This window comes from Alitiscatomonas aceti (genome assembly GCF_025567195.1).
Lineage (GTDB): Bacteria > Bacillota > Clostridia > Lachnospirales > Lachnospiraceae > Alitiscatomonas > Alitiscatomonas aceti.
Genome location: NZ_JAOQJF010000011.1, coordinates 24,888 through 82,558, shown reverse-complemented (window position 1 = coordinate 82,558; position 57,671 = coordinate 24,888). Strand labels below are relative to the sequence as shown.

Here is a 57,671-nt window from a genome sequence, read left to right as displayed (position 1 = left end):
TCCAGGAAATAGAGATAGGTCCCCGGATTTTTCTGTATAAAGCCCAGCAGTTCCCTGCCCGAAGCGGTAAGGCAGGCGATCCTGGCATTCTGTCCACAGCTTTCTATGGATCGCTTTACCAGCTCGGAAATAGTATGGAGTGTAAAAGAATCATCATCACAGACAATCACAGGGAGCATAAAAAACCTCCTTCAGAATAACTGTTTTTATCGGGACCGGCTCCGCCGGACTCCGTTTATTATATCAGAAACCCTAAAAAAATCCTATCTGTTATCCCGAAATTTCTGTCTGATCCTATGTGATCCCTTACCTTTACCGTCTGCCGGTCTTTCCCCAAAACAAAAAAAGATACCGTAAAAGCAGCGCCGCAGCCGCCTTTGCAGTATCCTTTTTTCCAGCTTCCGTACCCGGATCAGTGCGGAAGGAGCCCCAGGGCCTCTCCCATCCAGTATACCAGTCCCAGGGCCCAGCTGGCAAAGATCCCATACAGGATCACCGGACCGGCGATGGTAAAGATCTTACAGCCGATACCAAACACATGGCCCTCGGACCGGTATTCGATGGCTGCGGCCGCCACAGAATTGGCAAAGCCTGTAATGGGCACCAGGGCTCCTGCGCCTGCGAATTTCACGATCCTCTGGTAAAGGCCAAGGCCCGTTAAGAGCACGCTGGCGGCAATAAGCGTTAAGGTGGTCCAGGCCGCGGCCGTCTCCTTCTCCATGCCCATGGTGCCGTAAAGGCCCAGACAGGCCTGTCCTATGGTGCAGACCGCCCCTCCCGCAAGAAATGCCCGCAGCATATTTTTTACAGTGCTGTGGACCGGGGTGATCTCCTTGACGTACGTTCCGTATTCTTTTTTCTCGATCTCCATCAGTTACCTCCAAATCCTCTGGAAAAATAGACCATGGCTCCTACGAATTTCCCGGCGGCAATGGAAAGGATCAGATACTGGATCCCCACCGCAAGCCCCAGACGCCGTCCCAGCACTGGAAGCGCCTTTAAGGTCTCTGCCAGGGACATCACCAGGCACCCCACGAACACTCCCAGGGCCAGTCCCCACAGGGCCAGGAATGCAGTTCCCGCTCCTGCCAGGGGCAGATGGAACAGATCCATAAGGTTCCCGGCCGTTCCCCCCAGGATCAGCAGGGTCTCGTAAAGGATCATATGGCATCTTGTGTGTGTCACTCCGATGAGCCGAGGAAACACGCCGATGATGGCAAGAAAGGCAAAGATCCCTGCGGCGATGACGCCTCCGGAGCTGAGTCCGATGAAGCAGAGAGCCAGCTTACCGTACATCGGTCTGCGCCTCCTTCCTTCCGGCATTCTGGATCAGGGCCTTATCCAGGTTCTCCTCATAAAGCCGCATCTCCACTTCAATGGGAGTCGGGTCCACGGTGATCTTCCAGGAAGCAAAATGGTTGAAAAACACCAGGATCCCCAGGGAAAGCCCCACTGAATACGAGATCTCCAGAACCGTGATCCCCTGGGGCTCTGCCCCCATGATGAGCCGGTAAAGATTCCCGAACACGTCGGTGACATTGGCGTCGTTATTGAAGGTCATGATGGCAAAGGCCGCTCCACAGAAGGAGACCGCCGATACAAAGGCCGTTTTCATCCACTGGAGGGCTGCTCTTCGCTTTATCTGTGGATTATATGAAACGATAAAATCCGTTTCCCCGACGCTGTTTATCTGGATGGAGGAGCCAGTCCCTTCCAGCTCCTCCAGAAGATCCATGACGCTCCCCACATAAGAGGCCTCCCGGTCCCGCTCCTTAAAGGATGTGACCTTAAGGGCCTTGATCCTGGCCTCCGCCGCCTTATTCCGGCAGTGGACCTGGGCGATATCCTTTACCCTTACCTCCGGCTCATGCACCTCTGTGCTCTGGGATATCTTTATATAGACCGTATCGCTCAAAGCTCCACCAGCTTCCCGTCCTCGTGGAAGACCAGGGTCCCCTCCGGTCCCTCCTCTGCTCCCTGCATGCCGCAGATCATATACCAGACCATAAATACAATGACAGCAAAAAACATTGCCGATGCAAAAATCTGAAGTCCGTGTTTCATTGGTCTCTCCTTCTTTCCTTTTATCCCTAGTATGCACAGACTCTGTTTTATTATTCCAGCATCCGCTCCCTTAGCTGCCTCAGGATCTTTTTTTCCAGTCTTGAGACCTGGACCTGGGAGATACCCAGCTCCGATGCAATGACGGTCTGTGTCTTATTCTCAAAATACCGTTTTAAGATGATCTGCTGCTCCTGCTCTCCCAGGTCCTTTAAAAGCGCCGTTAAGACCATGCGGTTTAAGACCCGGTCATTCTCTGAATTTTTTTCTGCGATCCGGTCCATGAGACAGCCGCCGTTTTCACCATCCCGGCCCACAGGGCGGTAAATGGACTCCACCTCCGCCCCCGCCTCCAGGGATGCGGCCACCTCCTCGCGGCTGGCTCCCACCTCCCTTGCCAGCTCCTCGATGGTGGGCTCCCGGCCCAGGGAAAACTCCAGCCGTTCCCTGGCGGCCCCGGTCTTTGCGGCCAGCTCCTTTAAGGGACGGCTCACCTTGATCATGCCGTCGTCCCGGAGAAACCTCCGGATCTCTCCAGTGATCATGGGGACCGCATAGGTGGAAAGCTTCACATCCATGGACAGATCGAACTTGTCGATGGCCTTCATAAGCCCGATGCTCCCGATCTGGAACAGGTCCTCCAGATCATAGCCGCGGCCCGCAAACCGCCGGACGATGCTCCAGATCAGTCCCATGTTCTCTGTAACCAGCGCATCCCTGGCTTCTTTATCTCCCTGGTGTGCCCGTCTGATGTACTCCATGGTGTCTGTCATCTGCGTCACCTGCCGATTTTCTTTCTCATGGTCACTGTGGTGCCGGAGCCTGGGGCGGACACCACCTCCACCTGATCCATAAAGGCCTCCATAAATGAAAAGCCCATGCCGGACCGCTCCCCGTCCGGCGCTGTGGTGTACATGGGCTCCATGGCCTTTGCCACATCCCGGATCCCCACGCCCTCATCCTGGACCAGCACCGTCAGAACGTCCTCCTCCACCGACACCTCCAGGGTAATGGTACCCTCTCCTCCCTGGTAGCCGTGGATCACCGCATTGGTCACTGCCTCAGACACCGCTGTCTTCACATCCTCGATCTCCTCCAGGGTCGGGTTCATGCGGCTTAAAAACACCGCCACCGCCACCCGGGCGAACTCCTCATTTTCTGATACACTGTCCATTTTTATGGTTACGACTTCTCTCTTTTTCATGGCTTCTCCACCCCCTGGCCGCCAAACGCCGCCTCTTCTGAATCATACATCTCCATCAGCGCCGGGATCCCGGCGATCTTTAACACCCGAAGTACCTGGGGACCTGCTCCGTAAAGACAGGTCTTCCCGCCGCTGGCCTTCATCTCCTTGTACCGGTTCAGCAGGATGCCGATACCGGAGCTGTCCATGAACTCCGTCCCTGTAAAATCAAACAGGATCCTGGAAATATAATTTTCTGCCATGAGCAGATCCGTCTCATATTTCAGGTTCCGGCAGTTGTGGTGGTCCAGCTCCCTGGGCAGATGGATCACCAGGGTCCGGCCCTTGGCCTCATAAATAAATGATGGTTCCATAATATGTCTCCTTTCCTATGACATAAAAAAAGACCCTGCAGCTTTTCTTCTGTAAGGTCTTTTTCATCAGGCATGCGCCTGTCTCCGCTAATATCCCCGCTCTGCCCTGGCCGATTCCGCCAGCGGTGAATCGGCAAAGTTCATGATCACCTGGCCGAACAGCTGGTCCGCCGTCTCCTCATCGCCTTTGGTCTTATAGATCATGGCCATGTTGAAGATGATCTGGGGATTCTTATCGTTGATCTCCATATATTTTTCGTAGTAGTGAAGGGCCGTGTCATAATCTCCGGCCGCTGTGCTCTGGGCTCCCAGGCTTTCTAAGACCGCTGGGGCGCTGGCATTCATTTCTGCCTGGAGCTCTCCCAGGACGCCGGCCATGCTCTCATCGGTGATCTTACTCTGGTCCAGGCCGATATAAAGCTGCACTGCCGTCTGGATGTCTCCCTTCCGCCAGGCGTTTAGGATCTGTACCATGGTCCCGTACTGGGACAGGGTGCTGTCTGAATCGCCCATGAGGCTGCTTAAGTTTTCCTCCGCCGCCTCCTTTTCCTGGCGGTACTGGTCTGCCTCCTTCTGGAGGCTGTCGGCCTTCTGGTTTGCCAGGTTCAGCTTATCGGCGTAGGCCCGCATCTCCTGGTTATGCTCATAATTCAGCGAACGCTCCCTGGCCGGCATCACCATAAACACCACCAGCACCGCCCCCAGGAACAGACCGATGGCAATGTTGATGATGGACTGCCAGCCAGTATTTTCCTTGTAGGTGGGCGGCAGGATCACGTCGTCGTCCTGCATCTCCCGGTGGGAAAAGGCGTTTTTCATCTTCCGCTTTTCCATATCGGCCTTTCCGGTCCTGGACTTCACGTATTCCATGTACCGCTGGGCCTTCTGGTTGGTCTTATCGATCTGTAAGACCTTAAAAAGGGACTTTCCCGCCTTTGTATGATCCCCGTGCTCCATATAAAGAAGGGCCAGGAGCAGATGGGCCTTTACAAAGTTGGGCTTTTCCTCCACGATCCGCTTCAGCTGCAGGACCGCCAGGTCGTCGCTGCCGCCCTGGGCATGGAACAGCGCCTGGTTATACTTTTTTATGGTCTGGCTGGCGATCTCCAGCTGGCCCGGCTTCCTCTGGACCTCGTCCAGATAATGGTCCGCCCGGTTATTCTCCGGCTGGAGATTGATGCTGATGACCCACTGGGTCAGCGCATCGGAGGTCTCCCCCATCTCATAAAAGATCAGTCCCAGAAGATTCCTGGCGTCCGTATGATATTTGTTGAACTGCAGCGCCCTCTTCAGGTACAGCGCGGCCCCGGAAAGATCTCTTTCCTTCGCCATTTCCAGGCCGCGGTTATAGTAGCTGTTGGCCGCAAACTGGATCTTCTGCAAATAGTCCATAGATTATTTTTCCTTTATCTCCTTCATGATCTCCATCATGATGTCTGCCATATCCGTCAGATCGCTTTTTATAATGGCGTCGCTGACTGCCTCCACTTCAAGGCTGGGCTTAAACCGCTGGATCTCTTCCTCAAAATCGATCATCGTTCTCCTCCATCCAGGCCGCTGCCGCCGTCCGGATCTCGCCAGCCAGATAAAGGGATCCTGCAATAAACGAAAGATCCCGGCCGGTCCGGTCCGCCAGCAGTGCCTCAAAGGCTTTTTTCGTAGTTTCAAAGCAGCGGATCCTGGCTGTTTCCGGCATCCGCTCCCTGGCGGCCTGGAAAAGCCCGTCCACGGAAAGGGCCCTGGAGGTATCCGCCGCCGTCAGATAACATTCATCCGGCTGAAGGCTCCGGCCGATCTCTTCCAGCATCCGTCCGTACTCCTTGTCCGCTGCCACGGCAAATAAAAGCCTGGTGGTCTCCGGTCTCCGTTCCCGCTTTAAAAGACAGGCCGCCTCCAGAAAGGCCCGGATCCCGTCCTCATTATGGGCGCCGTCCAGATAGACCCCGGGAAGCAGGCGTTCCATCCTGGCCGGCCATCTGGCGCTCCTTAAGCCCCGGCGCACGGCTTCTGCCGGGATCCCAAGACCAGACACAGAAAGGGCCGTCACCGCCAGGGCTGCGTTCTCTGCCTGGTAGGGGGCCGGAAAGCCCACGGTAAATTCCTCTGTCTTTCCCAGGTAATCCCACTGGAAGACCAGCGTTTCCCCCTCCAGGCGGAAGGGGACGCATCCCACCGGGAACGCCGGACTCCCTTTCTTTTCTGCCGTTTCAAGGATCACAGCCTCCGCCTCCGGACAGGAATCGTCATAGACGGCCGGACAGCCGGGCTTTATGATCCCCGCCTTATGTACTGCGATCTCACCGGCCGTATGGCCCAGAAAGGCCGTATGGTCGATGCTCACAGACGTGATCACAGAGACCAAGGGGCGTTCCACCACATTTGTCACATCGTAAAGGCCTCCCATACCGGTCTCCAGCACCAGGACCTCCGTCCCGGCTCTGGAAAACAGCACCATCCCCATATAAAAAAGAAACTCAAAATAAGTGGGATGCGGCTTCCCCTGGGCGGTCCACTGGCCGGCGGCCCCGTACACGGTCTCAAAGGCCTGGTCAAAAGCCTCCCGTGAGACCATCTCCCCCTGGATCAGAAACCGTTCCCGGATATCCGAAAGATGGGGCGAGGTAAAGGCTCCGCAGCAAAGCCCGGCCTCTTTTAAGGCCGAGGACAGAAAGGCGCACACAGAGCCCTTTCCGTTGGTCCCGGCCACATGGAAGATTTTCATTCCCCTGTCCGGGCTTCCAAGAAGCTCCAGAAATGCCCTCACATCCTCCATCCCGCTCTTTTTTTTCGCAAAGGACGGGATCCGTTCCAGGTACTGTTCTGCCGTTTCTTTCTGTTTCCTTTTCATACCGCCTGTACCTCCCATCATACTAGAAATCCAGACAGCCTGCAAGCAGAACCCATCGTTCTGTTTCGACAGCCTGCGGCAGTCTGGTGATCTCTGGAATTTTTTTATTTTACAAGCTGGCCCAGACGCTCCTTTACCTGGTCCATCATCTGGGTATATTTGGAAAGCTTAGCCTTCTCCTCATCGATCTTGGCCTGGGGCGCTCTGGAAACGAATTTCTCGTTATTTAACATTCCGTTTACCCGGGCAAGCTCCTTTGCCAGGCGCTCCTCTTCTTTTTTCAGACGCTCTACTTCCTTCTCGATGTCCACCAGCTCTGCAAACGGCATATAAATGGCCGCCTGGGGAGCTACTGCGGATACGGCGTCCTCAGCAATGCCGTTCTTATCTGCCTGGATCGCTACCTCGCTGGCATAACCCAGGGTCCCGAAGAATACCTTACTGTGCTCAAAGATCTCCCGTACCTCCTGGTCCTCAGAAACCACGAATACCTTGGCCTTTTTGCTGGGCGGAACGTTCATGGAGGTACGCACGTTCCGGATCGCCCTCACGGCTCCCTTGATGATCTCCACGGCATGCTCCTCGGGACCAAAGTTCCTTTCCTCCTTGTAGACCGGCCAGGAAGAGATCATGATGGACGGCTCCTCCTCCTGCAGGTTGCAGAAGATCTCCTCTGTAATAAAGGGCATGAACGGGTGCAGGAGCTTTAAGGAATCCATGAGCACCGTCCGTAAGGTCCAGATGGCCGCAGCCTTGGTGGTATCGTTATCATCCCAGAGACGTGGCTTCACCATCTCGATGTACCAGTCGCAGAATTCCTCCCAGATAAAGTCATAGACCTTCTGGAGGGCGATGCCCAGCTCGAACTTATCCATGTTTTCAGTGACTTCCTTCACCAGGCTGTTGGCCTTGGAAAGGATCCACTTATCGGCCATGGTCAGATCCGCCGGCTGTGCGTCCAGGACCGGAGCCTTTTCAATATTCATCATAATGAAGCGGCTGGCGTTCCATACCTTATTGGCAAAGTTTCTGCTGGCCTCCACCCGCTCCCAGTAGAAGCGCATGTCGTTGCCCGGCGCATTTCCGGTCATTAAGGTCATCCGGAGGGCATCGGCGCCGTATTTGTCGATGACCTCTAAGGGATCGATGCCGTTTCCTAAGGACTTGCTCATCTTCCGTCCCTGGGAATCCCGCACCAGTCCATGGATCAGCACTGTGTCAAAGGGACATTCTCCCGTCTGCTCCAGGCCGGAGAATACCATACGGATCACCCAGAAGAAGATGATGTCGTAGCCGGTCACCAGAACGTTTGTGGGATAGAAGTACTCCATCTCCTCTGTCTTTTCCGGCCAGCCTAAGGTAGAGAAGGGCCAGAGAGCAGAGGAGAACCAGGTATCCAGGGTATCCTCATCCTGCTTTAAGTGGGTGCAGCCGCATTTCGGGCATTTTTCCGGCATGGATTTCGCCACCACCATCTCGCCGCACTCCTGGCAGTAGTAGGCCGGGATCCGGTGTCCCCACCAGAGCTGCCTGGAGATGCACCAGTCGCGGATCCCCTCCAGCCAGTGGAGATACGTTTTTCCAAAGCTCTCCGGAACGAATTTCAGCTTTCCGGTCTTTAACGCCTCAATGGCCGGCTTTGCCATTTCGTCCATGCGCACGAACCACTGGGGCTTTACCATGGGCTCTACTGTGGTGCCGCAGCGGTCATGGGTCCCCACGTTATGGGAGTGGGGGACCACCTTCACCAGAAGGCCCTGCTCCTTCAGATCCTCCACCATGGCCTTTCTTGCCTCATAACGGTCCATGCCGAAATATTTTCCGGGAACGTTTATGGTGGCGTCGTCATTCATGATGCAGATCTCTTCCAGGTTATGGCGCTTTCCCACCTCAAAGTCGTTGGGATCATGGGCCGGTGTGATCTTCACACAGCCAGTCCCGAACTCCTTGTCCACGTATTCATCGGCCACCACCGGGATCTCCCGGTCCGTTAACGGCAGCTTTAACATCTTGCCGATCAGGTCCTTATATCTTTCATCCTCCGGGTTCACAGCCACAGCCGTATCTCCCAGCATGGTCTCCGGACGGGTGGTGGCGATCTCCACAAAGCGTCCTTCCTCGCCCACGATGGGGTAATTGATATGCCAGAAGAAGCCGTCCTGCTCCTCGTGGTTCACCTCCGCGTCGGAGATGGACGTCTTACATACGGGACACCAGTTGATGATCCTGGAGCCCTTATAGATATAGCCTTTTTCGTAAAGTCTTGTGAACACCTCTAATACCGCGTCCGAGCAGCCCTCGTCCATGGTGAACCGCTCCCGGTCCCAGTCGGCGGAGGAGCCCATTTTATGGAGCTGGCGGATGATGCGGCTGCCATACTCGTCCTTCCACTTCCAGGCCTCCTTTAAAAAGCCCTCCCGGCCCAGGTCGTTCTTGTCGATGCCTTCCTTTTTCAGCTTATCGATGACCTTGACCTCTGTGGCAATGGCCGCATGGTCCGTACCCGGCTGCCAGAGGGCCTCGTAGCCCTGCATCCTCTTATAGCGGATCAGGATGTCCTGCATGGTGTTGTCCAGGGCGTGGCCCATATGGAGCTGGCCTGTGATATTGGGCGGAGGCATTACGATGGTAAAGGGCTTCTTTCCTTCCCTCTTTCCTCTCTCTGCATCGGCATGGAAATATTTATTGTCCAGCCATTTCTGGTACAGACGGTCCTCAATGGCCGCCGGATTATAGGTCTTTTCCAGTTCTTTCATAACTGCTCCTCTCCTTTATGTTCCATCTCTTTTGTATCCCTACATCTGTTTTCTTACCACCCGGTACTCATCGCCGGGCTGGTAAAACGGGCAGGAAAAATCCGAGCCCCGCAGAAATGCGGACATCTCATCCTCATCCAGATCTGCCTCACAGACGTAATACTCATATTCCTCATCATAGGCGTAAAACGCGCAGCTTTCGCAGCCGCCCTGGGGCTTATTCATTGGAATACGCCTCCATTTCGTATGCGCCGTATACGGTTCCCTTATACTCCAGATGATCTGGTATGTGGGAAACGGTCTTAAAGCCTGCGGCCTCATAGCAGGCCTTTGCCTGGGTATTTTTATCAAACACCGCCAGGGACGCCTTTTTCATCCCCAGCACCTGGAATACATACCGCAGGATCTGGCCGGCAAATTCCTTTCCCAGGCCCTTTCCCCGGATCTCCGGGGCAGTCACGATAAATCCCACCCGGGCTTCGGCATCTTCATAATCCGCCTTCCTGACCAGGAAATGGCCCACAGGCGTTCCCTTTTCATCCAGGGCTGTCATCGGCCAGCCGTCGGTCTCCTGCAGACACCACCGGGCAAAATATCCGTCCAGCTCTTCGATGGTCAGGGGATATGAAAATTCCCCGCAGCTCCACATTAAAAAATCTTCCTCACCGGCGTTTTCCCACCATTCCAAAAGGTTCCAGGCGTCTCCCGGTTTATATGGCCTTAAACGAATCATAGAATTCTCCTTAAAAAGAAAACGCCCTCTGCAAATGCAAAGGGCGAAATACCGCGTTACCACCTTTATTCACCGCAGCTGCGGCGATCTTTCCGGTCCATAACGGAAACCACCCGGAAACGGCTGGACAGGCATTCGCCCCTCACCGCTTCAGCTCCAAAGCTACCTTCCGTACCTGCATTCCCGGCCTGTCTTTCAGCCTGCGGACAGTCCTCTCTGCTGGCGCCTGGTACGTACTCCTCTTCTTCCCAGCTTTTTCATATACCCAATAATATAGTGGAATCTTTTCTCCTTGTCAAGGGCCTTATGGTATTTTTACAGCATCTTCCTGTATTCCAGCTTCCACTGGTTCAGTACCTTTGCGGCTCCCTCCAGCCTTTTTTCCGGATCCCTGTCGAAAATTTCCTGGAGCCGTACCGCAGGTCCCGTCTGTCCGGCCCTGGCCAGAGCCTCGTTAAACTCCCGGTCCCAGCCCTCTGTATCCTGGGAAGCCAGAAGCTCCCGGCACCGGTCCTTCATGGAAAGCTCCGGATCCAGCTTTGTAAGGAAATACATCCCCTTCAGATACGCGGCCTCTGGCTTTTCATTCCAGGCGCAGACATAGGCGTCCATGGCCTTCTGGAAAGAGAACAGCTCCCCATAGCAGGCTCCCAGGTTGTTCCAGACCTTTCCCCTGAATTCATGGGATAAGCTCCTGCCTTCCCCATTGTCCAGGATCCGTTTGTACATGGAGGCCGACCGGCCGTAAAGCCCCAGGCTGTAAAAGTAATCGGCCCTTTTCTTTTCATATTCATGGGAGGACAGCTTCCTGAGGCCCGCCACCTTCTGCCGGTAGGCCGCCTGCTCTGCCTGGGTATAGAAAGCGCAGTCCTGGAGGATCAGGAACAGAAGCTCATCCGACGGCCCCCGGCTCTGGATCCACTTCTGGATCCGCTCCGCCAGGAACGGAAGCCTCAGCTCAGTCCGTAAAAATGCCGCCAGGCGCTCGTTCACAAAATCCTCCATCACCAGGAGAGGATGATGATAGATCACGTAATTCAGTTCCTGGGAGGAATACAGATGGACCCCCAGCTCCTCGACAAAATAGGGGGATGTCACCGGTTCCTGCCGGCACAGGATCAGGCTCATACTCTCACCTCCTGACGGATCTCAGCGTCTGTTTTCGGGAACAGCTCCCCAAAGCCCCGGTCCACGATCTTCACCACCATGGTCCTTTCATCCAGAAAGCCCACAGCGATCCGCACCCTGGTGGTCTTGGGAGGACGTTTGGGAAAGCCCTCCAGCGGGATCCGGACCAGCCTCTTCTGCTTGGGATTCTGGGGCGATGTGATGATCAGCTCGATCTCCTCCTGACCGTCCAGGATCACCTCCAGAACGCTCCTGGCCTCATACCAGCTCTCTCCGGCGGAGGCCAGGGCGATCTGGATCCGGCTGTCCCGCTTCATGACCTCCATAGCCACCGTGGATCTTAATTTTCCCTCACACAGACATACAAAGGGATAGGAGGATCTCTCCTCCAGATAGTCCCCGGCCTTTAAGGCCGCTCCCCGGGCAAAAAGGGATGGCTCCGCAAACACCCGTCTCCGGTGGCACACCTGCTTCATAAATTCTGGAGCCCAGTCAGTCCTTCCAAAGCCCTTTCCCGTTAAAAAAATTGAGGAATACAGCTTTTTCTGGAGAAGCCGTTCCCCGCAGGCACAGAGGATCTGATCGGCCATCCTGGCTCCGGAGGGCGAATCCAGCACATTAAGGCTGAAGCCCTCCTCCAGATCCTTGTGCTCCGCCCAGGCCGTCATCTGCCTCGGCCCCTGGACCACCTTCAGCTCATAATACCGCAGTGCCTCATCCGACAGGGAAAACATCCCCACCTGGCCGCCCCATACGTCCCGCTTCTGGCTCAGAACGTAGTAAACGAAGCACTCCGTATGGCTGGCAATGTGGACCAGATCCCTGGAGATCCCCAGAGCGTCTGCACAGCCCATAAGACAGTCCATCAGCTTCATTTCCATATTTTCCAGGGAGATCACCAGCTGGGCCACCGGCACACCCGGATATTCCGCCCGGATCATGGCCAGGATCCGTTCCATATACATCCTTAAAAGCTCTGCTCCCTGGTATTTCACCGACGAGATGGTGGCGGTCCCATCCTTTACAGCCAGGCTTAAGAGCTTGTCCACGATCACGCCCTCGCTCATCAGTGTATATTTATACGCTTCCTCGCCCACGTACCACCCGCCGTCTGTTTTTTTCCGGCAGATGACCGTGGGGATCACCCAGGTCTCATCCCGTCCGGCCACCGCCGCCTGGGTATAGGCATCGCACAGGTCGATTCCGATTATCAGTTTGTCCATTTCATTTTCCTCTTACTCCGCCAGCGGGAACAGCTCTTTTGCCGCCTGGCTTTCTGTCACATACCGCACCATGGCCTCCTTAAGCCTCCGGTCGTCCTTCATAGCCAGACAGAGTCCCATGGTATTGAGGGCGGAAAAACGATTTCCCCGGTCCCCGGCGGCCGCTTCCCGGCAGGAGATCCTGCCGCTTGCCTTTTCCACCGGCTCCCCATTCTCATACTCGCTTATGGTATATTCCATGACCTCGCCCTCGAACAGAAGCTTCTGGCGCACATAGATCCCCTTATACACCGGCTTCAGCTCTTCCTCATGGAACTCCTCCTCATCGGGAAGAACACGGACCATGAGCACCGGACGGCCCTCCGGCGCGCCGCGGTACTCCACGATCTCCTTATCCAGCAGTTCTCCCGGAAGGTCCACATAGGGAGCCAGATCCTTAAAATATGCAAAAATCATGCCCTGGTCCAGCAGGACGGCCATACACCGGCGGCATACCTGCTGCTGCTCCTTCTCCAGGGACGGCAGGCCGGCGTAATATTTTGTCATGGCCATCAGATAGATCTCCGGCAGCTTCCGGATCTCCTGGCTTCCGTTGATGGCCCCCTCCAGATAGGCAAACACCCGGTCCCCCGGCGTCTGGCCCTTTAAGAAATAATCCACGCAGCGGATGGTAAAATATGCCTTTACAATGGCATCGCTGGTCTTTTTCCTTCCGGCATAAAGATCGAATACCGTATCCAGGTGTTTATCGCTTCCGGTGAACAGAAGCTGGGCCAGGAGCCGTTCCTCCATATCATAGGTTTCTGTATGCTCCCGGACCGCCTGTACCAGGATCCGGTACATATCGCTGTTGGCGCCGTTGAAATATCTGCACAGATAATCCAGGATCACGCCGTCGCCTTTTCCGGACAGGAAGATCCTCCTGGCCATATGTAAAAGCAGGTCGTCCGCCTCCGCCAGATTCTGTGCGATCAGCTTTGTGCACAGCTTTAAAAGCCGTTTGATCTTCAGTCCCTCTTCTCCGAATTCACGGATCATATCATAGGCTTCCTTATAAAGATCCTGGCTGATCAGCGTTTCGCAGATCCCCACCCGTTCCATCCGGGACAGGCGTTTTTTGTCCAGCCGGAGAAGATAGGCTCCTCCCTCTTCGTTCATGGCCTCCTCACCGTTCCTTGCCGGGTCATTATAATAGGCGATGATCCGGGTGAGCATTTTCTGCTGGTACAGCTCCTTCACCGGAAGAGAATCCAGGGCATCCTGGAGTACGCGGATCCCGTCTCCGTCTATCTCCTCTTTTTCCATGATCCCAAGGCAGGCCCGCATTTTCAGCATGGGGTGGTCCGGGAACATTTCAAAGCACCGTTCCTCCAGCTCCCGTTCCTCCAACACCGGCTCCTTTGTATAGGGAACGTCCATATACCGGTTTCCATACACATCCTGGAACAGGAGCACACAATCGTCAAAATATAAGGGCACATATGCCGTCCCATCGTTTAAGGGATAGGCGTCCTCTCCCTCCAGAAGGGCGCTGCCCACCACCACATATTTCATAGACGCATCCTGGCAGCAGATCCGGTTGGCCCTTAAGATCCCCGGCAGTACCCTTGCCACCTGGGCGTCGATGATATCCCGGTAGATCATGTGCCGGTAGATCACTGCCAGGAATCGGTCGATCCTTCCCTCAAAAAGCTGCTCCATGGCAAACTTTTCCATTTCCCGCTCATAGGCCTTATAAAGCCTGTCTCCGGGCTTTAAATACGTCAGAACGTTGGCGTAGAGCACGGAACGGCTGCGGCGGTCCATGTGGCTGTGCTCATAAGAAAAATACAGCAGGACCTGCTTCGGCAACATCTGGTCATAGGAGGCCGGCAGGGAATACAGGTAATATTCATAGATCCTGGTGAGGCTGATCTCCTCTTTTATCCCCTTTTCATACCAGAGGAAGCAGGCATCCGTGCACATATTGCCCTTGATCAGCAGACAGCATACAGCCGTCAGGATCTCCTTCTCCGGATATTTCTCATAAAGGGCCGCCAGAAGCCGGTAGTAAAGCCGGTGGAAAAATTTCGCCCCAGAGGCCAGGGACGCGGCCCGCAGGGCCAGCGCCTCTCCTATCATGCCATGGGTCACACCGTAATACAGGGCATGGATCTCAAAGGGCTCCATATTCACCAGAAGGGCCGGATCCTTTTCCAGAAGCCGGCAGGCCTCAATATACAGGAAGGGACTGTGGCATCCGTTCCTGTACTGGGTCTTGAAGCTGTCAAACAGCGCCGGGCCCTCCTCAAACAGCTCCGGCTCCATCTTTAAAAGCAGGAGCTGTAAATAAAACCGTCCCTTCCGCTTGTCCAGCTTCTTTCTCAGAAGCCGCAGCACCGCATCCCTCCTGGTCTCATCGGGGTTTACCCGGTACTGGAGGTACTGGTAAAAGCAGTACAGGGTCCCGGTCCTCTCCTTCTCTGCCGCGATCTGGTCCCGGCAGCTGTCCAGACATAGGGCCGCCTGGTCCGGCCGTCCCGCATCCAGATACGTCTCCGCCTGGAACAGGGAGTGGAGCAGAGAGCTGCCGCAGGCCCCGCGGATGGCATCCAGCTCCCTTTGGAGCTTCGTTAAAACCTTTGCCGGATCATTTTTCCCGCTTTCATACTCCTCCCGGAGCGTCAGATACCGGGCTATGCTGGACCGGGTGATCTCCCGGTCCCTGGCTGCCGCTCCCGGCTCATTTCCAGCTGTGGCCGTGATCTGGACCGCCGTTTCTCCGTGGACCGTCAAAAACCGGATGGCCCCCAGGTTCTTTCCCCTGTGCAGCCGCTCCGGATGGATCTTAAAAGCCAGGTCAAAGCGGCCGTCCGTAAAGTCTGCCTGGGTCACGGTCTTCTGGGAAAGCTCAATGAAATCCCCGTCAGCCTTCACCTCCATATATACATAGCCCCAGCCATTTTTCTGGAGGACGATCCGGTCGCTCACCTGTTTTTTCGGATTATCATACGTTTTGGATGCGGCTGAAAGAGTCAGCTCCACCGGCTCCTTCACTCCCAGCCCCAGGAAAAACTCCTCCAGGGCGTTCTGCCGGTTTCCATGGCCCCGGATCCCGTCAAAGACTGCCCGTACCCGCAGGTCCTGGAGGAAGGGCGCGTCCGTAAAATCCTTATATTCCATGAGCCGCAGAGCCAGATCCATATCCTTCTGGGCCAGATCCACAAAATCCTCCACCGTATGCAGGGTGGAAAGGACCCGGATGGACGCTGTGGTTTCCACACAAAAAAGGAAGGGGACCTCCAGCTCTCCGCCGTTGGTCACCAGATTGATGGTGCCGCGGATCACATCCCCGTTTTCGCACCAGGAGGTATCCACCTCGTACACAATATGGTTTCTCAGTCCGCCGAAGGACCGGGAGGCGATCCTCACCCTGGAATGGGTGGAGTATGCCAGCCCCTTGATAGAAAGATTATTTTCACTGGAAAGGTACAGCTCTCGTTTATATATGGTATCGCTGCCCAGCGTTTCCTCCACCTTCACCGGAGAAAGAAACAGCTTCGGCAGCTCCGCATCCACAATCCCTCGCGCGAGGCGGTTGATCCGTTCTCTCATAATATTTCACCCTGGATTTTCATAATCAGCAGCCGTCCCGAAGGCCCGGCCGCCATAATCGTTTCAGTTTATCATATCACACTTTACTGGTAAATACACTACCATTTTCGACGAAATTCGGGCGTCTGCCCGGAAGGTCCGGCCCTCCGCCGCCAGGCTGTCTCCCAAAAAAAGAAAAAGGACTTGAATCCCCCGGGAGAAACCTGTAAAATAAGAATAGTTCCCTATTGATTCAAAGGAGTAAGCCTATGTTATCGGATCCGATCACCCTTTATAAGCTCATGATCCTCTATATGCTGGCCCACGTCAACTTCCCGCTGACCAATTCCCAGCTCACGGATTTTTTCCTGGACCATGAATACACCACCTACTTTACTTTGCAGCAGGCCTTAAATGAGCTGCGGGAAGCCGGGCTTCTGAAAATGGAGTCCATCCACAACTCCTCCCGCTACGAGATCACCAGGGAAGGGGAGGATACCCTTTCCTTCTTCGGATCCAATATCTCTCCTGCCATTGTCTCCGACATTGACGGTTATTTAAAGGAACATAAATTCCGTCTCCGCAGCGAGGTGGGCGTCATCTCTGATTTCTATAAGTCAACAAACCAGGATTACATCGTCCACTGCGAGGTGCGGGAGGGAAAAGCCGCGCTCATCAGCCTGGACGTATCCGTTCCCGATAAGGACCAGGCCGAGATCATGTGCGGCCACTGGAAGGAGCGGAGCCAGGAGATCTATTCCTTTGTCATGCGGTCGTTAATGCGGTCAGAATAGGAGGATTTCATGAAAAGACAGCGGTCTGATCTTTCCAGACGGATCCGGCGGATCCGCCGGAAATTTTTTCTTCTGGTCACCGTCCCCACTGCCGTGGTCACCCTTGGACTGGCAGTGATGGATGCATACCAGCAGGCCATAAAACAAAAAAGCGGCGTATAAAGGCTCCGGGGGAGCCCATGTCATGGCGATATGGGCTCCCCCGTTCTTTTTCCCGGATCAGGCCTGCTCGTTTTCCCCAGAGCCTTCCTCCTGTTCTTTTTCTTCTCCGGCGGCCATCTTCTCGATCAGCGCCCAGATCTCTTCCCTCCCCTGCTTGCTGGCAGCGGAAAACGGGATGATCACGTCGTCCTTTTCCATTCCCAGGCCGTTCCTTATGAGCTTCACCTGTTTCTGGATCTGGCTCCGGTTGATCTTATCCAGCTTTGTGGCGATGATCACCGGACGGAAGCCGTTGTAGACCACCCACTCATACATGGTCCTGTCATTGGCCGACGGCTCATGGCGGATGTCCACCAGAAGGAACACGCATTTCAGCATTTTGGACTTATGGAGATAGTTTTCGATCATCTTCCCCCATTTTTCCTTTTCCGTCTGGGACACCTTTGCATAGCCGTATCCCGGCAGGTCCACATAATACAGCTCTTTGTTTATATTATAAAAATTGATGGTCTGGGTCTTTCCCGGCTGGGCCGAGGTCCTGGCCAGGGCCTTCCGGTTCATCAGCGCGTTGATCAGCGAGGATTTTCCCACATTGGACTTTCCTGCAAAGGCAAACTCCGGCAGGATATTTTCCGGCAGCCTGCTGGTCACGCCGCAGACGGTTTCCAGTTCTACATTTCTTATGATCATGTTGTCCTCCGATCTTAAACGAACGCCTCCCGGATCACGTCCTCCATGGTCTTGACATAGACAATGGAAAGGCCTTTTGTGATCTCTTTGGAGATCTCTGCCATATCCGGCTGGTTGCCCGCCGGCACCAGGACCTTTTCCATATGGGCCATCCTGGCCGCCAGTGTCTTTTCCTTTAAGCCGCCGATGGGGAGCACCCGTCCTCTTAAGGTGATCTCTCCGGTCATGGCCACCCTGGCATGGACCTTTGTTCCGGTCACCGCCGACAGCATGGCCGTGGCCATGGTGATGCCGGCGGATGGGCCGTCCTTGGGAACAGCTCCCTCCGGAATATGCAGATGCATGTCATGGGTCTCAAAATAATCCCTGGGGATCTCATATTTTTCGCTGACAGAGCGCACATAGGTCAGGGCGATCTGGGCCGATTCCTTCATCACATCGCCCATCTGTCCCGTCATCTGGAGCTTTCCGTCTCCAGGCATCACGTTGACCTCGATCTGCAAGGTATCTCCCCCTACGCTGGTCCAGGCCAGGCCGCGGACAATGCCCACCTGGTCCTCCTGGTTGGCGTCCTCAAAGGTGATCTTTTCCTTGCCCAGGTATTTTTCCAGGTTGGCCTCGGTCACCCGTACAGAGGTCTTATCTCTCTCCAGGAATTCCCTGGCCGCCTTCCGGCAGATCTCCCCGATCCGCCGCTCCAGATTCCGGACGCCGGCCTCTCTGGTATAGTTGTGGATGATCTTTTCCAGGGCCTTATCGCTGATGGTGAGCTTTCCTTTATCCAGTCCGTTCCGCTCCAGCTGCTTGGTCACCAGGTAGTTCCTGGCAATATGGAACTTTTCATTTTCCGTATAGCTGGATACCTCGATCACCTCCATACGGTCCAGAAGAGGGCCGGGGATGGTCTGGGTGGTGTTGGCTGTGGCGATAAAGAGAACGCCGGAAAGATCCAGGGGGATCTCCACATAGTGATCCCTGAACTTCACGTTCTGCTCTCCGTCCAGGACCTCCAGGAGCGCCGACGCCACATCTCCCTTGTAATCGCCGGATACCTTATCGATCTCGTCCAGAAGCATCAGCGGATTGGCCACGCCCGCCTGGCGCATGGCCTCGGCGATCCGGCCCGGCATGGAGCCCACATACGTCTTCCTGTGACCGCGGATCTCCGCCTCGTCATGGACGCCGCCCAGGCTGATGCGGACGTATTTCTTATTTAAAGCCCTGGCCACTGACCGGGCGATGGAGGTCTTTCCCGTTCCCGGCGGGCCCACCAGGCAGAGGATGGGGCTGGTCCCCTTTTTGGTCAGGACCCGGACTGCCAGATACTCCAGCACCCGCTCCTTGACCTTTTCCAGTCCGTAATGGTCCTCCTCCAGGATCTTTTCCGCATGGCGGATATCCTGGTTGTCCCGGGACGTCTTTTTCCAGGGAAGCTCCAGCACTGTTTCGATGTAGGTCCGCAGCACGTTGGCCTCCTGGCTTCCGCCGGGCATCGCCTTGAACCGCATGATCTCCTTGCGGATCTTTTCCTTCGTCTCCTTATCTGCGTTGAGCTTCTCCAGCTGCTCCAGGAAGCTGTCTGCGTCGGAGCCGGTATACTCCTCCCCCAGCTCCTCCTGGATCACTTTAAGCTCTTCCCTTAAAATATAGTCTCTCTGGTTTTTGTCAATGCTGGCCTTTACCTTTCCCTGATAATCCCGCTTGATCTTTAAGATCTCGATCTCCCGCATCAGATAATAGACCACCCGGTCATACAGATGGCTCACATAACCGCACTCCAAAAGCTCCTGCTTCACCGTATACTCCCAGGGGAACTGACCGGCCGTCTGGATCAGCAGCTCGTTCAGATCCGTAATGGCCATAAGCCCGCCCATGAAGTCCTTGACCGTCTTGGGATTGCCGTTTCCAAACTCTTCCAGCTTCTCCTTGACGATGCGGGCCATGGCCTCCTTTACAGTATCGCTCAGGTTTTCTTCCATCAGAGGCGCTTCTGCCACCTCGGCCTCCAGATACGGATCATCCTGGAGCAGATTGATAAGCTCTGCCCTTTCCAGGCCCTCCACCATGACCCGGACCAGGCCGCCGGGGATCTTCACCAGCTGCTTGATCCTGGCGATGGTACCGATCTGGAACAGGCCGGAGGCATCGGGATCCTCCTCCTCGATCTGGCGCTGGGTCACCAGGAACACCTTCTGCTCTCCCACCATGGCGTGCTCCACGGCGCTGATGGACTTGTCCCGGCTGATATCAAAATGCTGGATCATCTCAGGAAGCACTGTCAGCCCTCTGAGCGCAATGACCGGCAGTGTCATCAATTTTTCATCCATGAACATTCTCCTTTTGTATATATAGAAAAAATGGGCCGCTGTAAAACCTGTTCGCTTTGCAGCAGCCCGTCTCTATCAGGCGATCTCGCCCTTACTGTCTTTCTTTGATCTGCCTAAAAGGTTCTTTCTGGGAACCGTCAGATCCCGGTATACGATCTCCGGCTTTCCCTTTCCTTCCACTGCGTCGCTGGTCACCGTACAGATCCCCACATTGGAATCCGACGGGATCTCATACATCATATCCATCATGACGTTTTCCATGATGGAACGCAGTCCCCTGGCCCCGGTCTTTCTCTCCACTGCCATATGGGCGATGGAATGGACCGCCTCGGGGGTAAACTCCAGCTTCACGTCATCCAGCTCAAACAGCTTCTGATACTGCTTGGTAATGGCGTTTTTCGGCTCTGTCAGGATCTTCACCAGGGCGTCCTCGTCCAGAAGATCCAGGGATACCATCACCGGCACACGGCCCACAAATTCCGGGATCAGGCCGAATTTGGTCAGATCCTGGGGCATGGCCTGCTTTAACAGGGCCCCCACATCCATGTGCTTCCGGTCGGCGATCTTGGCGCCAAAGCCGATGGTGCTGGCCTCCATCCTGGATTCCACGATCCGCTCCAGGCCGTCAAAGGCCCCACCGCAGATGAACAGGATATTGGTGGTGTCAATGGGGATCAGCTCCTGCTGGGGATGCTTTCTTCCGCCCTGGGGAGGAACGTTGGCAACGGTGCCCTCCAGGATCTTAAGGAGGGCCTGCTGTACGCCTTCGCCGGAAACGTCCCTGGTAATGGAGACATTCTCGCTCTTTTTGGTGATCTTATCGATCTCATCGATATACACGATCCCGTACTCCGCCCGGCTCACGTCGTTGTCCGCCGCCTGGATCAGCTTTAACAGGATGTTCTCCACATCCTCGCCCACGTATCCCGCCTCCGTGAGGGTGGTGGCATCGGCGATGGCAAAGGGAACATTTAAAAGCTTTGCCAGGGTCTGGGCCAGGTAGGTCTTTCCAGAGCCTGTGGGGCCCAGCATCAGGATATTGCTCTTCTGGAGCTCGATGTCGGATTCCCTCTGGGAGGTGATCCTCTTATAGTGGTTGTATACAGACACAGACAGGACCTTTTTGGCCTCCTCCTGTCCCACCACGTACTGGTCCAGGAACTCCTTGATCTCCTTGGGCTTTAACAGATTGATGCCTGCGAAATCCGGCGCTTCCTCCCCTTCGGGACCCAGCTCCTCTTCCAGGATCTCGCTGCACAGCTCAATACATTCATCACAGATAAATACATTATTTCCAGTGCCTGCGATCATCTTTCTGACCTGCTCCTGGCTTTTTCCGCAGAAGGAACAACGGATCTTGTCTTCAGGTCTTACTGGCATGTTCACACCTCAATTCTAAAAATTTCCATATTAATGTCCAGTGATCACGCGGTCAATGAGACCGTATTCCATGGCCTCCTGGGCGGACATGTAATTATCCCTCTCTGTATCTCTTTCGATGGTCTCCAGAGGCTTGCCTGTATTGGCAGCCAGGATCTCGTTTAATTTCTTTCTGGTCTTTAAAATATGCTCAGCCGCGATGTTGATCTCTGTGGCCTGGCCCTGGGCTCCGCCGGAGGGCTGGTGGATCATGATCTCAGCATTGGGGAGAGCGAACCTCTTTCCTTTGGCGCCGCCGGAAAGCAGGAATGCGCCCATGCTGGCTGCCATTCCGATACAGGTGGTGCATACGTCGCATTTGATATAATTCATCGTATCGTAGATCGCCATACCGGCTGTAACGGAGCCGCCGGGGCTGTTGATGTACAGATTGATATCCTTATTGGGGTCTTCAGACTCCAGGAACAGAAGCTGTGCCACCACAAGGCTGGCGGTCACGTCATTGACCTCTTCTCCCAGGAAGATGATCCTGTCTTTTAAAAGTCTGGAATAAATGTCATAGGAACGCTCGCCTCTGCTGGTGGATTCCAGTACGTAAGGTACTAAGCTCATATTCTCTCCTCCTGCTCATAACATTTGACAGGGGATTGTCACAGCATAGCTGCAGCAACCCCCGTTTCTCCTGCGTATTCTAAAACTGAAACCTCTGACTATTCGATCAGAGCTGCCTCTTTTACAAGGAAGGTGATGGCGTTCTGTACAGCCAGGTCTTCCTTCATCTGGGCGATCTGCTCTTCGCCGAACATACCCTTGATCTGGTCCTTTTCCATCTTGTAGGCTTCAGCCATCTTGTCGAACTGTGCGTCCACATCCTCATCGCTGGCAGTGATGTTCTCAGCCTTTACAACAGCCTCCAGGACCAGTCTGGTCTGGATCCGCTTTAAAGCCTGGGGCTTCATCTGCTCGCCGATCTTTTCTGCAGTCATGCCTGTGATCTCTGCATACTGCTTGAAGGAGATGCCCTGGCTTTCCAGTCTGCGCACATAGTCGTTTAACATACCGTTGACTTCCTCGTCAACCATCTGGTCAGCGATCTCCATGGAAGCGTTCTCAACCACCTTATCCACAACACGGTTCTCGATCTCTGTGTCAGCGGCCTTCTGTTTCTCATCCTGGAGTTTTACTCTTAAATCGTTCTTGTACTCTTCCAGTGTATCGAAGTCGGATACTTCGCTGGCAAACTCATCGTTCACCTCCGGAAGCTCTCTCTTCTGGATCTCTTTTACCTTTACCTTGAATACAGCCGGTTTGTTCTTTAAGTCCTCTACATGGTACTCAGCCGGGAAGGTCACGTTTACGTCGCACTCCTCGCCGATGTTCTTACCGATCAGCTGCTCCTCGAAGGTATCGATGAAGGTGTGGGAGCCGATGGTCAGAGGATAATCGTCGCCCTTTCCGCCGTCGAATCTCTTTCCGTCCACATAGCCGTCGAAATCGATGGTCACCAGATCGCCGTTCTCAACAGCTCTGTCCTCAACGGTCACCAGACGGGAGTTTTTATTTCTCACGCTGCTGATCTCTGCGTCGATATCTGCGTCTGTCACATCTGCCTTCACCTTCTGTACCTCTACGCCCTTGTACTGGCCCAGGGTCACTTCCGGCTTTACAGCCACAACGGCTGTGTAGATGAAATCCTTCCCCTCTTCGATCTGGGTAACGTCCACAGTGGGGCGGGAAACGATCACAAGTCCGCTCTCCTTTGCAGCGTCCGGATAGCTCTCGTCGATCACTTCGTTGGCCGCATCTTCAAAGAATACGCCTGCTCCGTACATCTTTTTGATCATTTCAAAGGGAGCTTTGCCTTTTCTGAAGCCCGGGATATTGAATCTACTTTTGCTCTTATTGTAAGCATTCTTCACAGCTGCGTCAAATTTTTCTGCCGGCACTTCGATGGTAAGCTTCGCCGTATTCTTCTCCAACTTTTCTACCTGTAAACTCATTGTATGGGTTCCTCCTTAAATATATCTGTACCGGACATGGCTTCCATATCCGTCCAATATCGAAACGCCGTCACTCTGGGCGTTACACTTCAATTTAGCATTATATCATACTGTTTTTAGAAATACTAGTATTATTTTTTAAAAAAGCGCCCTAAACACGGTCATACTGGATCTTCTTTTTTAAGGCTTCCGCTGTTTCTCCGTCTATAAGGAGGCGCACCAGCTCAAGCCCCAGGTCCAGGGACCAGCCCATGCCCTTTCCGGTGGTCACGGGGCCGTCGGTGACAACGCCCTCCCCGGTGCAGACAGCTCCGGCAAGCTTCTCCTCAAATCCGGGAAAGCAGGTGGCCCTGCGCCCTTTTAAAAGTCCCAGGCCTCCCAGGACGCCTGGAGCCGCGCAGATGGCTGCCAGACGTTTCCCAGCTGCCCCGTGGGCCTTCAGCATGTCCGCCAAGCCCTCATGGTCCCGCAGATGGTCCGCCCCCGGAAGTCCGCCGGGCAGGAACAGCACGTCGGCATCGTCGGTGATCTCTTCAAACAGCGCGTCGGCTGTGACCGTGAACCCATGGGAACCGGTCACCTGGCGTCTTCCCATGACAGACACCAGCTTTACCTCCACGCCGGCCCGGGCCAGTACGTCGCACACGCCCAGGCATTCCACTTCCTCCATTCCATCTGCCAGGAATGCATAAACCTTTGCCATTAGTTATCTTCCTCCTCTGAGTAGGGATGGAACACGCCGTTTAAGTAGTAGCCCCGTCCCGGGCCGCCCTCGGACCGCTTTATGCTCTCGTCCCTCTGATCTTCTGCAGGATGCTCCGCACCCTGTCCCGAAGCTTCGGTCCAGCCGGACGCTCCTTCACTCTGTCCTCCACCGAATACTCTGCTTCCTTCTGCATCTGCTTCGTTTCCATTACACGGTACATGGTCCTGCCCGCAAATTCCGCCGGATCCATACCTCCCTTGTGGATGATCGACATAGTCTGCACCTCCCTGTGTCTGGCCGTAACCGCCGTACTGGCCGTTTCCGGCGCTGTCTGCCTGGTTTACATACGTTCCGCCAAAGCTGCCTGTGGGTACCACCTCCGGATATCCGAAGCCGTTTAACTCCCCGCCGTAAGGCGCCCGGAGCACTGTGTACAGCTCCGCAAAGGTGGCGTAGTAATACGGGAGCACGAAGAAGGTTCCCACGCCGCAGGCCATGGCTCCCAGGAACATCCATCCGAAAAAGGACATTTCCAGCAGCCATGTGTTCATTTTATGGCCCTCCATCATCTGCTTGGAAAGCCGCAGGGCCTCCATGGGCTTCATTTCCGGGTTTTCCGCCAGGATATAAGGCACCATGTAGTAACAGTAGGCAAAATAGAGTCCCGGTAGCACGCATAAAAACGTTCCGCCGACAATGATCAGATCCCGCAGGAACATGGTCAGCACGATATTCAGGTAATGGCGGGAAAAGCCCCATAAAAGCTTTCCAAAGCCCGCCGTCTGGCCCTTTAAACGGCTTTCCATATAGTACCGGTTATGACCAACCGCGATGACCGGGGTCACAAAGATCCCCAGGACCAGGGCCAGGATCAGTAATACGATCATGACTCCTGCCATCACTCCGTATATCATCCGGCCGGTCTGGACCACTCCCGGTCCCACCGGGACATTCTCGATCACAGCAGGGATCTTTCCTACCACTGCCGGAAGATCGTCTCCCAGGCCCTCCACAAAGCCGTAGTCCTCATAGTAATCGTCTTCGTACCCGCTGTCTGCCGGCTGGGTAGCCGGGCTTCCGATGCCGCTGATCAGAGAGAATACCAGACTCACCGCAAAGGCCGCCCAGTAATATTTCCGCAGACACGCCTTGGCTCTTTCTTTCAGCTCTGCCCTTGTCCACATAAGCATTTCCTCCGTTTTTCTTTATTTCGTAAAAATTATTTTCCCTGTAATTTGATTATATCATCTTTCTGCCCTGAATGTTATTACATTTTTCTTATATTACAGAAAACTTATCCTAGGGCCAGCGCCATATCCTGTGTTATAATAGGCGGGAAGGTGCCGGCGCAGGCGTTCCCTGTTCCCGGCATCCAATGGAAAGGAGACAGCCCTATGGAGATCGAACGTAAATTTCTTGTGACAGTCCCGCCCGAAGGCTATGAGGCCCGGCCGTTCCGCATGATCGAGCAGGCTTATCTCTGCACGGAGCCTGTGGTGCGGGTCCGGCGGGAGAATGATTCCTTTTATCTGACCTATAAGTCCAGGGGACTGATGGCCCGGGAGGAGTATAACCTGCCGCTGGATGAAAAGGCCTATCTGCATCTTTTAAAGAAGGCCGACGGACAGGTCCTTACGAAAAAGCGGTACCTGCTCCCGGTGGAGGGACGGCCGGATCTGACCTTTGAGCTGGATGTGTTTGAGGGGGCATACCAGGGCCTCATACTGGCGGAAGTGGAATTTGCCTCGGAGGAGGACGCCGTGGCCTTTACGCCGCCGGAATGGTGCGCCAGGGACGTGACCTGGTCCGGGGAGTATCAGAACAGCAGGCTGGCCATGGAAAAGGGGTGAGGGCCAGGCGTGCGCCTCATAAAAAAGGCCGCCGAAGCCTCCTCTGGCAAGCAGGCTTGCCAGGATGGAATCCGGAACAGTACCGGCGGATAAAGCATTGCTATTCGCAATTTGACTGGGCTGTGGAACTGGTTTCCCGATCAGACACTGACTGTCAAATTGCTCATAGAGGCGTGCGCCTCATAAAAAAGGCCGCCGAAGCCTCCTCTGGCAAGCAAGCTTGCCAGAGCCGGTTTCTGCAGCCTTTTTTGCAATGCTTTACGCGGACTACATCATTCCGCCCATTCCGCCGGCGCCGGCGGGCATGGCGGGAGTTTCTTCCTTAATGTTCGCTACTACGGATTCGGTCGTAAGGAGCGTGGAAGCTACGCTGGTAGCGTTCTGTAATGCGCTTCTTGTAACCTTTGCAGGATCCAGGATCCCTGCTTCTACCATATCAACATACTCTTCTTTGTATGCGTCAAAGCCCATGCCTGTGGCCATCTCTTTTACCTTGTTGACGATCACGGAGCCCTCCAGGCCTGCATTGGCAACGATATGGTATAAGGGAGCCTCCAGTGCCTTTAAGATGATGTTTCCGCCAGTCTTCTCATCACCTTCCAGACCGCTTACCACAGCAGCCACTTTCTCTGCTGCATGAACGTAGGCAGATCCGCCGCCTGCGATGATGCCCTCTTCAACGGCTGCCTTTGTAGCTGCCAGGGCATCTTCCATACGGAGCTTTGCTTCCTTCATTTCTGTCTCTGTGGCAGCGCCCACACGGATCACTGCTACGCCGCCGGAAAGCTTTGCAAGTCTCTCCTGAAGCTTTTCTCTGTCAAAGTCAGACTTTGTCTCCTCGATCTGACCCTTGATCTGGCCGATGCGGTTGGCGATCTCTTCCTTATCGCCAAGGCCGTCAACGATGATGGTGTTCTCTTTCTGTACTTTAACGGATTTCGCACGGCCCAGCTCTTCCATGGTCGCATCCTTAAGGTCAAGACCCAGCTCCTCGGAGATCACAGTGCCGCCTGTGAGGATCGCGATATCCTTTAACATTTCTTTTCTTCTGTCGCCGTAGCCCGGTGCCTTTACACCCACTACGCTGAAGGTTCCTCTTAATTTATTTACGATCAAGGTCGTAAGAGCCTCGCCCTCGATATCCTCAGCAATGATCAGAAGCTTTGCGCCAGTCTTCACGATCTGCTCCAGTAACGGAAGGATATCGTTGATGTTGGAGATCTTCTTGTCTGTGATCAGGATGTAGGGATCATCCAGAACGGCTTCCATTTTCTCCATATCTGTGCACATATATGCGGAAATATAGCCTCTGTCAAACTGCATTCCTTCTACCAGATCCAGCTCGGTCTTCATGGTCTTGGACTCTTCGATGGTGATCACGCCGTCTCCGGTCACTTTTTCCATGGCGTCTGCAACCATCTCGCCTACTTCATCGCTGGAAGCGGAGATTGCTGCGACCCTTGCGATCTGTGCCTTGCCGCTGATGGGCTGGCTCATCTCAGCGATGGCCTTTACAGCCTCGTCGGTGGCCTTCTTCATTCCTTTTCTTAAGATAATGGGGTTTGCGCCTGCTGCCAGGTTCTTCATTCCCTCATTGATCATTGCCTGGGCCAGAACGGTTGCGGTGGTAGTACCGTCACCGGCAACGTCGTTTGTCTTTGTGGCAACTTCTTTTAAGATCTGTGCGCCCATGTTTTCAAAAGCGTCTTCCAGCTCGATCTCTTTTGCGATGGTCACGCCGTCGTTGGTGATCAGCGGTGTTCCGAAGGATTTATCCAGGACCACGTTTCTTCCTTTGGGCCCTAATGTCACGCGGACGGTATCAGCAAGTTTATTTACGCCAGCTTCCAGAGCTTTTCTGGCATCTACGCCATATTTAATTTCCTTAGCCATGATTCAATTACCTCCAAATTTATATACGCTCCGGCCAGACCGGAGCAGCCGCAGCCTTACGGTCTCCCGCCGCTGCTTATTCAATAACAGCAAGAATATCGTTCTGTTTTACGATGATGTATTCTGCGTCGTCCGTCTTAACCTCAGTTCCGGAGTACTTAGAGAAGATTACCTGGTCTCCAACCTTTACCTGCATGGTAACTTCCTTGCCGTCCACAACTCCGCCCGGTCCAACGGCAATGACTTCTGCCTGCTGCGGTTTCTCTTTTGCCTGACCCGGAAGCACGATACCGGACTTTGTCGTTTCTTCTGCAACTAACTGTTTTAAAACAACCCTGTCAAATAATGGTACTAATTTCATTACTGACTCCTCCTTGCCATTTCTGTCTTTATGTTTTTCTATTGGTTGAAATTCCAGAACATTTCAAAATCTCTGTTCCTTTTCACAAGTAATGTTATAGCACGCATTATTAGCACTGTCAAGGGTCGAGTGCTAATTTTATGGAATTTTTTTGGGATTTTTTCATTTTCTTTACAAATATCCCTTCCTTTTTCCTGGAATATGGCTTATTATTAATCTATATCGGTTTACGTTCATGCCGGTTGAAAGGAGAATGAACTATGTCCAAGAAAAAAACAGGTCTGCTCATCGCTCTTGGGGCTGCCATCGGTGCAGCTGCCGCAGGTATTTCCTATTATTTGAAGTATAAATCTTTCAATGATGAGCTGGACAAAGATTTCCATGATTACGAAGACGAGGAAACGTCCTCTGGGGAAACAGGAAAGGGAACTTCTTCCTGTGACGCCGCCAAAGAGCGCACGTATATTACGCTGGAACCCGGAAAGTGCAAGGCCGGGGAAGAAAAAAACGCTGAGGGACCGAAAGACGCAGAACCGGCCCCCGAAACTGCTCCCCAGGAAGAACCCGCTGAGGCCGTAAAGGAAGCCGCTTCTCCGGTTCCGGCAGAATCAGCCACTGTGGAAGAAGATACGGACGGTGCCGGAAAATGATCCAGAGCCTTCTACGCTCCATTGAGATCCTGGAGGTACTGAAGGAAAGGAACCGCAGCTATTCCATTGCGGAACTGGCGGAGGCCATCGATCTGCCTCCCAGCACTGTGCACCGGATCCTCCAGACCTTCTGTGAAAAAAAATATGTGATCCGCGACGAGCGGTCACATACATACCGTCTGGGGCCTGCGCTGATCCCCCTGGGAAAAGCCGCTGCCAGCGGGATCCGTTTACAGGATGCCGCCCATCCTCTCCTGTCCGCTCTTTCTGCCAGGACCGAGGAGGATTCTTATCTGGTGATCCCCGTAGGCAACAAGGGTCTTGTGATCGAAAAGGTGGACGGTCCCAACCACATAAAGGTGGTGGAGGAATTTGGCTATGAGATGTATCTCCACTGCGGAGCCATCCGCAAGGTGCTCCTGGCCTACCAGTCTCCCTCCTTTATTGAGGAATATGTGAAAAAAATCATTGAACACGATCACGCCTTCCCCCGGGTGGATGCCGGCGATCTCCGTGACGAATTAAAAAGGATCCGTCAGTCCGGTTACGCCATCACCTACGGAGAATACGTCAACGACGCCGTGGGCATCGGAGCCCCTGTCTTCAACTCAGAGGGTGAGCTGGCCGGATCCATCGGCATCATCGCCCCCACGATCCGCTTAAACAGCGAAGAGCTTTTAAAGGTCCAGCTGGAATATGTGCAGAAATTTGCTGCTGATCTTTCCAGGGACATCGGATACTCTCCCCTGTTCAGTTCCAGGGCCTGAGTCCTTATAAATCCAGAAGGGAGCGCTTCCGGTCATCGGTTCTGATGCCCAGGAAACACTCCCTCTTTCTTTTCTTATTTAAATCTCCGCCGCCAGATTCCTCAGCCACTTCTTCTGACGGTATCTCCAGTATCCCAGCGCCGACTTATAGACCTCCTCCAGCATGACCATGCCGTAGACCACATAGATCGGGAAATGGAACACAAGCCCGCCCAGAAACGCCAGGGGGATCCCAATGCACCAGACGCCGCTGGTATCCAGGAACAGGCACATCTTTGTATCGCCGCCGCTCCGCAAAACGCCTACGATACAGATCAGATTGTACATCTTTGCCGGCAGGAACAGGGCGAATGTAAGGAGACATCTGGCCGCGTCCTCCTTCACCTCCGGAGAGATCTGGTAAATGGACAGGATCGGTCCCCGGATCATCAGCACGATCACCATTCCGGCCGCCGACAGAAGGAACAGCAGCCGAAAGAAATTGGTCGCATACTCCTCTGCCCGTTCCAGATGGCCGGCTCCCATCTCGTTCCCCAGGATCACCGCTGTGGCGGCGCTCAGTCCCTGGAACAGAACGAATACGATATCCTGGATCGTCATGGCGATGGTGACGGCCGCCACTGCGTTATCGCCCATCCGTCCATAGGCCAGGGAATACATGGTCACGCCCAGCCCCCACATGAACTCATTGGCAATGACCGGGGCGCAGGTGCTGACAAACTGGCGGATAAACGCCTTTGTATACCCGAACATCTCCCGGATACGGCAGGCAATGGGGAATTTCCGTATATAAACCACAAGGACCAGCACCGCCGCTTCCACGATCCTGGCGATCAGCGTTGCCAGGGCTGCACCCACAACTCCGAGACCTGCGCCGTAAATGAAGATTTCCTGTCCTGCGGCTGTGACGGTGCGCGCCGGAAAGATCAGCAGAAAATTCAAAACGATATTCACGATGATCGCCAGGCAGCTTGTGAACACTGGAAGCTTCACCTGGCCCACGGCCCGGAGCATGGCCACATAAACGTTGGTGAAAGCCGTAAACGGATAGGATATGGCTGCCACCACCAGATATGCGCTGCCGATGCGTATGGTCTCCGGGCTGACCGTGAAGATCCGCATCACCAGCTCCGGGCACACCATGGCCGGGATCATAAAGGCCGCTGCGCCAGCCAGTGCCAGCATAAGTGCCAGTCCCAGCACCTTTCTTATGTTTTTCACATCATTATTGCCCCAGTACTGGGCCGCCAGGACTCCGCTCCCGCTGACGATCCCGAATACAAGGAGTGAAAATACAAAAAACACCTTATTTGCCAGGCCCACCGCCGCGATGGTCGTTTCTCCCAGCGTCCCGATCATCATGGTATCCACCAGGTTTACGATCGTATTCAGCATTCCCTGCATGGCCACTGGAAGGGCGATGCGTACGGCCTTCTGTAAAAAGATCCGGTCTCCCAGCATCTTTTTCGTACCTGTCAGAAACATAATCTCCTCCCCTTTTCTTTCTTCTTGGACTATCTTATCAGAAAACCTGCGATCCGTAAAGCAAAAAAGGCCCCGGCAGAAACAGCCTTTGCCATCTCTGCCGGAACCTTTCATATTGTTACAGCACCGTTACGACACAAACCGGTCGGCGGACCGGAAATCATTTTTTATTATTTGCTCATCTCAAGCACATCTGCAAAGGCCTGGATCGCAGTCTGGGCCTGGCCGAAGTCGCGCATCTGCTGGTCGATGCCCAGTTTGATGTGCGGGATCTTTGCATCGTCCAGGGCTTTCTTTAAGTACGGATACTCCATCTCCTCCGGATCGCAGAACTGCTGCATGAACAGTACAAGGCCCTGAGCGCCGCTCTTCTTAACAAGATCGGCAACGAACTCGCCGCGGCGGTTCTTCTCAGACTGGGGATCGTAAAGAAGAACGTCATGGTCGATGTTGGCAAACTGTTTTGCCAGAGCCATCATCGGACATTCCTCATCCTCCGGAACATCTGTGTTGAAGGAACGGCTCTCATGGGCAACGTCATCGGCAGCGATGGCAACATTGTTCTCTTCAAATGCAGCCAGAAGCTTCGGATTATCGCAGATGATACCGGAGGTGACCACCTTGGTTCCCTTCCAGTCGCATACCGGAAGAGCCTCCAGCTCTTTATTTAATTCCTCCAGCATTTCTGTGTATGCCGGCTTCTCCATAAAGTAGAATGCCTTTAATACTGCAGAACGCTTGGTGGGTGTGATCACATCACAATGGTCGTTGGCCAGCTTTACAAATGCGCGGCGGGCTGCACGGCTCTTATTGTAGACCTTGATGGCATCCCTGATGGCGTCGGCAGTGATCTCATGGCCGCATACCTTCTCCAGCTCTTCCTTTACATGGTTGTACTGGTCGATGCAGAACTGGAGGCCGAAATCCTCAAAGCGGTTCTGGGGATGGGCTAAGAAGATAACTGCCATCTTATCTCCCATGGATACACGGAAGTTCTGGCTCATGGGACGGAGCGTATCGCAGATGGTGGGGGTGATGATGCCGTCCAGGTCATCCATGGTCCCGTCTAAGAGCATTTCCAGCGCCAGCTGGGCGATGGTGCAGTAGAAGGTCGCACAGTATTCTTTTGCGCGGCTGATGGTCTTGTTATTGGAACCCCAGATCCCCATGGGAACCATACCGGCTGCGTAAACAAGCTCCTCCGGAGCATAGTACGGCAGAACGCCGATGACCTTTTTACCCTGAGCCTTATATTCAGCCAGCTGCTGCTTGGGAGTAGCTGCTTTTACCTTAAATTCATCTAATAATGCGTTGATACTCATGGTCTATTTAGCCTCCTTTTCCTGCATGTTTGCCTCCATGGCCTCCACAAGGCCCTGAACGCGGGTCTCGTACTGGGCGGCGTTGAAGTTACGCGGGTCAGCCTGGTCGCCGTCGAAGCCGGCAGTCGGAACGCCGAGATCCTTTGTAAAGCGGCGCTGCATCTCTGCCATATAGCCGCTCCACGGCTTACAGCTTCTATTGTAGTGTACCAGAACGCCGTCAACCTTGTTGTCGCGGCAGATGCCCTCACGCCAGTCAACGCCCTGCTCGATGCAGACAGAGTTGGGAGCCTTATAGTAAGCGCGTGCCATCTCGTCCATATTGTTGTAAACGAAACCGAAGGCCGGAGCGTAAACAACGGCTGTTACGTTGACGCCATGCTCCTTTAACGGTTTGAACAGTGCCGGAAGCTTGGGCCAGCAGGGGATACCCTCGAACATTACACGGTATTTCTCCGGGAACGGCGTGGTGGTCTCGCCCTTCTTGATGGTCTCTTCCAGGTCGGAGGCTAAAAGCTCAAATGCCTCGGCGGCCTCAACTCTTGCACGGGCTGTTACAACGTCAGCCATATGGTTGAACAGGTCAAATCCAGAGTATGGAGCCGGTTTGTACTGTAAGTAGTCACAAACCTTTAACCATGCCTTCGCAGTATGGTTTGCGTTCTCACAGGCCTTCTCAAATTTCTTCTCGTCGAATTTCTTTCCTGTCAGCTCTTCTAACTGCTTGATGGCCTTATCGAACTGGGCGCGGACATACTTCACGTTGGAGTCATGAACATCTACGGTGTTATTGTACGGGATGTCGATCATGATCAGCGGAACGTTGCACATACGGGCAATGTTCTCATACCATTTTGTCATACAGTTACAGATGTTGTTGCAGCAGAGAACGAAATCCGGCTGCGGGATCTGCATCTGACGGATGGGAGAGATGGCCTCGATGCGGCGCTTCTTGTCCGGTCCATCCGGCAGCTTTTCAAGCTCCAGGATATTTACAAGCTCCAGGTACGGAGTCTGGGTCTTCGGATCCTTTTTCGGCTTTCCAGTGGCCTCGTCGATGACCACGTTGCCGTTCTCATCCTTTAAGGGCTTTCCAGTGGACGGATCGATGATATACTCACCGGTCTCCGGATCAAATTTACGGGCAACGCGGACGCCAGCCGCATAAGCAAGGCTGATACGTGCGTATCCACAGATATCGTTGTCATAGCCCAGATCCTCGGCTGCCTGGCACATCATCTCGCCGTAGCGGTTTGCTGCGATACCAGCGGCCTGGTTCTCGGGATACATAACATTCAGGTCAAATGCTGCTGCGAGCTCACACGGGAATTTGGAAGAAGACCATCCCACTAACTCGCCTCTTTTTTTTGCCTCACGCGCGTCCTTGTGAACGTCATCCACAACCTTACGAAGGGCAAGAACGCCGGGACTAACCTGCTTTTTAGCCATAATTATTCATCCTCCTCATTGAATGTATAAACGACGGCAGCCAGACAGACATGGCTCATGTCCCTCTGGCCCGTTGTCTTACCGTTTAGCGGGTCGCTGCCTGCCATGCGAACAGGGCGGCACCCAAAGCGCCGTTATACTGGGTCAGCGGAGAAGTGAGGATCGGACACCCCAGCTCCTCTTCCAGCGCAGATACAACGCCTCTGTTCTGAGCTACACCTCCGGTCATCACAAGGTCCTTTACCACGCCGATCCGGTGGGCAAGGCCAGCCACACGGCCAGCCACGGAGTGATGGATGCCGTTGATGATATCGCATTTATCCGTACCCATGGAGAGCTGGCTGATGACCTCGCTCTCTGCAAATACGGTACATGTGGAGCTGATGCCCACATGCTTCTTCGACTGGGCACCCAGATCTCCCAGATCCTCCACGCGCACCTCCAGGACCCTGGCCATAACATCTAAGAAACGGCCGGTTCCGGCTGCACACTTGTCATTCATCTGGAAGTTGGTCATGGTCCCGTTCTCGATCCGGAGAACCTTTACGTCCTGGCCCCCGATATCGATGACCGTATGGGCCTCCGGGAACAGGAAAGAAGCCCCCCGCGCATGGCAGGAAAGCTCACTCATCTGCTTATCTGCAAGACCCATTAAGGAATTGCGGCCATAGCCCGTGGCCAGAACGTAGGCCATCTGGTCTCTTGTCATGCCGGCTGCCTCCAGCACGGCGTCGATGGCGCGCTGCGGGCCGCTGGTACCAGCCCCCACATCGATCAGGGATTTTGCCACGATCTCTTTGCCATCTTTTAAAATAATACATTTGGACGCTGTGGAACCCACATCGATCCCCAGTGTATAAACTGCACTCATACGAACCTCCGGGTTTTCTTCTGTATCAATGAATTTTTTGTTTTTTCCTGTCCCAGTATAGCACAAGGCACCCTAAAGGACAAGCCAAAATCATATATCCTTTGATACAACATTATCCAGACCGGGGAGCCCCCGGTCTGGATCAGAATTCACGCCTTCAGTCAGGATCAGGCCTTATGCGCGTCGTTCCACTCGCGGATCGCACGGGGTGTTACCATCTGGTGCATCGGGCAGATGCTCTTCGGATTCTGGTAAACAGCCTCGGTGAATGCCTGGATATACGGACGAAGCTCTGTCATGTCAACGATCTCGTCTACCATGCCGACCTTCGCACAGTATTCCGGACGGGATTTTTCATGATACAGCTGGATCATATCGTTCATCTTGTCGATGATGGGCTGCATATCCTCGCCAGCCTTGCTTGCCTTCACAAGCTTTCTGGAGTACATTGCGTTGGCAGCGGTCTCGCCCGGCATTACATAGTATTCGCAGGCAGCGGTACCGATGGAGTAAACGTTGGTGTTGTTGCCCTGGGGTCCGCCCAGTACATAGTGGGCAGCAGCGCTGGCCTTACGGAGCGTAACCTCTAAGGACGGAAGACCGGAGTTCTCGATGGAGTAGATCAGAGACTGGCCAAGGCCCAGAAGCTCTGCCTTCTCTGCATCGTCGCCTACATCGATACCTGTGGTATCCTGCAGCCAGATCAGCGGGATCCGGTCACGGGCACAGAGGGTCACGAACTCGTTCATTTTGATCAGGCCCTGACGGTATAACTTTCCGCCTACGCCTACGGAGTTCTGCTTATACTCCGGATAGTTCATTAAAAGTCCCTGTACGTTGGCGATGACGCCTACTAAAAGACCATTGACCTTGGCAAGACCGGTCACCATCTCCGGACCATAGCCCTTCTTGTACTCGTATAACTGGGAACCGTCGAAGAGACGGCCGATCACGTCGTAAATATCATACGGACGCTTTCCGTTTAACGGGATGATGCTGTAAAGGTCCTCTGCCGGAAGCAGCGGAGCCTTCTGGTCATCTACCCGGAAGAACTCTAAGTTGTAAGCCGGAAGGTAGCTGATATATTTCTTGATTCCCTCGATCACGCCGTAATCGTTCTCGTAAACCTCACGGAAGAAGCCGGTCTCGTCATAGTGGACCGGAACAGAGCCCGGAGCCGGAACCTTGTTCTTGGCATTCTCGATCTGGGCAGCCACGATCTGATCAGCGGCTTCCTTATCGATATACCCCTTGGGATTCATACCGGAAAGGATGCCTGCTCCGCCGACTGCCATGTTGGCCTGGCTGTGGGCGATCAGGATCGTCGGGGAAATGCTGTGGTATCCGCCGCCAGCCGGGTTCGTTCCGTAGATACCTACGATCACCGGAATACCTAACTGGTTTAACTCAGCATTTCTGAAGAACGGAGTACCGCCGCCGCGGCGGTTGGGATATACCTGATCCTGGAACGGGAAGTCAACGCCCGCGCAGTTTAATAAGTAGATCAGCGGAAGGTTCATCATCTTGGCAGCGTCGGAGCAGCGGATCAGGTTCTCAGCCTGGCCCGGCTCCCAGGTTCCAGCCATTTTCTTGTTATCGGATGCGATCACATAGACCCATTTGCCGTTTACGCGGCCAAGGCCGTTGATGATGTTGGTGGAACCCATCTTGTTGTCGTTGGGGTTAAAGAGGCTGTTTAACGGGCAGAAGGTTCCCTCGTCTACCAGAGCGTTGATACGCTGCATGGCGGAAAGCTGGCCGCGCTCGTTTAATTTTTCCTCTGTGGTGATACCCTTGGCAAGGATCTCTTCTACCTTGTCATGGATATTCTTCTCGATCTCTTTAAGCTCTGCCTCGTTTTCTGCGTTGGCATTCACTAACGGCTTACCAACAACGGGCATATCCTGGAAATATTTCGGCATGGAAAAATATCCCATTTTTCTTCCTCCTCATATATCGTGTTCCAGAGGAGAAGGCGCTGCCGCCCTCTCCTTCCGGGACATCATTCACTGTTGCTTATTTATTTTCCTTCGGAACCTTGATGAATGCCTGGCCGGGATCGATCTCCTCACGGATCAGGCGGATGATCTCCGGATCCGGGCCCTCCATGAGCTCAGCTCTGGTCACATCGATCTCAAAGCCGGTGTTCTCCTGAACCATTTCCGGGCTGGAGAATGGATAGTAGTAAGCCAGGTACATTCTCTTGGTCTCTTCATCGAATTTCATGATACCAAGGTCTGTAACAACCATCTGCGGACCGCGGTTTCCGGGAAGACCTGCTCTCTCACGTCCTCCGGGGCCGTCCATCCAGCCGCAGCTTGTGATGTAGTCAACATGCTCCATGAATCTTCTCTTCTGGTGCTGCATCATGATCACAGTATTACAGAAGGTAGCGATTCCGTTTGCACCGCCGGAGCCTGTGAAACGGGTCTGGGGCTTCACATAGTCACCCTTTCCGAAGATACATGTGGAGTTTACGTTTCCGTAGGGGTCGATCTGTGCGCCGCCGATAAAGGCGATCAGACGATCCTCGTCATGGAGCCACTCATTGGCCTCAAAGCCAACGAAACGGACGTTGGGCCACTGAACGGCACAATGGGCCATGAAACGGTTATCGCCAACAGAACGCGGAACCTCTACCGGAGAACAGTCCATAAGTCCGCTCTCTACGATGGGATGGCAGCTGGGGCATACCGCACGCTTTGCAAGAGAAGCGCCAATGAGCGGAAGGCCTGTGCCAACGATAACGATCTGATTTTCTTTAATGCTCTTTGCAATGGCATATGCCTGCATTTCCTGTTTTGTATACTTTGTATAATCAGCCATTTTTCTTTTTCCTCCCCTCAATTAGTGTCTGGTAGAATAGCCAAGGTGCGGCTCATTCTTAAGGTCCATGAGACGGGAACCGCCGATAACATTAAGAAGGTCGTCCTGATCCTTACAGCCGTATACATACTTCTGCAGGTAATCCTTAAAGGTCTCCGGGATCTTTGTGCCGTCGGCAGCGTCCTTTGCAGCCTGGGCAGCAGCCTCAGCGGCAGCAGCTAACTTCTCATCCTCCGGCTTGGCAGCGGCAGCCTTTGCAGCCTTGTCGGCAGCCTTCTGGAGCTGTGCCTTTGCGTCCTCTTCGTCTAAGTACATGGAGGCCTTGTTGTACTCCTTCAGTGCCTTATCATCATCGTCGTAGTAGTTGTAGCACTGGGACGGCCATGCGCCGTAGGGTGCGCGTACAACTGCGTTTACACACTCGCCGAAGATCCTTGTCTTGGTGGGATCGCGGCGGATATACTCATCGCTTACGATCTCCTCGCAGGTTACGATGGTGCGCTTTGCAGCGATGGCAATGTCGATATCATGGAACTCATCGCCTTCGATAATGCAGGTTCCATCAGGAGATGCCTGCTGAACATGGATGATGGCGCAGTCCAGCTTCGGAACCGGAACAGCTAACAGCTTTTCGCCCGGCTCAAACGGGTTTTCGATCTCTGCGCATTTTAAGTTGTCAACACCTTCCATGGTCTTTCTCTGCTCTTCGCTGATCCCCCAGTATTTTACAAGACCGGAGCCCTGCATCATTCTTACGGGGAGGTAGGGAAGGCCTAAGGAAGCGGCGTGAAGCTGTAACATCAGAACGTCCTGGGAGTAATCCTCGTAGGTCAGCTCACCCTTCTCAATGGCTGCACGGAAGCGGCGTGCCACGTTTGTATAACCGGAGTTGGCGGTATAGCAGTTGATATACGCTCTGATACGGCCCTCGCCGATGAGCATATCCCAGTCTCCGCCTGCCGGTCCGGACCAGCCTACAAAACCAGTCTTTCCCTGACGAAGGATCTCGTAAACTGCTGCATAAGGTTTACGGTTGGTGGTGAAGCCGCCGAAGCAGAGTACGTCGTTGTCATGAACGTACTTCTCTACGGCATCGTGTAATGACATAACTTTATTAGCCACAATAAAGCCTCCTTTATAAAATATACTATGAATACACTATGTATACGATATAATTCTACCGAATTCTGATGGAATCGTCAAATGTTATTTGAGAGGGGCGCGGGCGTTCGCCCTATGCAGGATTTCCGCTGCTCCTCTGCACTCATGCGAGCATGGTGCAGACTCTGGAATGGAGTTTCCTAAGGGGGCCTGGTCCGCAGTGCGGCAAGCTCGATTCCGCTTCGCTCCATCTCGCTCGCGGGCGTTCGCCCTATGCAGGATTTCCGTCACTCCTCTGCACTCATGCGAGCATGGTGCAGACTCCCGCCGGAAATCCTGCGCACTGCTCTCTGCTTAACCGAACATCAGCATAAAGTACCCGGCGGCTACGGCGGAGCCGATGACTCCGGCTACGTTGGGGCCCATGGCGTGCATCAGAAGGAAGTTGGTCGGGTTTTCTTTGGCTCCGACGGTCTGGGATACACGGGCTGCCATGGGAACTGCGGATACGCCTGCGGAACCGATCAGCGGGTTGATCTTTCCTCCGGTCAGCGCGCAAAGGAGCTTTCCGAACAGGACGCCGCCCACGGTCGCAAATGCGAAGGCCAGAAGGCCCATGCAGATGATGGCGATGGTCTGTACACGTAAGAAGATCTCGCCGTTGGCAGTTGCACCTACAGTGGTGCCTAACATGATGGTAACGATGTTGCACAGTGCGTTCTGGGCAGTGTCGGAAAGTCTTCCGGTCACTCCGGATTCACGGAGCAGGTTGCCCAGCATCAGCATACCTAACAGGGGAGCAACAGACGGAAGCAGTAAGGAACAGAACAGCACCACGAATACGGGGAATACGATCTTTTCCACTTTGCTTACCTTACGCAGCTGCTTCATAACGATCTGACGCTCTTTCTTTGTGGTGAGTGCCTTCATGATCGGCGGCTGGATCAGCGGGATCAGGGCCATATAGGAGTAGGCGGCCACTGCAATGGGAGCCACCAGCTCCGGAGCCAGGTTATTGGCAATGTAAATAGCGGTCGGGCCGTCAGCACCGCCAATGATACCGATGGCGGCAGCCTGTCCCGGTGTGAACAGTCCGGTTGCCATGGCAAGAAGGAAAGCCACGTAGATGCCGAACTGGGCGGCTGCGCCAAGTAAAAGGCTCACCGGGTTAGCGATCAGGGGACCGAAGTCTGTCATGGCACCTACGGCCATAAAGATCAGACACGGGAACAGACTGGATTTCACGCCGCTGTAAATGATCCGTAAAACACCAGAGTTATACCAGTTGTCTGCCTCATTCATCAGGCCGGCCAGCGGCAGATTTGCGAGGAACATACCGAAGGCAATCGGCAGCAGAAGAAGCGGCTCAAACTGCTTTTTGATCGCCAGATATAATAAAATGAAGGAAATGAGAAGCATGACAGCCTGCTGCCAGGTCAGTGCGGCAAAACCCGACTGGGCCAGGAGCTCCCCAAAAACTGAAAGTATATTCACGGGGCACCTCCTATTAGTTTAAGGTCACCAGAACAGCGCCTGTATCAACAGCGTCGCCTACGCTTACGTTTACGGAAGCAACTGTGCCTGCCGCCGGAGCAACGATCTCAGTCTCCATCTTCATGGCTTCCATAACGACTACACACTGTCCAAAGCTGACAGCGTCGCCGGCCTTCACCTTGATATCCAGGATCTTACCAGGCATGGGAGCATCTACGGACTGTCCGCCTGCTGATGCAGGAGCCGGAGCTGCTGCGGGAGCCGGAGCGGGGGCTGGGGCAGGGGCCGGAGCGGGAGCTGCTGCTGCTGCGGGGGCCGGAGCTGCTGCCTTTGCAAGGATGGGAGCCGGAGCGTTCACAGTAACGCCTCTGTCCAGGGGCTTGTACTCTTCCACTCTCTCGATCTCGATCTCATATTTTTTTCCGTTTAAAGTAGCTACATATTTCATAATAAAATACATCCTTTCCTTTTTTCACTTTTTCGTTTGCTTTTTCGGTCCTCACTTCACCTTACAGCTCTTTGATGCTTGTAACACGGAACTCTTCTCCCGACAGTCTGGCTTCCTCGCTGATTGCTGCGAGAAGCACTGCATAGGATTCCTCATCCAGCGCCGGGGCCGGAGCCGCCGCCACAGCCGCCTGCTTCGGTGCCTTATCTTTGACCGCCGTATTGATGATCTTAGAAATGATGATGACCGCGATCGCCAGCGCCGCAAGAGCCGCAAACACGACCAGAAGTCCCACTGCTGAGATCATCAGACCGTCTGCTAAGGTCATTTCCTGCCCAGTCCACATATACTCACCGCACCTCCTTCATTTTGTTTCTTTTAGAAACTTTAGTAGTTCTGATATTCCATATTGTGGAATGCATTCCATATTTTTTTCAGCACATATGGGTACCATTTATACAGCACCCACATTACTTTTTTATCTATGCATTTTTCACAATATCTTAGGTTGAGTATATCAGCTTTCATCCGAAAAGTCAACAAAACAGAAAAAGAATCTGTACCCTCCCCGGGGGTTCTTTGAACGATTGACACCCGAATATTCTTATTATAAAATATACATAAAATTTACACAGGTCCGCACATTGGATGCGGCCGCCTGTATAAGGAATCGCACCGAAGGGAGAAAAGGATTATGAAGCCAATGAAAAAAGTGACTTTGATCGGTCTGGGGGCCATGGGGGTCTTCTTTGCTCCACGGATCTCTGAAAAGCTGGGAGCCGGATTCCGTATCATGGCATCTGGAGCGAGAAAGGACCGTCTGGAGCAGAAGGGCGTGACTGTAAACGGTATCAATTACCGTTTCCCCATCGTCACCCCGGAGGATAACGACGGGCCCTCCGACCTGGTGATCATAGCCGTAAAGGGATATGACCTTGCCCAGGCGTTAAAAGATATTAAATACCAGGTGGGACCGGAAACCATCATCCTTCCTGTCCTCAATGGCATTGACAGCGAAAAGCGGACCGCAGATGTGTACGGCCAGGAGCATGTGCTCTATTCTTATATGCGCGTCAGCATCGCCATGAAGGATGGAAAGGCCGAATTCGATCCGGAAAAAGGACTGATCCACTTCGGAGAAGAAAAAAACGATCCCGGCCATTTTTCTGATAAAGTCCTGGCCGTCAAAGAGCTGTTCGACCGCTGCGGGATCGATTATAAGATCGATTCCGATATGATCAAAGGGCTGTGGTTTAAATTCATGTGCAATGTAGGAGAAAATATGACCTGTGCCATGTTTGGCATTCCCTTCGGAGCCTTCCAGAAAAGTGCTGATGCCAACTATTTCCGCCGCGCCGCCATGTGGGAGGTGATCCGAGTGGCCAACCGGCTTGGGGTGGACATCGGCCAGAATGAGATCGACCGGCAGGAACACACCATCGGCCGCCTTCCATATCAGAACAAGCCCTCCACCCTCCAGGATCTGGAGGCCGGAAAGCACACAGAAGTGGATATGTTTGCAGGTACAGTGGTCCGCCTGGGAAAAGAGCTGGGGGTGGAAACGCCCGTCTGCGAAATGTTCTGGCACGGGATTCATCTGATCGAGGACCGGATCTTCGGAAACATCTGATCCCTCTCTCCCCTGCGCGTTTTTCCCTCCCTCTTTTGGAGCCGCAAAACCGCAGGGGGAAAAGGGGACTTCATCTTCTACGGGCAGAGGGCCTTAGCCAGAGCCGCTGCCCCTTCCTGTATCTTCTCTTCTGTCAGGCTGGCGTATCCCAGGATCACTGTCCGGCTCTCTGTATCCTTTTTTCCAATATAAGATCCCGATAAGCCATAGACCCGGATCCCCTCCGTTTCTGCCGCCTTCTCAAGCTGCTCCTCAGTCCTCTCTCCGCGGCAGGTAAGGAGAACATGGAGGCCGGCATATTCTCCGCTGATCTCAAATTCCTTTTCCAGAGGCTTTAAGGAAGCCAGAAGCAGGTCATGCTTCCCCTTATAGATCTCCCTCATCCGGTTCAGATGGCGTTCAAAATAGCCGCCTCCAATGAACATCGCCAGGATCCGCTGGTCTACACGGGACACTGTGGAGGAGTAGAACCGTCCCCGCTCTTCATACCGTTCCATCAGCGAGGGAGGGAGCACCAGATAGCCCACACGGATGGCAGGCGCAATGGCCTTTGAAAAGGTTCCCATATAAATGACCCTTCCGCTGTCATCCATGCCCTGAAGGGCCGGGATCGGCTTTCCCCTGTAACGGAATTCACTATCGTAGTCGTCCTCGATCAGATAGCGGTCCGGCTCTTTCATGGCCCAGGCCAGAAGCTCCTGCCTCCGCTTCACCGGCATGACGATCCCCATGGGAAACTGATGGGACGGCATCACATAGGCTGCGGATGCAGGAAGCCGCTCCAGCTCCTGTACCCGGAAGCCGCTGTCATCCATTCCCACAGGAAAAACCGAATGGCCCATTCCCCCAAGAACACGGTATGCCTGCTTATAGGTGGGATCCTCCATGGCGATCCCGGTCTCCCGGCCCAGAAGCTGGGATAAAAGGATCAGAAGATATTCGTTCCCTGCGCCGATGATGATCTGTTCCGCCGTACAATTTACGCCCCGGGCTGCATGAAGGTAGTCCCGGATGGCCTCCCTCAGAAGAAGATCCCCCTGGGGACTGCCCTTTAAGAACATTTCCGTGTCCTCCTCCTTTAAGACTGCCCGGCTGATCCGCCTCCAGGTGGAAAAGGGGAAGCTATCCAGATCAATTCCCCTGGGTGAAAAGTCCACTCTCCATTTTTTCTCCTGGAGATCCGGCGCCTCCCCATCCCTCCGGCCTGGAAACATTTCCTGTACCGCCCGTCTTTCCGGAGCGACCGGGGGCAGGATCCCATCCAGTCCGGCCACAAAATATCCGCGTCTCGACGACGCCTCCAGGTATCCTTCGGCCACAAGCTGTTCATAAGCCGACTGAGTGGTACTGCGGCTGACCCTCAGGCTTTTGGCCAGTTCCCTGGAAGAGGGCAGCTTTTTCATGGGCTTCAGGCCTCCGTTCCGGATCTCTCCTTTTATATACTGGTAGATCTGTTCATACAGCGGCCTGGGATCCTGGCTGCTCAATGGGATCATAAGCTCCATCTTTACCTCCGTTTTTCCTGGATACCAGAAAGGGATGTCCGCCGGAACTTTTTCCAGGGGCATCCCTCTTTTGTATCTCAGTCTGTGTTTTTCCTCTGTCTGCTCCAGACCCTACTTAGGAAGCCGGAAGGAGCTCTTTAAGGAAACGATCCGGTTATAAACCGGCTTTCCTTCCTCGCTGTCCTTGCAGTCCACGCAGTAGAAGCCGTTTCTTACGAACTGGAAGCTGTCATAAGCCCTGGCCTCCATCAGCGCCGGCTCCACGTAAGCCATTGTCACAGTTTTGGAATTGGGATTCAGGTTCAGCGTTCCGTCTGCGTTCAGCTTGCCCTTTTCCTCATCCACGATGTTCTCATAAAGGCGGCACTCCACCTGCCCTGCATGTTCTGCAGAAACCCAGTGGATGGTTCCCTTGACCTTTCTGCCGTTAAAGCCGGATCCGCTCTTTGTCTCCGGATCGTAGGTACAGTGGACCACCGTGACCTTACCATTTTCATCCTTCTCAAAGCTGGTGCATGTAACGAAATAAGCGCTCATGAGGCGGACCTCATTTCCCGGGAACAGGCGGAAATATTTTTTCGGCGGCTCCTCCATAAAGTCCTCACGCTCAATATAAAGTTCTCTGGAGAAAGGAACCTGGCGTTCTCCCATTTCCGGATTTTCCAGGTTATTGGGTACGGACAGCATTTCCGTCTGCCCTTCCGGATAGTTGTCGATCACCAGCTTCACCGGATCCAGGATCGCCATCATTCTGGGCCTCTTAAGCTTTAAGTCCTCCCGGATGCAGTATTCCAGCATTGCGTAATCCACAGAGCTGTTGGCCTTGGAAACGCCCACCAGATCCACAAACATCCGCAGGGATTCCGGCGTGTAGCCTCTCCTTCTGAGAGCAGCGATGGTCACCAGGCGCGGATCATCCCAGCCGTCCACGATCCCGTCCTCCACCAGCTTCTTGATGTAGCGTTTTCCTGTGACCACATTGGTCAGGTACAGCTTTGCAAACTCGATCTGACGCGGCGGATTCTCAAATCCACACTCTCTTACCACCCAGTCATAAAGCGGTCTGTGATCCTCGAATTCCAGGGTACAGATGGAGTGGGTGATATGCTCGATGGCATCCTCGATGGGATGGGCAAAGTCGTACATGGGATAAATGCACCACTTGTCTCCAGTGTTGTGATGGCTCATACGGGCCACACGGTAGATCACCGGGTCTCTCATATTGATGTTGGGGGACGCCATATCGATCTTGGCGCGGAGCACCTTTTCCCCGTCCTTATACACGCCGTTCTTCATTTCCTCGAAGAGCTTCAGGTTCTCCTCCACCGTTCTGTCCCGGTAGGGGCTGTTTTTTCCCGGAGTGTTGAAATCTCCCCGGTATTCCCGGATCTCATCGGCCGAAAGGTCGCAGACGAATGCCTTTCCTTTTTTGATCAGATGGACTGCACACTCATACATTGCATCAAAGTAGTCAGACGCAAAAAACAGCCTGTCCTCAAATTCCGCGCCCAGCCATTTCACGTCGTTTATGATGGACTCCACATACTCCGTTTTTTCCTTCGTGGGGTTCGTATCATCAAAACGGAGATTGAATTTTCCGCCGTATTCCTTTGCCAGTCCCGAATTCAGGATAATGGACTTGGCATGTCCGATGTGGAGATATCCGTTGGGCTCCGGTGGGAATCTCGTCTGGACATGGTCATATACGCCCTCCGCCAGGTCTTTATCGATTTCCTGTTCAATAAAATTTTTAGAAACTGTTTCTTTCGTTTCCTCTGCCGGTTTTATATTTTCCGCCATAGTGATTCCTCCATTTATGTTCCTGTATTTCTATCTGTTTTACATGATAATATAGTATCTTACCATATCTTTCCCAAATATAAAAGGAAAATTTTCCATTAAATACTGATAATGCCAAAATATTTAAGGACCTCTCCTGCCAGGATCGCTGCCAGCATCACCGGAGCCACGTACCTGATCATGATCCGGTACATCTTCTTTCTCTTAAAGGTGCCGGAGGACTCCACCTCCTCCTCAATATACCGGCTTCCTACCACATGTCCCACCAGGATACACGTTCCAATGGCCACAATGGGCATCATCACGGAGTTGGATATAAAATCAAAGAAGTCCAGGAACTGCATCTTTAATACTGTAATGTGGCCCCAGGGACCATAGCCCAGACAGGACGGGATCCCCAGGATCAGAATCCCGGCAGTGGAAAGGATCGTGGCCTTTTTCCTGGTGAGCCGCATTTTATCCGTAAGGATCGATACCACCGTCTCCAGCAGGGAAATGGACGAGGTAAGGGCCGCAAAAAATACCAGCAGGAAAAACAGGGCTCCCACAGCTCCTCCCAGCGGGAAGGATTCAAATACCTTGGGCAGTACCCCGAACATCAGTCCCGGACCGGCCTTTCCCTGGATCAGGGACGCGTCCCCTCCGTTAAAGGCCACTACTGCGGGAACGATCATAAGTCCTGCCAGAAAAGCGATCCCCGTATCGAAGATCTCGATCTGGCCCACGGAACTCTCCAGATCATCCTCTTTTTTCATATAGGAGCCATAGGTGATCATGATCCCCATGGCTAAGGACATGGAATAAAACAACTGGCCCATGGCCGCCAGCACTGTGGTCAGGGAAAAGTCCGCAAAATCCGGAAGGAGATAATACTTTAATCCCTCTGCGGCTCCCGGGAGAGTCGTACAGTAAACAGAGATCCCTACGGAAAGCAGCACTAGCACCGGCATCATGACGCTGCTGGCCTTTTCCACTCCCGTATCAACGCCCAGGAGCACCACCACTGCCGTAAGGAGCACAAAGATCACGAACCAGAGCAGCGGATTTTCCAGGATCCCGCTGCCGGCCATGCTGATAAAATCTCCAAAATACGTGTCGCTGGATACGGCCATACCGTTTCCCCGGACAAATTCCACAAAATACTTAACGACCCAGCCGCCGATCACACAGTAATAGGGCGCGATGATCACCGGGATCAGGGCTGCCAGCCAGCCCAGGGGCGCAAAGCGGCGGTTCAGGCTTCCAAAAGCTTCGATGCATGACATGCGGGTCCTTCTTCCCATGGCAACCTCTGTGATCATAAGCGTAAATCCAAAGGTCACAGCCAGAAGAACGTATGTGATCAGGAAGGCTCCCCCTCCATATTTTGCTGCCAGATATGGAAACCTCCACATATTTCCCAGTCCCACTGCAGAACCGGCCGCCGCAAGGACAAAGCCGATGCGGCTGGTAAAGCTGCTTCTTTCTTTCATAACAAATACTCCCCTCTATTCGGTTTTTTAGACAGCGAACGTGTCCATTATACCCGAATCGGGGGGAGTTTGCAATCCATTCTATTTTATGTGTGTGCTGCACAGCCCTTCCGCCGTACACCTGCCTGTCCGGATCTCCGGACGGCTGAACGGTACAGCTTTACAGATCCAGATCGATAAATTCAAAATCATCGTCCTGGTCTTCTTCTTTGAATGGAGCTGCCTTTTCTGGGATCTGTTCCTTCACCGGTGCGCTGGAAACCGGAGCGGGCGTCTCCTGCCTTACCGGGGCTTCCGCCTCCGGGACACTGGCAGTCCTCCTTCCTGTCTCCTGATCCGACGCCGGATGACGGACCGGGGCCTTATGCTTTACAAAGGCCCGTTCCTCTTCCTCCAGATCCAGATCCTCCAGGTCATCCAGGTCCTGGTCTGTCCATTTTTTCGCCTGGGTCCTTCTGGGTTCCTTTGTCTTTCCCGGCCTGGAGCCTTCTCTGGAATATGCGTCCGGTTTTCCTGCCGATTTTTTCGGCTTTTCCTCCCGGTACGTTCCTCCAGGCTTTCTGGTCAGCAGGAGAATGATAAGGATGATCGCCAGGATAATGCATACAGCAAACAGACCAGCGATCATATATCCGCGGACTGTGTAGTCCTCCACCAGGCTGTTATACTCTCCGACCACCTTCTCATTGACTGCCCGGAGCTCCTCTGCCTCCGGATCCTGGAAGAATCTCTGGAGGGTCATTTCCTTCTGGTCGTAGCGGTAGAAGTTCTGCTCCCCGTCTGCGTTCTGGCCGTAAACGATGCAGTATTCTGGTGTCCCGCCATCCTGGCTGTTCCAGATCCAGCCGTGTACCGTATGTTCTCCGATGTCGATGGTGCATTCCCTGAATCCGTCGGGAAGCTCTGTCCCCTCTGGGATATTTTCCGGAGACAGAACGATAATGGTCTTTTCTGCCATACGGACTGTCACATATGGGGAAAGGATATCTTTCTGGGGATCATATACAAAGAAATCTCCGTTTCCATCTTCATCGGTCATATAAAGGAGGATCACGCCCTGGTCATTGGTTCCTGCCTGGACTGTGGCTCCCTGATACTCATATTCTGTTACGGAAAAGCCCTCGGGAAGAATTTCTGCATCAAAGGTTTCAGCAACGGTCCAGTTTCCATCCTCCACGTTGTGAGGTGTGCCCTCGGGGGAACTGGCCTCCGCAGACGGTTCCGTCTCTTCCGCAGAGCTGTCTTCGCCTCTGGTAACCGTGATGGTATACGTTTTTTTCGTGCTTCCATCCTCTGCGGTAACCGTGCAGACCACCTTATTTACGCCTGGCTGGAGATTTTCAGCTCCCTCCACAGATACGTTTGCTTTCCCGTCATTGGCCGGAGCGCTGACCGTGATCTTTTCCACATCAGCCGGAACGGCAGCCGTGTACTCAGTCACCTCTGCTGAAAATTCCGGGCTCAGGGTCCCTGGTGAAACAGTCAGGGATCCCAGGGAAGCGTCCTGGGAAGCGTCGGAGGCCCCGCTGACCTTTACAGCAGAATTACCCGTATGGGAAATAGTCACTGCCTGCCCATTGGCATCGTATACCTCCTGGGATTTAACGGTGATGGACGAGGTCCCAGCCTTCAGGGCCTTAAACTTCAGCGTAAAGCTGAAGGTCGTCTGGTTGGCTGCCTCCGCATCCCCAACCACACGGACATTCCCCGCCCCGCCGTTGGCGCTGGTCCCGCTCAGGAATTCCAGGGACTGGGCATCGTATTCCAGCATCACATCTGCTTTATTGAGAGCCGTACCATCCGAAGAGGCGATCTTCATGGTGACAGATACCTGATTTCCCACTGATGCCGTCGGATCGGAAAAGGTGATCTTTCCAGCCCCCGCATAGGCAGTCAGGATCCCTGCCGGAAACGCCAGAAGCGTGATCGCCAGAGACAGGAATACCACTGTCATTTTCTTTATTATCCTGTTCATATCTTATATTCTCCTTACTTTATCCGGTTTCCCCGGTCCATGGGCGTCCTTATGAAGGGGAAACGCCGATGACCACATCCGCGCTCTGGCTTTCGGGGGAATTTCCCTGGCCCGATGGCCGGATGATCACAACGTTCCCTGTACTTCCAGGTCCGGACGTATTTCCTCCGCTGCTCTGGGCGTTTTCTCCGCCCGACGGCACATTGGCCACCGGAGCATCTGACTGGCGTACCACATTGAGCCTGTATGTGCGGACGCTGCCGTTTTCTGCCTTTACCTCTATCGAGATCGTATTATTCCCGCTTTGCAGGCTTATGGTCCCAGTGCCGGAAACAGACGCTTTGGAATCGATGGTTCCGGCCTTCACTGAGATCTGTCCCACCGACGGATTTACGATCACGTCGTAGCTTTCTGTGTCCTTATTAAAGGTAGGAGTAAGGGAATACCCCTCCACCTCCAGAGAAGCCAGCTTATTGTTGGGACTTCCAGTTGTCTCAGGTTTGGGGCAGGCCGCCTCCGGCATATTGTTGAATACCGGGATCTTAAATACCAGAGGCTCCTTTTTCATTGCATCTGTGTATGCTCTGGAGAGCTTGGCCCCTTCTCCGGCGGCTCCCTCCACATTGGTCATGTACTGGTGCTTATAAAGATTACTGCCCTGTACATTAAACTTTTTCAGATAAAATGTATCCTGTCCCTGGGAAACAAAATTCTCTCCATAATAAAGAGCTCCTCCCAGAATAGACTTCTCGATGGAATTCCAGGGCCGTCCATAATTTCCTGCCTGGGACGCGTACCACAGGCCTCTGGTGACAGCGGACATGGAATCCGTCTGGTATGCCCCGATATTAAAGAAATTATAGATCCCCTGGTAGCCGGCAGTGGTTCCCGAGATGCTGCCGGAAGTGCCATTGGCCTGCTCCTGGAGGATCATGGCTCCCAGAACATAGGGATTCACACCGGACTGGGCTCCTGCATTCATAATGATATCCACATAGCTCTGGCCCGACGGCACCGGCGACGTTTCTGACGCACCTGTGCTGTCTCCTGTGATCACAGAAGCGTCCATTCCAGGGCCATATTCCACGTTGGGAAGGGCCAGGACCTGGGTTTCTCTGGCACTGACCACCGCAGAAGGACCTTCCAGGCTCACATCCGGCTTCTGGCCTCCCACTTCCTGGGGCGAGCTCTGGGCGGCGTCTCCGGACGGTGCGTTCTGGGAAATATTCCCACTGCTCCCCATGTCCATTCCAGGGCCGTAATTCTGTCCGGGAGGAAGGGGAGTCCCGCCCCCGTCACTTCCATTCTGCCCGGAATCCTGCTGGTTATTCTGACCTTCCTGTGCCGATGGAGGATTTCCGTCTCCCTGACCTGTGGATTTTTCCAGGAACGTACCCGAAACCAGACTCTGAAGCCCCTCCCGCGTCTGGTGGGCCCCATCGTAGGACTGCAGCAGGAACTGGAATACATAGATCTCATTTAAAAAATTCCTGGGATCCATATAATAGCTGACAATATCCCTGGAAGCCGCTACCCAGCTGGGTCCGTCAAAGCCGGTCCATTTCCCCGTATTCCAGTCATACGCTCCATATTCCGTAGACTTCCAGGAGGACAGGCTGTTGGTGGAAACCAGATTTGCTCCTACGATGCTCTCATTATTGACGGCATCGTTCCAGTCCAGGCTCGTATTCTGCACCTGGAATATCCAGGACGGGAATTCAGCATGAAGGACACGTAAGGATTCCTTATAGCTTTCCGGAAAGCCCTGACTGGTCATATACGCCTCGAACTGGGGGTCCGTGGTGTAGGAAACCGGAAATTTTATGTATTCGGAGGAAGCATAGCCCTCCATACTCTTCCCTCCAGCCGTAAACTGAAGCTTATACCAGAGTACACCGTCAGAAGCTGTCTCCTGTCCCACCACAGTCACAGGGGCTCCGTAGGACAGCTTCCTTACAACGGAATTTCCTGTGCCCGGGCCGCTTCTTACATTCAGTGTGGTTGCATTTACTATGGCCGATCTCTGTGTCTCTGCGTATATCGTTCCGGGATAGTCTGCAATGATCCCTGTGCCGCTCACGGATTCAGCCAGTAAAAGCACAGCCGTCAGAGCCGCCAGGATCCGTCTCCCTCTTTTTTTCATCCTTCTTCTCTCTTTCTTTATGGTCATTTTTCTATTCTGCCATTTTCCAGTTCTGTCTAAAAATGACACTATACGTTATTATAATGACAAAGGGAGTTTCCTGTCAACCTCAGGAAGGAAACTTCATATTTTTGCCGCGGTTTTACGGGGAATTTGTAAGGTTTTCTTAAGAAAACACGGATATGGAAAGGCACAGGCGCCGGGTCCTGTACTGGACGGACTTTGGCCCGCTGTCCGCGTACATACAAAAACCCTCCGGACAGTGCTTCTGCACGGGCCGGAGGGCCTTTTCCAGAGGGAAGCAAACGCTCCCCGCCGGATCTGTCTATGGACTAGACGGGATATACCTTGTTTTCCTTATCTGCCTTTTTCGGATCCACGCCGGTCTGCTGGGCTTCACGGTACTCGAAGAAGTCCTTGGCCACGGCCGGGAACAGGGCATAAGATAAAACATCCTCATCCTGCTGCTTCCACTGGGCACATTCCTTCTCGAACTTAGGAAGCTGCGGCGGGATCAGATCGGCCGGACGGCAGGTGATGGGTGTCGCATCGCCGATGATCTTTTTCTGTACTTCCTTGTTGAACGGCTTTACAGTCTGGCCAAATTCGCCCATCATGATCTTCTTGGACTCCTTGGGAACCATCTTGTACCGCTCGCCTGCCAGTACGTTCATAACAGCCTGGGTACCTACGATCTGGGAAGACGGAGTAACCAACGGCGGCTCGCCGAAGTCTTTTCTTACTCTCGGGATCTCCTCCAGAACTGCGCGGTACTTGTCTTCCTGTCCAGCTTCCTTTAACTGGCTCACCAGGTTGGAAAGCATTCCGCCCGGTACCTGGTACTGAAGAGTCTTGATGTTTACGCCCAGTACCTTCGGGTTTAAAAGGCCGCTCTTTAAAGCCTCTTCACGGATCGGTGTAAAGTAGTCGGCGATCTCGGCTAAAAGGTTCTGGTCATATCCGGTATCATAGGGAGTGCCGCGGAAGGTCTCAACCATAACCTCCGTAGCAGGCTGGGAAGTACCAAGAGCCAGCGGGGACATTGCACAGTCGATGATATCGCAGCCTGCTTCCACAGCCTTTAAGTAAGTCATGGAAGCAACGCCGGAGGTGTAGTGGGTATGCAGGTCGATGGGAAGCTTTGTTCCTTCCTTTAAGGCCTGTACCAGCTCTGCTGCCTTATACGGAGTCAGAAGTCCGGCCATATCCTTGATACACAAGGAATCTGCACCCATTTCCTCGATCTCGCGGGCAATGTTCTTCCAGTAATCCAGAGTATAGGCGTCGCCAAGGGTATAGCTTAAAGCGATCTGGGCATGGCCCTTTTCCTTGTTGGTAGCCTTTACAGCTGTTTCCAGGTTTCTGATATCGTTTAAGCAGTCGAAGATACGGATGATATCGATACCGTTGGCAATGGATTTCTGTACGAAATACTCTACCACATCATCTGCATAATGGTTATAACCTAAAATATTCTGTCCGCGGAACAGCATCTGGAGCTTTGTATTCTTAAAGCCGTCCCTTAACTTTCTCAGTCTCTCCCAGGGATCTTCTTTTAAGAAACGAAGGCTTGCGTCAAAGGTGGCGCCGCCCCAGCATTCCACTGCATAGTAGCCGACCTTATCCATCTTATCAACGATGGGAAGCATCTGGTCTGTGGACATTCTTGTGGCAAGTAAGGACTGATGAGCGTCACGAAGGACAGTCTCAACGATCTTTACCGGCTTTTTCTGAACTTCTGCCATTTTATTTTTACCTCCTGAAAATTATCAAGTGAAAACCTTCCATAGGCGGCTTACGCCGCCAAACGGGAAAACGCGAAGAGTCTGACCCAGCGGAGGGCGGCCCCGCCCATAAGACGGGAAACGCGAACTCCGCTTCGCTGCGTTTGCGTAGCGGGCGGCTTACGCCGCTGAACGGGAAAACGCGAACTCCGCTTCGCTACGTTTGCGTAGCGGGCGGCTTACGCCGCCCTTTACTGTATTCCGAAAATAGCCATGAATGTGCCGGCGGCTACGGCGGTACCGATCACGCCTGCCACGTTGGGGCCCATGGCGTGCATCAGAAGGAAGTTGGTGGGATCTGCCTCAGAACCAACCTTCTGGGATACACGGGCCGCCATGGGAACTGCGGATACACCGGCAGAACCGATCAGCGGATTTACCTTTCCTCCGGTCACCTTACACATGATCTTACCGAAGATCACGCCTGCAGCCGTACCAAAGGCGAAGGCTACCAGACCCAGGATAACGATCTTAATCGTGGTCATCTTTAAGAACGCCTCAGCGCTGGTAGTTGCTCCCACGGAAAGACCCAGAACGATAACTACGATATACATGAGGGCGTTGGAGGCAGTCTCCTGAAGCTGCTTTACAACGCCAGACTCACGGAACAGGTTGCCGACCATCAGCATACCAACCAACGGTGCGGTCGTCGGTAAGATCAGACACACAACAACAGTAACGATGATGGGGAACAGGATCTTCTCCAGCTTGGACACCGGACGGAGCTGCTCCATCTTGATCTTTCTCTCCTCTTCTGTGGTCAGAAGCTTCATGATCGGCGGCTGGATGATGGGTACCAGGGCCATGTAGGAGTAAGCGGCAACGGCAATAGGGCCCATGAATTCCGTCTGTCCCAGCTTGCCGGCCAGGAAGATAGAGGTAGGACCGTCAGCGCCGCCGATGATGGAGATGGCAGCAGCTGCCTTGTCGTTGAAGCCCATGAAGATCGCAAGGAAGTAAGCAGCATAAATACCGAACTGTGCGGCCGCGCCCAGAAGGAAGCTCTTGGGGTTCGCGATCAGCGGTCCGAAGTCAGTCATAGCACCTACGCCCATGAAGATCAGGGACGGGAGGATGCTCCACTCATCCAGCAAATAGAAGTAATGGAGAAGTCCTCCAACGCCATTGGATGAATCCTCAATGCTCAGCATGATATCCGGATAGATATTCACGAGCAGCATACCAAAGGAAATCGGGACAAGCAGCAGAGGCTCAAAACCTTTTTTAATGGCAAGGTAAAGGAAGATAAATGCCACAAAGATCATGATCATGTTGCCGAATGTCAGATTTAAGAATGCTGTCTGCTGGACAAGATTCAAAAGTGTACTTTGAATATATTCCATTTTAATCCCTCCATATGGAATCTGCAGTCAGCAGACGATTAGTTTAATGTAGCCAGAGTTGCGCCCGGCTCAACAGAATCACCAACAGCCACATTGATGGTAGCTACGGTGCCGTCCTGGGGTGCTACAATCTCGTTTTCCATCTTCATGGCCTCGAGGATCACGATCACCTGGCCTTTTTTCACTGCCTGGCCTGCGGACGCCTTCACGCCAAGGATCTTTCCGGGCATGGGAGCTGTCACTGCAACGCTTCCTGCTGCACCAGTGGGAGCTGCCGCAGGAGCCGGGGCTGCTGCCGGGGCCGGAGCGGCCTTGGGTGCCTGTACGGGAGCCGCTGCTTTCGGAGCTGCTGCCTTTCCTGTGAAGCCTTCTTCTACGGTTACTTCATATACATTGCCATTAACTGTGATGGTATAATTTTTCATTTTCATTTCCTCCTGATGATGGGTTATTTCCAGTTCCTGTTGGGAACACGCTTAATGGAACGAACAATAAGGCCGTCGGCAGGCTCTCTGCCTTCGGAAGCCGCGATGGCTGCTGCGATCACGGATACCAGCTCCGTATCGTTACAGGCCTCCTCAGCCGGGGCTGCTGCCGGGGCCGGGGCTGCTGCCGGAGCCGGGGCGGGAACCGCTGCCGGAGCTGCTGACGGGGCCGGAGCCTTCTTCTGCTTCATCTTTGCTTCAAATACGCTGATGTACTTGAACATGCTGATGAGCCAGCTGATGAAGATCAGAACCAGGAATACGACTCCCATGCCCATAAGGGTATTCATACCAGCCTTGGAAAGCTTTTCTCCAGTGGTATATTCCGGAGAGATCGTAATGGAAGTGATATTTGCAAGATCCTCATCCACGATTACAGAAAACTCTGCGTTTCTTTTTTCAAATACCGCCGGGATCCTGGCCACATAGCCGTCGTCCACAATGCCAACCTCTGCCGCCTCGCTGGAAACCAGCGCTCCCAGGTCGCCCCTTACCGACTTCCAGGAATTCAGGGCGCTCTGCATTACTGTATCCTTGTTCTTTTCACTGGCAGCCAGAGCATTATCCAGATCCTCGTCTCCCATTGCGGCAAACAGATCCAGATACTGCTGGGTGCCCTGCTGGAGCGTCATCACCAGAGACGGGTCCATCTCCTCTGCCGTATCCGCTTCTGCGCTGGAGCAGGCAGAAAGGGCGAACAGGCATACTGCCATACAGAGGGCAAGCCAGATTCTTTTAATATTCTGTTTCATATATCTGCCACCTCGCCTTAGACCGTACCGTGCTTTTTGGCCGGACGATCCTCTCTCTTTGTGAACAGCATTTCCATTGCTGCGATCACGCGTTTTCTTGTATCAGCCGCATCGATGATGTCATCCACATAGCCTCTTCTGGCCGCAGCCATGGCGCTGGCCTGCAGCTCGCTGTACTGGGCAGCCTTTTCGCTGATCAGGGCAGCCGCATTGTCAGATCCGGAGATCTCCTCTGCATACATGATCTTCACAGCCGGAACGGCCTCCATCATGCCAATGGAAGCATTCTTCCATGCGTAAACGATATCGGAGCCAATGGATTTACTGTTCATAACAAGTCCGGCAGTACCGAATGCCTGTCCGGCGATCACTGTCACCTTGGGCACATCTGCGTTTGCAAAGGCATGGGCCAGACGGGCAGCCGCCTTGGCGATCTTCTTTTCTGTGCATTTGCAGCTGTTATATCCGTTTACGTTCACCATTGTAAGTACCGGGATATTGAAGGCATCGCAGAAATTCACGAAATCTGCGGCTTTTTCACAGCCTCTGGCTGTCAGGCCTGTCTCGTACTCTGCTGTTTTTTCTCCCTCCTCATAGCTCTCTGTGCGGTTGGCCACACAGCCCACGGTGGTGCCGTTTAAGCGGATGAACGCAGTCACCATGCTGGGAGCATATTCCTTCTTAAGTTCCATATAGAAGCTGTCATCAGAGATCATGGCCAGGGCAAGGGCTGTATCTCCCACACAGTTCTCCAGACCCTCACACATCCGGTTCAGGTCGTCGGCGCACTCATCATAGGACATATCGTCCTCGTTGTTGGCCGGAAGTACGGAGATCAGCGTATGGATCTGTGCCAGGATGTCCTCCTCGGTCCCTGTCATGCACACGTTGCCGGCTTCCTCGCTCTGGAACTTTGCGCTGGATGTATCTGTATCGTTCTCAGCGATGGCATTGGGAGCGTTGACAAATAACTTTGCCTTATCTTCCATGAAGGTGAAGTCAGCCATTGCAGAAGCCACTGCCATACCGCCGCCGCAGTTTCCGAACACTGCCTGGATCTGCGGGATCACGCCGGAAGCCAGGGTCTGGCATCCGTACAGTCTTCCGAACCCGTTTAATGCGTCCAGACCTTCCTGAAGCCTTAAGCCTGCACAATCGATCAGGCCTACCACCGGAGCGCCCATCTTCATGGCCATGCCATAGAGATTCTCGATCTTTTTTGCATGCATCTCACCCACGGAGCCGCCCATAACGGCTGCATCCTGGCTGTACACATACACAAGGGCTCCCTCAACGGTACCGTAGCCGGTAACCACGCCGTCGGCCGGAGTTTCCTGAGCCTGCATGTTAAAGTCAGTGCTTCTGGCAGTCATATAGGCGCCGACTTCAACAAAGCTGTTGTCATCAAGCAATTCATTGATTCTTCTCATTGCTGACGTTTGTGCTGATTTAGTCATTTTGCTGTCCTCCATTATTAAAATTTGACGAAAATCGAATTTCTGCCTAGTGTAATAATAACCGCATTCTCTGCAAAATTCAAGGTGTTTTTGCCATTTCCGGGAAAACAATACAACATAAAAAAAGAGGCGGCAACAAGTTACTTTTCTTTTGCCGTCTCCCCTTTTTAGTTAATCATCTTAAGCAGACCCGGAGCACCCAGACTTCCGGTCCCTTTTCCCTATTCATATTTTTTTGTCAGCGTAAATCCGCGGCCGCGGACCTCTCCCACCTGGCTTACGATCATAAACGCCTGGTCGTCGATGTCCATGACGATCCGGTTCAGCTTCTGGAGCTCTCTTCCGGATACCACCACAAGGATAGCTCTGGACTGCTTTCCGGAATGACCGCCTTCCATATAAAGGAGCGTGGTCCCCCGGTCCATTTTTTCCTGGATGGCCGTGCTGATCTCCTCATACCGCTCGCTGATGATCTTTGCCTGGGTCTGGCGGACACCAATGACCAGTACCTTATCCAGGATAATGGTATACGTCATGACCATGATCAGGCCGTACAGGATCCTCTCCCTGTCTCCAAAGGTCATCTGGGCGATGAGCACCATGAAGTCCATCACATACATGGTAACAGACACCGGGATCCCGAACCTCTTTTTCAGTACCAGCGGCGGGATATCCATCCCCCCGGTGGAGGCGCCTGCCCGGATCACGATGCCCAGGGCAAATCCGATCATAACGCCGGAAAAAACCGCGCACAGGATGGGATCATCCGTAAAGACCATATCCCCCACCAGGCGGGTGGCCTGCTCCAGTGCAAAAGGATAATAAAACGTAGCCACCAATGTGGAAAGGGCAAATTCCTTCCCCAGCTCC

At 53.7% G+C, this 57,671-nt stretch carries 53 protein-coding genes (1 of these 53 only partly in view); 6 read left to right on the top strand and 47 right to left on the bottom strand.

What is annotated here, in order from left to right; translation table 11 throughout:
- From OCV69_RS07585 to OCV69_RS07505, 17 genes are all read right to left on the bottom strand, one after another.
- Nucleotides 1–179, bottom strand: the start of a protein-coding gene (locus tag OCV69_RS07585) for a LytR/AlgR family response regulator transcription factor (RefSeq protein ID WP_158358479.1). The gene continues 586 nt to the left of window position 1, outside the view; only the first 179 of its 765 coding nucleotides appear in the window; the start codon lies at nucleotides 177–179; the stop codon falls past the left edge of the window.
- Nucleotides 180–412: 233 nt separating this feature from the next.
- On the bottom strand, nucleotides 413–871 hold the full coding sequence (locus OCV69_RS07580) for a SpoVA/SpoVAEb family sporulation membrane protein (protein ID WP_158358480.1): 459 nt from the start codon (nucleotides 869–871) through the stop codon (nucleotides 413–415).
- The gene (locus OCV69_RS07575; RefSeq protein ID WP_158358481.1) at nucleotides 871–1,296 is read right to left on the bottom strand and encodes a stage V sporulation protein AB; all 426 of its coding nucleotides are present in this window, start codon (nucleotides 1,294–1,296) and stop codon (nucleotides 871–873) included. The genes OCV69_RS07580 and OCV69_RS07575 overlap by 1 nt, the downstream gene beginning before the upstream one ends.
- Nucleotides 1,286–1,915 (bottom strand): stage V sporulation protein AA, encoded by a 630-nt coding sequence (locus OCV69_RS07570; protein WP_158358482.1) that lies wholly within the window; start codon nucleotides 1,913–1,915, stop codon nucleotides 1,286–1,288. The genes OCV69_RS07575 and OCV69_RS07570 overlap by 11 nt, the downstream gene beginning before the upstream one ends.
- Nucleotides 1,912–2,064 carry a hypothetical protein gene (locus tag OCV69_RS07565; protein ID WP_022273750.1) on the bottom strand — a complete coding sequence of 51 codons (153 nt, stop codon included), beginning with the start codon at nucleotides 2,062–2,064 and terminating at the stop codon, nucleotides 1,912–1,914. Before OCV69_RS07565 ends, OCV69_RS07570 begins: the two co-directional genes overlap by 4 nt.
- A 50-nt stretch (nucleotides 2,065–2,114) precedes the next feature.
- Nucleotides 2,115–2,834, bottom strand: a complete 720-nt coding sequence (locus OCV69_RS07560) for a SigB/SigF/SigG family RNA polymerase sigma factor (RefSeq protein ID WP_158358483.1) — start codon at nucleotides 2,832–2,834, stop codon at nucleotides 2,115–2,117.
- 5 nt (nucleotides 2,835–2,839) lie between these two features.
- On the bottom strand, nucleotides 2,840–3,265 hold the full coding sequence (gene spoIIAB, locus OCV69_RS07555) for an anti-sigma F factor (protein WP_022273748.1): 426 nt from the start codon (nucleotides 3,263–3,265) through the stop codon (nucleotides 2,840–2,842).
- Nucleotides 3,262–3,621, bottom strand: coding sequence for an STAS domain-containing protein (locus OCV69_RS07550; protein ID WP_158358484.1), 360 nt, complete (start codon nucleotides 3,619–3,621; stop codon nucleotides 3,262–3,264). The genes spoIIAB and OCV69_RS07550 overlap by 4 nt, the downstream gene beginning before the upstream one ends.
- A gap of 84 nt (nucleotides 3,622–3,705) precedes the next feature.
- On the bottom strand, nucleotides 3,706–5,010 hold the full coding sequence (locus OCV69_RS07545; protein WP_158358485.1) for a tetratricopeptide repeat protein: 1,305 nt from the start codon (nucleotides 5,008–5,010) through the stop codon (nucleotides 3,706–3,708).
- A 3-nt stretch (nucleotides 5,011–5,013) separates the two neighbouring features.
- A complete protein-coding gene (locus OCV69_RS07540; protein WP_022273745.1) occupies nucleotides 5,014–5,154 on the bottom strand; it encodes a hypothetical protein in 141 nt (46 codons plus the stop codon).
- Complete coding sequence (locus OCV69_RS07535) at nucleotides 5,141–6,466, bottom strand: bifunctional folylpolyglutamate synthase/dihydrofolate synthase (protein WP_158358486.1); 1,326 nt, start codon at nucleotides 6,464–6,466, stop codon at nucleotides 5,141–5,143. Before OCV69_RS07535 ends, OCV69_RS07540 begins: the two co-directional genes overlap by 14 nt.
- Nucleotides 6,467–6,570: 104 nt before the next feature.
- Nucleotides 6,571–9,222, bottom strand: coding sequence for a valine--tRNA ligase (locus OCV69_RS07530; RefSeq protein ID WP_022273743.1), 2,652 nt, complete (start codon nucleotides 9,220–9,222; stop codon nucleotides 6,571–6,573).
- A gap of 39 nt (nucleotides 9,223–9,261) precedes the next feature.
- Nucleotides 9,262–9,447, bottom strand: coding sequence for a DUF6472 family protein (locus OCV69_RS07525; RefSeq protein ID WP_022273742.1), 186 nt, complete (start codon nucleotides 9,445–9,447; stop codon nucleotides 9,262–9,264).
- A complete protein-coding gene (locus tag OCV69_RS07520) occupies nucleotides 9,440–9,955 on the bottom strand; it encodes a GNAT family N-acetyltransferase (RefSeq protein WP_158358487.1) in 516 nt (171 codons plus the stop codon). Before OCV69_RS07520 ends, OCV69_RS07525 begins: the two co-directional genes overlap by 8 nt.
- A gap of 315 nt (nucleotides 9,956–10,270) precedes the next feature.
- Nucleotides 10,271–11,083 (bottom strand): hypothetical protein, encoded by an 813-nt coding sequence (locus tag OCV69_RS07515; protein WP_158358488.1) that lies wholly within the window; start codon nucleotides 11,081–11,083, stop codon nucleotides 10,271–10,273.
- Nucleotides 11,080–12,306 (bottom strand): DUF5716 family protein, encoded by a 1,227-nt coding sequence (locus OCV69_RS07510; protein ID WP_158358489.1) that lies wholly within the window; start codon nucleotides 12,304–12,306, stop codon nucleotides 11,080–11,082. The genes OCV69_RS07515 and OCV69_RS07510 overlap by 4 nt, the downstream gene beginning before the upstream one ends.
- Before the next feature lie 12 nt (nucleotides 12,307–12,318).
- Nucleotides 12,319–15,900 carry a DUF5717 family protein gene (locus OCV69_RS07505; RefSeq protein ID WP_158358490.1) on the bottom strand — a complete coding sequence of 1,194 codons (3,582 nt, stop codon included), beginning with the start codon at nucleotides 15,898–15,900 and terminating at the stop codon, nucleotides 12,319–12,321.
- A 248-nt stretch (nucleotides 15,901–16,148) separates the two neighbouring features.
- Here OCV69_RS07505 and OCV69_RS07500 point away from each other — a divergent pair, with 248 nt between their 5' ends.
- On the top strand, nucleotides 16,149–16,673 hold the full coding sequence (locus OCV69_RS07500; protein WP_158358491.1) for a DUF4364 family protein: 525 nt from the start codon (nucleotides 16,149–16,151) through the stop codon (nucleotides 16,671–16,673).
- A gap of 9 nt (nucleotides 16,674–16,682) precedes the next feature.
- On the top strand, nucleotides 16,683–16,835 hold the full coding sequence (locus tag OCV69_RS07495; protein ID WP_262428018.1) for a hypothetical protein: 153 nt from the start codon (nucleotides 16,683–16,685) through the stop codon (nucleotides 16,833–16,835).
- A 57-nt stretch (nucleotides 16,836–16,892) separates the two neighbouring features.
- Here OCV69_RS07495 and yihA read toward each other — a convergent pair whose 3' ends face one another.
- The 7 genes from yihA to OCV69_RS07460 form a co-directional block, all read right to left on the bottom strand.
- On the bottom strand, nucleotides 16,893–17,525 hold the full coding sequence (yihA, locus tag OCV69_RS07490) for a ribosome biogenesis GTP-binding protein YihA/YsxC (RefSeq protein ID WP_158358492.1): 633 nt from the start codon (nucleotides 17,523–17,525) through the stop codon (nucleotides 16,893–16,895).
- A gap of 14 nt (nucleotides 17,526–17,539) precedes the next feature.
- Nucleotides 17,540–19,852 (bottom strand): endopeptidase La, encoded by a 2,313-nt coding sequence (lon, locus tag OCV69_RS07485; protein ID WP_158358493.1) that lies wholly within the window; start codon nucleotides 19,850–19,852, stop codon nucleotides 17,540–17,542.
- 75 nt (nucleotides 19,853–19,927) lie between these two features.
- Nucleotides 19,928–21,232, bottom strand: a complete 1,305-nt coding sequence (gene clpX, locus OCV69_RS07480; RefSeq protein WP_022273732.1) for an ATP-dependent Clp protease ATP-binding subunit ClpX — start codon at nucleotides 21,230–21,232, stop codon at nucleotides 19,928–19,930.
- Between the two features lie 30 nt (nucleotides 21,233–21,262).
- The gene (gene clpP, locus OCV69_RS07475; protein WP_022273731.1) at nucleotides 21,263–21,844 is read right to left on the bottom strand and encodes an ATP-dependent Clp endopeptidase proteolytic subunit ClpP; all 582 of its coding nucleotides are present in this window, start codon (nucleotides 21,842–21,844) and stop codon (nucleotides 21,263–21,265) included.
- Nucleotides 21,845–21,942: 98 nt separating this feature from the next.
- Nucleotides 21,943–23,232, bottom strand: a complete 1,290-nt coding sequence (gene tig / locus OCV69_RS07470) for a trigger factor (RefSeq protein WP_158358494.1) — start codon at nucleotides 23,230–23,232, stop codon at nucleotides 21,943–21,945.
- Nucleotides 23,233–23,383: 151 nt separating this feature from the next.
- Complete coding sequence (locus OCV69_RS07465) at nucleotides 23,384–23,935, bottom strand: DJ-1 family glyoxalase III (protein ID WP_158358495.1); 552 nt, start codon at nucleotides 23,933–23,935, stop codon at nucleotides 23,384–23,386.
- Nucleotides 23,935–25,122 carry a DUF975 family protein gene (locus tag OCV69_RS07460; protein ID WP_262563043.1) on the bottom strand — a complete coding sequence of 396 codons (1,188 nt, stop codon included), beginning with the start codon at nucleotides 25,120–25,122 and terminating at the stop codon, nucleotides 23,935–23,937. The genes OCV69_RS07465 and OCV69_RS07460 overlap by 1 nt, the downstream gene beginning before the upstream one ends.
- A gap of 210 nt (nucleotides 25,123–25,332) precedes the next feature.
- On the opposite strand from OCV69_RS07460, the gene OCV69_RS07455 reads away from it, so the two are divergent.
- Nucleotides 25,333–25,788, top strand: a complete 456-nt coding sequence (locus tag OCV69_RS07455; protein ID WP_158358497.1) for a CYTH domain-containing protein — start codon at nucleotides 25,333–25,335, stop codon at nucleotides 25,786–25,788.
- A 267-nt stretch (nucleotides 25,789–26,055) separates the two neighbouring features.
- On the opposite strand, the gene groL is transcribed toward OCV69_RS07455, so the two are convergent.
- Nucleotides 26,056–27,681: a chaperonin GroEL gene (gene groL / locus OCV69_RS07450; protein WP_158358498.1), complete on the bottom strand. Its 1,626-nt coding sequence runs from the start codon at nucleotides 27,679–27,681 to the stop codon at nucleotides 26,056–26,058.
- Nucleotides 27,682–27,757: 76 nt separating this feature from the next.
- On the bottom strand, nucleotides 27,758–28,042 hold the full coding sequence (locus OCV69_RS07445; RefSeq protein ID WP_022272570.1) for a co-chaperone GroES: 285 nt from the start codon (nucleotides 28,040–28,042) through the stop codon (nucleotides 27,758–27,760).
- Between the two features lie 260 nt (nucleotides 28,043–28,302).
- Here OCV69_RS07445 and OCV69_RS07440 point away from each other — a divergent pair, with 260 nt between their 5' ends.
- Together OCV69_RS07440 and OCV69_RS07435 are read left to right on the top strand one after the other, a co-directional pair.
- Nucleotides 28,303–28,692 (top strand): hypothetical protein, encoded by a 390-nt coding sequence (locus OCV69_RS07440; RefSeq protein WP_022272571.1) that lies wholly within the window; start codon nucleotides 28,303–28,305, stop codon nucleotides 28,690–28,692.
- Complete coding sequence (locus OCV69_RS07435) at nucleotides 28,689–29,459, top strand: IclR family transcriptional regulator (protein ID WP_158358499.1); 771 nt, start codon at nucleotides 28,689–28,691, stop codon at nucleotides 29,457–29,459. The genes OCV69_RS07440 and OCV69_RS07435 overlap by 4 nt, the downstream gene beginning before the upstream one ends.
- A gap of 78 nt (nucleotides 29,460–29,537) precedes the next feature.
- On the opposite strand, the gene OCV69_RS07430 is transcribed toward OCV69_RS07435, so the two are convergent.
- The 10 genes from OCV69_RS07430 to OCV69_RS07385 all read right to left on the bottom strand — a co-directional run bounded on the left by OCV69_RS07430 (nucleotide 29,538) and on the right by OCV69_RS07385 (nucleotide 40,801).
- Nucleotides 29,538–30,944, bottom strand: a complete 1,407-nt coding sequence (locus tag OCV69_RS07430; RefSeq protein ID WP_262563042.1) for an MATE family efflux transporter — start codon at nucleotides 30,942–30,944, stop codon at nucleotides 29,538–29,540.
- A 170-nt stretch (nucleotides 30,945–31,114) separates the two neighbouring features.
- Nucleotides 31,115–32,266, bottom strand: coding sequence for a (R)-2-hydroxyglutaryl-CoA dehydratase subunit beta (hgdB, locus tag OCV69_RS07425; RefSeq protein WP_158358500.1), 1,152 nt, complete (start codon nucleotides 32,264–32,266; stop codon nucleotides 31,115–31,117).
- Between the two features lie 3 nt (nucleotides 32,267–32,269).
- Entirely contained in the window at nucleotides 32,270–33,715 is a 1,446-nt protein-coding gene (gene hgdA / locus OCV69_RS07420) for a (R)-2-hydroxyglutaryl-CoA dehydratase subunit alpha (RefSeq protein ID WP_158358501.1), read from the bottom strand.
- Between the two features lie 85 nt (nucleotides 33,716–33,800).
- Complete coding sequence (hgdC, locus tag OCV69_RS07415) at nucleotides 33,801–34,586, bottom strand: (R)-2-hydroxyglutaryl-CoA dehydratase activase HgdC (protein ID WP_022272576.1); 786 nt, start codon at nucleotides 34,584–34,586, stop codon at nucleotides 33,801–33,803.
- 167 nt (nucleotides 34,587–34,753) lie between these two features.
- Complete coding sequence (locus OCV69_RS07410) at nucleotides 34,754–36,523, bottom strand: acyl-CoA carboxylase subunit beta (protein ID WP_158358502.1); 1,770 nt, start codon at nucleotides 36,521–36,523, stop codon at nucleotides 34,754–34,756.
- Nucleotides 36,524–36,602: 79 nt separating this feature from the next.
- A complete protein-coding gene (gene gctB / locus OCV69_RS07405; RefSeq protein ID WP_022272578.1) occupies nucleotides 36,603–37,412 on the bottom strand; it encodes a glutaconate CoA-transferase subunit B in 810 nt (269 codons plus the stop codon).
- Nucleotides 37,413–37,433: 21 nt separating this feature from the next.
- Nucleotides 37,434–38,534, bottom strand: a complete 1,101-nt coding sequence (locus OCV69_RS07400; protein WP_022272579.1) for a CoA transferase subunit A — start codon at nucleotides 38,532–38,534, stop codon at nucleotides 37,434–37,436.
- 333 nt (nucleotides 38,535–38,867) lie between these two features.
- Nucleotides 38,868–40,007 (bottom strand): sodium ion-translocating decarboxylase subunit beta, encoded by a 1,140-nt coding sequence (locus OCV69_RS07395; protein ID WP_262428028.1) that lies wholly within the window; start codon nucleotides 40,005–40,007, stop codon nucleotides 38,868–38,870.
- A gap of 13 nt (nucleotides 40,008–40,020) precedes the next feature.
- The gene (locus tag OCV69_RS07390) at nucleotides 40,021–40,455 is read right to left on the bottom strand and encodes a biotin/lipoyl-containing protein (RefSeq protein ID WP_158358503.1); all 435 of its coding nucleotides are present in this window, start codon (nucleotides 40,453–40,455) and stop codon (nucleotides 40,021–40,023) included.
- Between the two features lie 61 nt (nucleotides 40,456–40,516).
- Complete coding sequence (locus tag OCV69_RS07385; RefSeq protein ID WP_158358504.1) at nucleotides 40,517–40,801, bottom strand: OadG family transporter subunit; 285 nt, start codon at nucleotides 40,799–40,801, stop codon at nucleotides 40,517–40,519.
- A 348-nt stretch (nucleotides 40,802–41,149) separates the two neighbouring features.
- Here OCV69_RS07385 and OCV69_RS07380 point away from each other — a divergent pair, with 348 nt between their 5' ends.
- Nucleotides 41,150–42,085 (top strand): ketopantoate reductase family protein, encoded by a 936-nt coding sequence (locus OCV69_RS07380; RefSeq protein ID WP_158358505.1) that lies wholly within the window; start codon nucleotides 41,150–41,152, stop codon nucleotides 42,083–42,085.
- Nucleotides 42,086–42,162: 77 nt separating this feature from the next.
- Here OCV69_RS07380 and pdxR read toward each other — a convergent pair whose 3' ends face one another.
- The 11 genes from pdxR to OCV69_RS07325 form a co-directional block, all read right to left on the bottom strand.
- Nucleotides 42,163–43,590 (bottom strand): MocR-like pyridoxine biosynthesis transcription factor PdxR, encoded by a 1,428-nt coding sequence (gene pdxR / locus OCV69_RS07375; protein WP_158358506.1) that lies wholly within the window; start codon nucleotides 43,588–43,590, stop codon nucleotides 42,163–42,165.
- 111 nt (nucleotides 43,591–43,701) lie between these two features.
- Entirely contained in the window at nucleotides 43,702–45,390 is a 1,689-nt protein-coding gene (locus tag OCV69_RS07370) for a glutamine--tRNA ligase/YqeY domain fusion protein (protein ID WP_158358507.1), read from the bottom strand.
- 98 nt (nucleotides 45,391–45,488) lie between these two features.
- On the bottom strand, nucleotides 45,489–46,862 hold the full coding sequence (locus OCV69_RS07365; RefSeq protein ID WP_158358508.1) for a sodium-dependent transporter: 1,374 nt from the start codon (nucleotides 46,860–46,862) through the stop codon (nucleotides 45,489–45,491).
- A gap of 160 nt (nucleotides 46,863–47,022) precedes the next feature.
- Nucleotides 47,023–48,837, bottom strand: a complete 1,815-nt coding sequence (locus OCV69_RS07360; RefSeq protein WP_158358509.1) for a cadherin-like beta sandwich domain-containing protein — start codon at nucleotides 48,835–48,837, stop codon at nucleotides 47,023–47,025.
- Nucleotides 48,838–48,886: 49 nt separating this feature from the next.
- Nucleotides 48,887–50,980 (bottom strand): SH3 domain-containing protein, encoded by a 2,094-nt coding sequence (locus tag OCV69_RS07355; RefSeq protein WP_262563041.1) that lies wholly within the window; start codon nucleotides 50,978–50,980, stop codon nucleotides 48,887–48,889.
- Nucleotides 50,981–51,312: 332 nt separating this feature from the next.
- Nucleotides 51,313–52,725, bottom strand: coding sequence for an oxaloacetate decarboxylase subunit alpha (locus OCV69_RS07350; RefSeq protein WP_022272580.1), 1,413 nt, complete (start codon nucleotides 52,723–52,725; stop codon nucleotides 51,313–51,315).
- Nucleotides 52,726–52,955: 230 nt separating this feature from the next.
- Nucleotides 52,956–54,107, bottom strand: a complete 1,152-nt coding sequence (locus tag OCV69_RS07345; RefSeq protein WP_158358511.1) for a sodium ion-translocating decarboxylase subunit beta — start codon at nucleotides 54,105–54,107, stop codon at nucleotides 52,956–52,958.
- A 38-nt stretch (nucleotides 54,108–54,145) separates the two neighbouring features.
- A complete protein-coding gene (locus tag OCV69_RS07340; protein ID WP_158358512.1) occupies nucleotides 54,146–54,532 on the bottom strand; it encodes a biotin/lipoyl-containing protein in 387 nt (128 codons plus the stop codon).
- 23 nt (nucleotides 54,533–54,555) lie between these two features.
- A complete protein-coding gene (locus OCV69_RS07335) occupies nucleotides 54,556–55,344 on the bottom strand; it encodes an OadG family transporter subunit (protein ID WP_158358513.1) in 789 nt (262 codons plus the stop codon).
- Between the two features lie 17 nt (nucleotides 55,345–55,361).
- Nucleotides 55,362–56,801, bottom strand: coding sequence for an acyl-CoA carboxylase subunit beta (locus OCV69_RS07330; protein ID WP_022274220.1), 1,440 nt, complete (start codon nucleotides 56,799–56,801; stop codon nucleotides 55,362–55,364).
- A 221-nt stretch (nucleotides 56,802–57,022) separates the two neighbouring features.
- On the bottom strand, nucleotides 57,023–57,671 hold a 649-nt coding region (locus tag OCV69_RS07325), incomplete at its 5' end, for a YitT family protein (protein WP_262563040.1).

Bases quoted from the DNA above. Each gene is read 5' to 3' on its own strand.
- OCV69_RS07580 (WP_158358480.1), bottom strand. From the start codon at position 871: ATGGAGATCGAGAAAAAAGAATACGGAACGTACGTCAAGGAGATCACC.
- OCV69_RS07575 (WP_158358481.1), bottom strand. From the start codon at position 1,296: ATGTACGGTAAGCTGGCTCTCTGCTTCATCGGACTCAGCTCCGGAGGC.
- OCV69_RS07565 (WP_022273750.1), bottom strand. From the start codon at position 2,064: ATGAAACACGGACTTCAGATTTTTGCATCGGCAATGTTTTTTGCTGTC.
- OCV69_RS07560 (WP_158358483.1), bottom strand. From the start codon at position 2,834: ATGACAGACACCATGGAGTACATCAGACGGGCACACCAGGGAGATAAA.
- spoIIAB (WP_022273748.1), bottom strand. From the start codon at position 3,265: ATGAAAAAGAGAGAAGTCGTAACCATAAAAATGGACAGTGTATCAGAA.
- OCV69_RS07545 (WP_158358485.1), bottom strand. From the start codon at position 5,010: ATGGACTATTTGCAGAAGATCCAGTTTGCGGCCAACAGCTACTATAAC.
- OCV69_RS07540 (WP_022273745.1), bottom strand. From the start codon at position 5,154: ATGATCGATTTTGAGGAAGAGATCCAGCGGTTTAAGCCCAGCCTTGAA.
- OCV69_RS07535 (WP_158358486.1), bottom strand. From the start codon at position 6,466: ATGAAAAGGAAACAGAAAGAAACGGCAGAACAGTACCTGGAACGGATC.
- OCV69_RS07530 (WP_022273743.1), bottom strand. From the start codon at position 9,222: ATGAAAGAACTGGAAAAGACCTATAATCCGGCGGCCATTGAGGACCGT.
- OCV69_RS07525 (WP_022273742.1), bottom strand. From the start codon at position 9,447: ATGAATAAGCCCCAGGGCGGCTGCGAAAGCTGCGCGTTTTACGCCTAT.
- OCV69_RS07520 (WP_158358487.1), bottom strand. From the start codon at position 9,955: ATGATTCGTTTAAGGCCATATAAACCGGGAGACGCCTGGAACCTTTTG.
- OCV69_RS07515 (WP_158358488.1), bottom strand. From the start codon at position 11,083: ATGAGCCTGATCCTGTGCCGGCAGGAACCGGTGACATCCCCCTATTTT.
- OCV69_RS07510 (WP_158358489.1), bottom strand. From the start codon at position 12,306: ATGGACAAACTGATAATCGGAATCGACCTGTGCGATGCCTATACCCAG.
- OCV69_RS07505 (WP_158358490.1), bottom strand. From the start codon at position 15,900: ATGAGAGAACGGATCAACCGCCTCGCGCGAGGGATTGTGGATGCGGAG.
- OCV69_RS07500 (WP_158358491.1), top strand. From the start codon at position 16,149: ATGTTATCGGATCCGATCACCCTTTATAAGCTCATGATCCTCTATATG.
- OCV69_RS07495 (WP_262428018.1), top strand. From the start codon at position 16,683: ATGAAAAGACAGCGGTCTGATCTTTCCAGACGGATCCGGCGGATCCGC.
- yihA (WP_158358492.1), bottom strand. From the start codon at position 17,525: ATGATCATAAGAAATGTAGAACTGGAAACCGTCTGCGGCGTGACCAGC.
- lon (WP_158358493.1), bottom strand. From the start codon at position 19,852: ATGGATGAAAAATTGATGACACTGCCGGTCATTGCGCTCAGAGGGCTG.
- clpX (WP_022273732.1), bottom strand. From the start codon at position 21,232: ATGCCAGTAAGACCTGAAGACAAGATCCGTTGTTCCTTCTGCGGAAAA.
- clpP (WP_022273731.1), bottom strand. From the start codon at position 21,844: ATGAGCTTAGTACCTTACGTACTGGAATCCACCAGCAGAGGCGAGCGT.
- tig (WP_158358494.1), bottom strand. From the start codon at position 23,232: ATGAGTTTACAGGTAGAAAAGTTGGAGAAGAATACGGCGAAGCTTACC.
- OCV69_RS07465 (WP_158358495.1), bottom strand. From the start codon at position 23,935: ATGGCAAAGGTTTATGCATTCCTGGCAGATGGAATGGAGGAAGTGGAA.
- OCV69_RS07460 (WP_262563043.1), bottom strand. From the start codon at position 25,122: ATGTGGACAAGGGCAGAGCTGAAAGAAAGAGCCAAGGCGTGTCTGCGG.
- OCV69_RS07455 (WP_158358497.1), top strand. From the start codon at position 25,333: ATGGAGATCGAACGTAAATTTCTTGTGACAGTCCCGCCCGAAGGCTAT.
- groL (WP_158358498.1), bottom strand. From the start codon at position 27,681: ATGGCTAAGGAAATTAAATATGGCGTAGATGCCAGAAAAGCTCTGGAA.
- OCV69_RS07445 (WP_022272570.1), bottom strand. From the start codon at position 28,042: ATGAAATTAGTACCATTATTTGACAGGGTTGTTTTAAAACAGTTAGTT.
- OCV69_RS07440 (WP_022272571.1), top strand. From the start codon at position 28,303: ATGTCCAAGAAAAAAACAGGTCTGCTCATCGCTCTTGGGGCTGCCATC.
- OCV69_RS07435 (WP_158358499.1), top strand. From the start codon at position 28,689: ATGATCCAGAGCCTTCTACGCTCCATTGAGATCCTGGAGGTACTGAAG.
- OCV69_RS07430 (WP_262563042.1), bottom strand. From the start codon at position 30,944: ATGTTTCTGACAGGTACGAAAAAGATGCTGGGAGACCGGATCTTTTTA.
- hgdB (WP_158358500.1), bottom strand. From the start codon at position 32,266: ATGAGTATCAACGCATTATTAGATGAATTTAAGGTAAAAGCAGCTACT.
- hgdA (WP_158358501.1), bottom strand. From the start codon at position 33,715: ATGGCTAAAAAGCAGGTTAGTCCCGGCGTTCTTGCCCTTCGTAAGGTT.
- hgdC (WP_022272576.1), bottom strand. From the start codon at position 34,586: ATGAGTGCAGTTTATACACTGGGGATCGATGTGGGTTCCACAGCGTCC.
- OCV69_RS07410 (WP_158358502.1), bottom strand. From the start codon at position 36,523: ATGGGATATTTTTCCATGCCGAAATATTTCCAGGATATGCCCGTTGTT.
- gctB (WP_022272578.1), bottom strand. From the start codon at position 37,412: ATGGCTGATTATACAAAGTATACAAAACAGGAAATGCAGGCATATGCC.
- OCV69_RS07390 (WP_158358503.1), bottom strand. From the start codon at position 40,455: ATGAAATATGTAGCTACTTTAAACGGAAAAAAATATGAGATCGAGATC.
- OCV69_RS07385 (WP_158358504.1), bottom strand. From the start codon at position 40,801: ATGTGGACTGGGCAGGAAATGACCTTAGCAGACGGTCTGATGATCTCA.
- OCV69_RS07380 (WP_158358505.1), top strand. From the start codon at position 41,150: ATGAAGCCAATGAAAAAAGTGACTTTGATCGGTCTGGGGGCCATGGGG.
- pdxR (WP_158358506.1), bottom strand. From the start codon at position 43,590: ATGGAGCTTATGATCCCATTGAGCAGCCAGGATCCCAGGCCGCTGTAT.
- OCV69_RS07370 (WP_158358507.1), bottom strand. From the start codon at position 45,390: ATGGCGGAAAATATAAAACCGGCAGAGGAAACGAAAGAAACAGTTTCT.
- OCV69_RS07365 (WP_158358508.1), bottom strand. From the start codon at position 46,862: ATGAAAGAAAGAAGCAGCTTTACCAGCCGCATCGGCTTTGTCCTTGCG.
- OCV69_RS07360 (WP_158358509.1), bottom strand. From the start codon at position 48,837: ATGAACAGGATAATAAAGAAAATGACAGTGGTATTCCTGTCTCTGGCG.
- OCV69_RS07355 (WP_262563041.1), bottom strand. From the start codon at position 50,980: ATGAAAAAAAGAGGGAGACGGATCCTGGCGGCTCTGACGGCTGTGCTT.
- OCV69_RS07350 (WP_022272580.1), bottom strand. From the start codon at position 52,725: ATGGCAGAAGTTCAGAAAAAGCCGGTAAAGATCGTTGAGACTGTCCTT.
- OCV69_RS07345 (WP_158358511.1), bottom strand. From the start codon at position 54,107: ATGGAATATATTCAAAGTACACTTTTGAATCTTGTCCAGCAGACAGCA.
- OCV69_RS07340 (WP_158358512.1), bottom strand. From the start codon at position 54,532: ATGAAAAATTATACCATCACAGTTAATGGCAATGTATATGAAGTAACC.
- OCV69_RS07335 (WP_158358513.1), bottom strand. From the start codon at position 55,344: ATGAAACAGAATATTAAAAGAATCTGGCTTGCCCTCTGTATGGCAGTA.
- OCV69_RS07330 (WP_022274220.1), bottom strand. From the start codon at position 56,801: ATGACTAAATCAGCACAAACGTCAGCAATGAGAAGAATCAATGAATTG.